The organism is Nocardioides sp. AX2bis, assembly GCF_902506435.1.
In the GTDB taxonomy this organism is placed as follows: Bacteria; Actinomycetota; Actinomycetes; order Propionibacteriales; family Nocardioidaceae; genus Nocardioides.
On sequence record NZ_LR733215.1, the window covers coordinates 400,138 to 447,544 of the forward strand.

Consider the following 47,407-nt stretch of genomic DNA (forward strand, 5'->3'; position numbering starts at 1 on the left):
GGGGAGGGTCGGCAGAGGCGCGTACGGCCGGGGGACCTCTGATGACCGAGACCATCGTACGACCGCGCTCCCCGCGACGCAGGCGGTCCGGCGATCGGGCCCTAGACTCGTGGCGTGCCCTACCTCAGTGGTCCCGGCCAGCGGCCCGGCGACGGCCGCCTCACCACCGACCTCGACCCCCAGGACCGGGGGCCGCAGGACGCCTGCGGGGTCTTCGGGGTCTGGGCCCCGGGGGAGGACGTCGCCAAGCTGACCTACTTCGGGCTGTACGCGCTGCAGCACCGCGGGCAGGAGTCGGCCGGCATCGCGGTCAGCAACGGTCGCCAGATCCTGGTCTACAAGGACATGGGACTGGTCTCGCAGGCCTTCGACGAGGCCACCCTGGACTCGCTGCAGGGCCATCTCGCGATCGGCCACTGCCGCTACTCGACCACCGGTGCGAGCACCTGGGAGAACGCCCAGCCCACGTTCCAGCCCACCGAGGCCGGCTCGATCGCGCTCGGCCACAACGGTAACCTGATCAACACCCACGAGCTCCAGGGCCTGGTCGCGGCCCTGCCCGGCACGGCCGGCGAGCTGGAGATCAACATCCGCCGCCAGGAGGGGATCACCAACGACACCGGGCTGGTCACCTCGCTGCTGGCCCACCGTCCCGACTCCACCCTCGAGCAGCGCGCCCTCGAGGTGCTGCCGCTGCTGCGCGGTGCCTTCTCGATGGTCTGGATGGACGAGGACGCGCTGTACGCCGCCCGCGACCCGCAGGGCATCCGCCCGTTGGTGCTCGGCCGCACCGACCGCGGCTGGGTCGTGGCCAGCGAGGACTCCGCCCTGGCCACCGTCGGCGCCAGCCGGATCCGTGAGGTCGAGCCCGGGGAGATGCTGGTCATCGACTCCGAGGGCCTGCGTTCGCACCGCTTCGCCGAGCCCGAGCCCAAGGGCTGCGTCTTCGAGTACGTCTACCTCGCCCGCCCGGACGCCCGGATCGCCGGCCGCAGCGTGCACGAGGCGCGGGTCGAGATGGGGCGCCGTCTCGCCCGCGAGTTCCCCGTCGAGGCCGACCTGGTGATGCCGGTGCCCGAGTCGGGCACCCCGGCGGCCTCCGGCTACGCCGAGGAGAGCGGGATCCCGTTCGGCCAGGGGTTCGTCAAGAACGCCTACGTCGGGCGGACCTTCATCCAGCCCAGCCAGACCCTGCGCCAGCTCGGCATCCGCCTGAAGCTGAACGCGCTCGAGCACATGATCCGGGGCAAGCGGATCGTGGTGGTCGACGACTCGATCGTGCGCGGCAACACCCAGCGCGCCCAGGTGCGGATGCTGCGCGAGGCCGGGGCCCTCGAGGTGCACGTGCGGATCTCCAGCCCCCCGGTGCGGTGGCCGTGCTTCTACGGCATCGACTTCGCCACGCGCGCCGAGCTGATCGCGAACGGGCTGTCGCCCGCCGAGATCGCCGCGAGCGTGGGCGCCGACTCGTTGGGCTACATCTCGCTCGACGCGATGGTCGAGTCCACCGGGCAGCCGACGGAGAACCTGTGCAAGGCCTGCTTCACCGGGGAGTACCCCGTGGAGCTCCCCGACGAGGCGCTGCTGGGCAAGCACCTGCTGGAGACCTCCCTCACCGCGCCGACCCACGGCAAGGCCCTGCCGGTCCTGAACAACCCCTGACCTCCTCCCCCGAGCACGGAGCGCGCCTGATGAGCCAGACCCACCCGACCCCGTCCGGTGTCCAGACCGGTGCCGACACGGGCACCTCGGCCTACGCCGCCGCCGGGGTGAGCATCGAGGCCGCCGACGCGGCCGTCGACCTGATGCGGGCCTCCGTCGAGCGCGCGCGTCGTCCCGAGCTGATCGGCGGGATCGGCGGCTTCGCCGGGCTGTTCGACGCCTCGGCCCTCACCCGGTTCGAGCGGCCCGTGCTGGCCACCTCCACCGACGGCGTCGGCACCAAGGTCGCCATCGCCCAGGCCATGGACGTCCACGACACCATCGGCTTCGACCTCGTCGGCATGGTCGTCGACGACCTCGTGGTGTGCGGCGCCGAGCCGCTCTTCATGACCGACTACATCGCCACCGGACGGGTCGTCCCGGAGCGGATCGCGGCCATCGTCAAGGGCATCGCCGACGCCTGCGTCGAGGCCGGCTGCGCGCTGGCCGGCGGCGAGACCGCCGAGCACCCCGGGCTGCTGGCCCCCGACGAGTACGACGTCGCCGGCGCCGCGACCGGGGTCGTCGAGGGCGACCGCCTCCTCGGCCCGGCCCGCGTACGCCCCGGCGACGCCGTCGTGGCGATGGCGTCCAGCGGGCTGCACTCCAACGGCTACTCGCTGGTGCGGCACGTGCTGCTCGGCGAGCAGGGCCTCGGCTGGTCCCTGGACCGGCACGTGGCCGAGCTCGGGCGCACCCTGGGCGAGGAGCTGCTGGAGCCGACCAAGGTCTACGCGAAGGCCTGCCTGGCCGCCGCGGCGACCAACGCCGTGCACGCGATGGCGCACGTCACCGGCGGCGGTCTGGCGGCCAACCTGGCCCGCTCCCTGCCCGAGGAGCTCACCGCCACCCTGGAGCGCGGCACCTGGACCCCCGGCCCGGTCTTCGACCTCGTCCGCACCGCCGGCGGCGTCGGTGTCGAGGACCTCGAGGCCACGCTGAACTGTGGCGTCGGCATGGTCGCCGTGGTGGCGCCGGAGGGCGTCGACGCCGTGCTCGGCGTGCTCGCCGAGCAGGGCGTGCGGTCCTGGGTCGCCGGCGAGGTCATGCCGGCCGGGACGGCCGCCGACGGCGGCTCCGTCCGCCTGGTGGGCCGCCATCCCGGTTGGTGAGACACGAGGCGGGACAGAGGCCCGTACGGCTGGCCCGCCGCGCCCTTCCCTGCCCGGGCGTGCGGTTCCGACCGGTCATTGGGTAGCGTGTCACTCACGATCACCGATGGAGACAGCCCGGTGCCCCGATCTCAGCGTCGGGCCCGGCCGAGTGTGCGAGGGGGCTGACCCTATGGGGCGCGGCCGAGCGAAAGCCAAGCAGACGAAGGTCGCCCGCGACCTGAAGTACCAGACCCACGAGACGGACTTCGGGGCGCTGGCACGCGAGCTGCACGGTGGCGAGGACGACAGCGGCAAGGCCGAGGAGCCCGACGACTGGTCGTCGGACTACCGCAGCCGCGACTGACACCTCCCCGCGGTGGGAGCCCGGGTCGACCCGTGAGGTCGGCCCGGGTTCTCGTGCGCCCGGAGGTCGGTGCGGACACCCGGGTCGACGCGCGACCTGGTGCCGCCCGCTGACACCGATCCGCGACCCGAGCCGGCGTACCTGTCCGGAACCGTCATCTCGAGGCGCCGCGAGCGTCATCTCGGCTGTCCGCGAGCGCCACCTCGGCGGTCAGGGGGTCCAGATGCCGCGCAGGCGGCCGACCTCGTGGATGCGTCGTTCGGCGACCCGGTCGGCGGCGACCGCGGGCGGGACGCCGTCGGAGGCGGCGAGCGCGAGGACCGAGCGGGTCGTCTCGAAGATCCGCGAGGCGCGCTGGTGGGCGCGGTCGAAGGAGAACCCCTCGAGCTCGTCGGCGACCTGGACCAGGCCGCCGGCGTTGACGCAGTAGTCGGGCGCGTAGAGGATCCCGCGGTCCTCCAGCACCTTGCCGACGCCGGGGTGCGCGAGCTGGTTGTTGGCCGCCCCGCACACGATCCGGGCGGACAGCGTCGCTGCGACCTCGTCGGTCAGGGCGTCGCCCAGCGCGCACGGGGCGTAGACGTCGAGGTGGGAGGCCACGAGCGCCTCGGTGGAGGCCACCACGGTGACCTCGGGGTGCTCCTCGCGGACCCGGTCCACGGTGGGGGCGTGGACGTCGGTCACCACCACCGACGCGCCGTCCTCGAGCAGGTGCCGCACCAGGTGGCGCCCGACCTTGCCGACGCCGGCGACCCCGACCGTACGACCGGCCAGCGTGGGCTCGCCCCAGACGACCTCCGCCGCGGCGCGCATGCCCTGGAAGACGCCGAGGGCGGTCAGCACCGAGCTGTCGCCGGCGCCTCCGTGGGCGGTGGTGCGGCCGGTGACGAAGTCGCACTCGCGCGCGACGAGGTCCATGTCCTCGGAGTAGGTGCCCACGTCGCAGGCGGTGCGGTAGCGGCCGCCGAGGGTCTGCACGAAGCGGCCGTAGGCCCGCAGCAGCGGCTCGGTCTTCGCCGTGCGGGGGTCGCCGATGATCACGGCCTTGCCGCCGCCGAGGTCGAGCCCGGCCAGCGCGGCCTTGTAGGTCATCCCACGGGAGAGGGCCAGCACGTCGCGCAGGGCGTCGGCGGTCGAGGCGTACGGGTGGAAGCGCGTGCCGCCGAGGCCGGGGCCGAGCGCGGTGGAGTGGATCGCGACGATCGCCCGCAGGCCGCTGGCCGGGTCCTGGCAGAAGACGACCTGCTCGTGGTCGTGCCCGTCACCGAAGGGGTCGGGCAGGGCGGGGTCGGGCAGAGTGGTCGGGTCGGCTGCAGGCACCGGTGGTCCTCCGTGTGGTCGGGCGCGCCCGGGGGTGGTGGGCGTCGGTCGGGCGGCCCGCGAGGTGGTGCGGGTCACCTCATCCTGGCAGACCGGACCGGCCGGGCCCGGGCCCGGACCCTGTCGGTGCCGGGGTCAGGGCAGACGGCGTCCCACGGGCCGGTCGAGGCGGGCCGCGGTGCCCCCGCGGGGCACCACGACGTGCACCGCGTCGTGGTCGACGCCGAAGGTCAGCGGCGTGGCCGCGACGACCTCGCCGTCGAGGTTGACCGGCATCGACGGGTCGGTGACCAGGCGGACGGCGGTCGTGGTCAGGTGGTGGACCCGGTCGTGCTCGACGAAGGTGCCGTCCTTGAGCAGCCGGGCGATGGAGACGTGGTCGCGGGCCCGGCCGCGCTCGATGGCGTAGACGTCGAGGCGCTGGTCGTCGATCGAGGCGGTGGGCGAGACGGTGGTGCCCCCGCCGTGGTGGCGCCCGTTGCCCACCGCGACCTGGAGCAGGTCGTGCAGCGCGAGGGTGGGGTGGTCGCCGTCGGGGAACTCCAGCCGGGCGGCGAACGGCACGTGGGCGCGGTAGGCGCCCAGGGTCGCCACGGGGTAGGCCAGCGGTCCGAGGCGCTTCTTCAGGCCCGGGCGGAGCCGCTCGGTGACGCCCACGGACAGCCCGACCGAGGCCACGTTGAGGAAGGCGCGCCCGTCGGCCCGGCCGAGGTCGATGTCGACGACCTCGCCCGAGATCAGGGTGTCGACCGCGGCCGCGAGGTCGCGTGGGATGCCGAGGGTGCGGGCGGCGTCGTTGGCGGTGCCGAGCGGGAGCACCCCGAGGACCACGCCGGTGCCGGCGACCTTGTCGGCGGCGAGGGCGAGCGTGCCGTCCCCGCCACCGACCACGAGGAGCTCGGGGTCGCCGGCCAGCGCCTCGTCGAGGGCGGCGGCCAGGCCGCGCCCGGTGCCGGCCGGGTGCAGCGACAGCCGGCCCCAGCGGCCCTGCGCGGCCCGGATCAGGGTCTCGGCGTGGGCGGAGCGGGCGGCGCCGGTGCGCGACGCCTCGTTGACCACCAGGGCGGTGCGGGACAGCAGGGGGGAACGCATGTGCCCGACCCTAGGAGGGCCCGATGAGGCGTTCATGAGGGGAGGCTGGGAGGAGCATGAGAGCCGGTCCCGGGCCCGGAGCGCGGTCCGGACGGGCGGCCCGTCAGGGGCTCCAGGACGGCGCGGACGTCGGCCAGGCGCGGCCGGGCGGCCGGGTCGTGGTCGACGCACGACAGCAGCAGCGCCGACAGCGCGGGCGGCAGGTGCGCGGGCGGCGTGGGGGGCCCGGGCGGTCGCCGGTGCAGCAGCGGCCAGCGGCGGCGGGTGTCCCACGTCGCCTCCTGGCCGAAGGGCTGCTCCCCGGTGAGGCACTCCAGCAGCACCACCCCGAGCGCCCAGACGTCGGTCGCGCTCGTCAGGGTGCCGCCGTGGGCCTGCTCGGGGGCGAGGTAGCCGGGGGTGCCGGCGCCCGGCCGCCCCTCGCCGGGGCGACCGGCGAGGTTGAGGTCGATCAGCACCGCCCGGCCGTGGTCCACGACGACGTTGCCGGGCTTGACGTCGAGGTGCAGCCAGTCGTGGTGGTGCAGGAACCCGAGCACCGAGGTCAGCTGCAGGCCGAGCTCGGCGACGTCCGGCACGCCCAGGGCGCCGTCCTCGACAACACGGCCCAGGGTCTGCCCGCGCAGCGTCTCGAGCACGACGGCGACGGGGTCGTCGAGCACCTCGTAGCCCCGCACCAGGTGCGGGTGGGCCAGGGTCGTGGCGATCTCGCCCTCGCGGCGCAGCGCCTCGACCACCCGGTCCTGCGCCCGGCGGTCGGGACGGACCAGCTTGATGACGCACCGGGTGCCCCGGAGCTCGTCCCAGGCGTCCCAGGTGTCGAGCCGCTTGCCGTGGGCCATCCGCTCGAGCAGCCGGTAGCCGGGCACGGTCGGAGCGGGCACGACCGGGGGGACGGCCGGCGCCGTCGGGCGGGCCCTCATGCCGGCACCGGGGCGACGGGCGGGACGGACGGGGTGGTCGACCGCCCTGCGCCGCTGGTCAGCTCCGAGCGCGCCGTCGCCGGCCAGTACGTCGTGGTGCTCGACGAGGCTGCCGCCGACCAGGCCCGCAGCGAGGCCCGCGCGGCCGTCGACGGCCAGCGCAGCGACGTCGAGCACGTCTACGGCACGCTCGGTGCCTACGCCGTCACCCTGAGCGACGCCCAGCTGGCCGAGGTCCGCCGTGACCCGCAGGTCGAGTTCGTCCAGCAGGACGCCCGCGTCAGCATCTCGGCGACGCAGAGCAACGCCACCGGTGGCCTGGACCGCATCGACCAGCGCACGCTGCCGCTCTCGCGCAGCTACACCTACAACCGCACGGGCTCCGGCGTGCGCGCCTACATCATCGACACCGGCATCTACGCCGGGAACCGCGAGGTCAGCGGCCGGGTCGCCCCCGGGGTCACCGCGATCAACGACGGGCGCGGCAGCAGCGACTGCAACGGTCACGGCACGCACGTCGCCGGCACCGTGGGCGGGACGACGTACGGCGTGGCCAAGGCGGTCACGCTCGTGCCGGTCCGCGTCCTGGACTGCCAGGGCAGCGGCACCAGCTCCGGCGTCATCGCCGGGATGGACTGGGTGGCCGCCAACGCGACCCGGCCCTCCGTGGCCAACATGAGCCTCGGCGGCGGTGCCGACGCCGCCACCGACACCGCGGTGGCCAGGATGGTCTCCGCGGGCGTCACCACCGTCGTGGCCGCCGGCAACGAGAACACCGACGCGTGCACCTCCTCGCCGGCGCGCGCCGCCTCGGCGATCACCGTCGCGGCCAGCACCTTCAGCGACACCCGTGCCTCGTTCTCCAACTACGGCTCCTGCGTCGACCTCTTCGCTCCCGGCCAGAGCATCACCTCGGCCTGGATCGGCAGCACCACGGCCACGAACACCATCTCGGGCACCTCGATGGCCTCCCCGCACGTCGCCGGCGTCGCCGCCCTCTACCTCCAGGGCAACCCCTCGGCCACGCCGTCGACGGTGACGAGCGCGCTGCTCGGCAACGCCACGAGCAACGCGGTCAGCGGTACGAACGGCTCGCCGAACCGGCTGCTCTTCTCGTCCTACTGAGCCGTACGACGAGCCGCACCGGCTCGACCCACGACGCCCTCGCCGGCCACCGGCGGGGGCGTCGTGCCGTACGGCCGGGGGTCGGCGGCGCCGGAACCGTCATCTCGAGGCGCCGCGAGCGTCATCTCGGCTAGACAGCCTCGTCGTCGCCGATCACGAAGCCGTCGCCGGCGGGGTCGAGGTAGAGCCGGCGGGTCTCGGTCTGGGAGCTGCCGTCGGTCGTGTAGGTGACCTGGACGTCGACCGTGGTGCCGTCGTCGGCCACCGTGGTCGAGCCGACCGAGACGGCGTCGACGGTGCGCCAGAAGCCGGCGTACGACTCGAAGGACGTGGACGACCGGTAGCTCGGGGAGAGCTGGGAGTAGGCGGCCTCGAGGTTGTCCGGCAGCTGGGCGTAGTACGACGTGGCGAACGCCGCGGCGTCACCGGTCGGCTCCGGCTCGGTCGACTCCGACTCCGACTCGGTCGGCGACGGGCTCGACGGCTCGGGCTCCGGCGGGGGCGCGGTGCTCGAGGGCGGCGCCGACGTCTCCGGCTCCTGGGTCGGCGTCGGCTCCTCGGTCGGCGTCTCCGAGGGGGTGGCCGACGGGGACGGCGTGGGGTCCGTCGTGCCGGCGACGGGCTGGGCCTCGTCCCGGCCGAGCTGCCACACCACCCCGCCCAGGAGCAGCACGAGCAGGACCGCGGCGGCGACCAGCCAGCCGCCCCGACCTCGGCGGGACCGTTCCTCGGTCGGCTGCGCCGGCGGCGGCGCGGGGTCGACGGGCGCAGCGACCGGCACGACGGCGGGCGCGGCGGCTGCGGCGGCAGCGGGTGCGGGGTCCCCACGTCGGACCGCCTGCAGCGACGCGACGACCGCCCCCATCGAGGGCCGCGTGCCGGGGTCGTGGTCCATCATCCGCGTGATGTCGTCGGTGAGCGGTCCGCCGTGCTGCGGGACCGGGGTCGGCTCGGAGACGATCGCGTTCAGGACCGCCAGCGCGTTGTCGCGGTCGGCGTACGGCCCGACGCCCTCGACGGCGGTCCACAGGGTGGCGCCGAGCGCCCACACGTCGGAGGCCGTGCCGCCGCTCTCGCCGCGGGCGGCCTCGGGGGAGAGGTACGACGGGGTGCCGGTGACCAGGCCGGTCCGGGTGAGCTCCACGTCGCCGTGGGTGCGCGAGATGCCGAAGTCGGTGATCTTGACGTGGTCGTCGTCGGTGATCAGCAGGTTGCTCGGCTTCACGTCGCGGTGCACGGTGCCGCGGGCGTGGGCGGCGGCGAGGCCCTCGGCGGCCTGCGCGCCGAGCCCGGCGACCCGGACGGGGTCCAGCGGACCCTCCTGGGCGACGATCTCGGCGAGGGTGCGCGAGGGGACGTACTCCATCACCAGCCAGTTGCCGGTCTCGTCCTCCACGGCGTCGTAGATCGCCACCACGTGCGGGTGGTTGAGGGCGGCCGAGGAGCGGGCCTCGCGCAGCGCGCGGGCGACGTCGAAGGTCGTCTCGCCCGGCAGCGCCCCGATCTGCTTGACCGCCACCTGGCGTCCCAGCACCTCGTCGCGGCAGAGCCACACGGTGCCCATCCCGCCCCGGCCGACCGCGCGGTCGACCAGGTAGCGGCCGGCGATGGTCCTGGGTGGCATGCGCTCCTCCGTACGTCCTCGTGCCCGGGCGGGCTGGTCCGGCGACCCGGGGTGGTCGGCCCATCATGACGGGCCCGGCCGCACCCGGCGCCACCCCGAGGACCGAAGCCGCCTCTTCCGGGGGAACGCAGAACGCCCCCGCCGGTGACCGGCGGGGGCGTTCGTCCAGGTCCAGGACCTGGGTGCTGCTCGTGGGCAGGGGCGGGGTCGAACCGCCGACCTTCCACTTTTCAGGCGGACGCTCGTACCGACTGAGCTACCTGCCCGAGCGACGGTCACCATACCGGAGCCCGGGTCCCGGACCGCAACCGGACCGCGTGGTCCTAAGATGTGGCCGGCCTGGCCCCCATCGTCTAGCGGCCCAGGACCCCGCCCTTTCACGGCGGTAGCACGGGTTCGAATCCCGTTGGGGGTGCTGCGACTCGTCGCTCCGCGACGGGTCGGTCCCCTCGGACGACCCGCATGGCACGAGCGGCGCCGGGGCCGCGGGACGCGGGTGCGGGGGGGTTCGACGAGCCTGAGTTGGGCGGCGTGCCCGCCGTGGGTTAGAGTCCTACCGCTTCGTCCGCGAGGCCCGATCCGGGCTGCGCGGAAGAGCAAACCTGGCCCCGTAGCGCAGTTGGTTAGCGCGCCGCCCTGTCACGGCGGAGGCCGCGGGTTCGAGTCCCGTCGGGGTCGCAGGATGATGCCCCGGACCACCTGGTCCGGGGCATCAGTGCGTTCCGGGCGCGTTGCTTGCTGCCGTACGGGCGCAATTGCGCCGTTGCAGCACATCTCGGCCGGGCGAATCAGTCACAACCACGCAATTGCGGAGTTCCGACATGGCCCGCCCACCGCGTTTCGGTCCTCGGGGAGGATGGGCGGCGTGCCTCTCGACATCAGCCCCGAGGAGTTCGAGCGCTTGGTCGACGCCGCGCTCGACGAGATCCCCGACGCGCTCGCGGAGCGGGTCAGCAACGTCGTGGTCCTGGTGGAGGACCATCCGCCGGCCGACCAGCCGCAGGACATCCTCGGCCTGTACGACGGCGTCGCCCTGACCGAGCAGGAGGGCGGCAACCTGGCCCGCCTGCCGGACCGGATCTTCGTCTTCCGGCTGCCGCTGCTGGACTACTGCTCGACGCCCGAGGAGCTGGTCGAGGAGGTGCGGATCACCGTCGTGCACGAGATCGCCCACCACTTCGGCATCGACGACGACCGCCTGCACGACCTCGGCTACGCCTAGGCCACCTCAGCGCGCGAGCACCGCGAAGGCCACCACGCAGCCGAGCAGGCTCAGCACGAGGGTCCCGACGGCGTACGCCGTGCCCCGCACCCCGCCGATCCGATGGGTCTGCACCGCGAAGCTCGACCACGTGGTCAGCCCGCCGCAGAACCCGGTCGCCAGCAGCGCGTAGGCGCTGCCGCCCAGGGCCAGGGCCGCGAACGCGCCGAGGAGGGTCGAGCCGAGCACGTTGACCAGGAGCGTGCCCCACGGCAGCGCCCGGTCGAGGTGGTGCGCGGCCACGAACCGCAGCGGGGCGCCCACGGCCCCGCCGAGGGCCACCAGCAGCAGGTCGAGGGCGCTCACTCGTCACCCTCCTCGTCCTGCTGTCCGTCGAGGACCGACGACACGACGTGGACGGCGATCAGGCCCACGGCCAGCGAGCCCCCGACGTACGCCGCCGCGGTCACCGTCTGGTCGGCGGCCAGCAGCGCACGGGTCTGGTCCGAGACGGCCGACAACGTGGTGAACCCGCCGAGCAGGCCGGGCCCGAGCCCCGCGGCCAGCACCGAGGAGCGGCGGACGACGCCCAGCACGGGGAGCGCGGCCAACGCGGCGGCCCCGACGAGGTTGATCGCGAACACCGCCCACGGGAAGTCCGCGGGGCCGGCCGGGACCGTCTCGCCGACCACCGCACGGAGCACGCACCCGAGCGCGCCGCCGACGGCGACGGCCGCGACCGCCGCCGGAGCCGGGCCCCTCACGGCGCGGTCGACCGCGACGGCTCGTCGCCGGCGTCGTCGCCGGCCGCGTCGCCGGCCCCGGGAGCCTCGTCCCAGCGCCGCGCCGCCGCCCCGGCGCCCTGCGCCTCCAGCTCCTCCAGGAACCACCGCTGGAAGCGGCGCTGCTCGCGGTCCCGGGCCAGCGAGAGCAGCCGCTCCTCGCGGCAGAAGACGTCGGCGGCCTCGAGCAGCTCGGCCAGCCTGCCGAGCTCGGCTGCGCCCTCGCGGGTCAGGTCCACCCGCAGGTCGACCGCGGTGTCGGCGCCGGTGTGGTCGTGCACGGCCGCGTCGGCGGCGTCGGCGATGTCGGCGACGGCGAGCAGGAGCCCGTCGTACGCCGGGGCGTCCAGCGCCGTGAACAGCTCGGACAGGTCGCGGGCCAGCGGGTACGTCGTCGCGTGCGCCAGCGCCAGCAGCCGTACCTCGCGCCGCAGCTCGCGGTAGTGCCGCACGAAGGCGACGTGCAGCCGCAGCGGCACGCCGTGCAGCACGAAGGTGCGCACGCCCGCGCGGTCGAGGGCACGGCGTCGCTCGGCCTGCCCGGCCAGGCCGGTGACGACCCCCTCGGTGGCGACGTCCTCGACGTCCTCGGCCGGCTCGAACCAGACGACCTTGCCGTCGTCGTCGATGTCGGCGCCCCAGGCCCGCGAGACGCGGGCCACGATGCCCAGGCCGCGGCCGAAGGTCAGCAGCGCGTCGTCGTCGAGGCTCCCGAGCAGGGTGACCTCCGCTCCGCCGATCCGGGGCGCGTCGGTCGAGGCGTCGCGGACCTCCACGCGCGGGTGGGCGGTGGTGCCGGCCATCCCGACCTGGATCGGGGTGGAGCCGTGCAGCAGCGCGTTGCTCACCAGCTCCGAGACGCCGACCTCGGCGCACTCGGCCAGCTCGGGTCGTCCGAGGTCCCGGCACCGGCGTACGACCCAGCGGCGCGCGTCCTGCACGCTCCGTGGCCCGGGGGCCAGGGCGATCTGGGGCGGGGTCGACGTCACGAGGTTCCTCCGAGTGTGGTGGCCGTCGGGGGCCAGTGTGGACGGTTTACCCGCAGGGGTGGCATGTCAAGCCACCCCGCGGACGCGCGCGTGTCGTGACTGGTCGCGCCGGGGCGTACCGGAGCCCGCTGACCTGCGACGACGTCGCCGGGTGCGGACCCGGGACCCGTGTGACCGATGAGACGACCCGGGCGACTGGCACCACCCCCGGCTCACGCGAGACGATGGGGGTGCACCCCGAGGAGACGGAGCACCCATGAGCTCGACCCAGGACGGACACGACGTGACGCAGCCCCAGCACGAGACCACCCAGCTGGTCGACCACGGCAACGCGGGCGACGCGGGCGGGGGCGACGGCCAGCGGCACCGCGTCGTCGTCATCGGCTCGGGCTTCGGCGGCCTCTTCGGCACCAAGGCCCTCAAGGGCAGCGACGTCGACGTCACGATGATCGCCAAGACCACCCACCACCTCTTCCAGCCGCTGCTCTACCAGGTGGCGACCGGGATCCTCTCCGAGGGCGAGATCGCGCCGCCGACCCGCGAGGTGCTCAGCCGGCAGAAGAACGCCCGCGTCCTGCTCGGCGAGGTGACCGACGTCGACCTCGGCGCGCGCACCGTCACCCACCACGTCCTGGGCCGCCAGACCGTCACCCACTACGACTCCCTGCTGGTCGCCGCGGGCGCCGGGCAGTCGTACTTCGGCAACGACCACTTCGCCGAGTTCGCCCCCGGGATGAAGAGCATCGACGACGCCCTCGAGCTGCGCGGACGCATCTTCGGCGCCTTCGAGATGGCCGAGGTCGGCGCCGCCAAGGGCGAGGACGTCGACCACATGCTGACCTTCGTGGTGGTCGGCGCCGGCCCGACCGGCGTCGAGATGGCCGGCCAGATCGCCGAGCTGGCCCACCGCACGCTGCGCCGCGACTTCCGCTCGATCAACACCCGCTCCGCGCGGGTCGTGCTGGTCGACGCCGCCCCGCAGGTGCTCCCGCCCTTCGGCGCCAAGCTGGGCGAGAAGTCGAAGAAGGAGCTCGAGAAGCTGGGCGTCGAGGTCAAGCTCGGCGCGATGGTCACCGACGTCGACGAGCGCGGTCTCGTCACGCAGTACAAGGACGGCCACTCCGAGCGGATCAACTCGATCACCAAGATCTGGGCCGCGGGCGTGCAGGCCAGCCCGCTGGGCAAGCAGCTGGCCGAGCAGACCGGGGCCCCGGTCGACCGGGCCGGTCGGATCGGGGTCAACCCCGACCTGACGCTGCCGGGCTACCCCGAGGTGTTCGTCGTCGGCGACATGGTCTCCCTCGACAACCTGCCCGGGGTGGCGCAGGTGGCCATCCAGGGTGCCAAGTACGCGGCCAAGGAGATCGACAACCGGCTCGACAACAAGCCGGCCCAGAAGCCCTTCAAGTACTTCGACAAGGGCTCGATGGCCATCATCAGCCGCTTCCGCGCCGTCGCGCTGGTGGGCAACGTCCGGCTGACCGGGTTCATCGCCTGGCTGATGTGGCTCGCGGTGCACCTCGTCTACATCACGGGCTTCAAGAACCGGATCACCGCCGTGCTGCACTGGTTCATCTCGTTCCTCGGCCGCGGTCGCTCCGAGCGCACCTCGACCGAGCAGCAGATCTTCGGGCGCAACGCCCTGGCCAGGTTCGACCGCGGGGCCGTCGACCTGGTGTCCGAGCCGGGTGCCTACGAGGCGGCGCAGGTCATGCTGGAGGCCACCCGACGCTCCGAGCTCGAGGCGGCGGCCGCCGAGAACGTCCGGCTGACCGACGCCGGCGAGCGCGGCGTACGCATGGAGGAGCGGGTCTGACCCGCGTCGGCCGGCCCGGTCAGGGCCGGTCGACGACGTCCGGGCGGTAGTGGGCCAGGACCCGGGTGAAGTGCGCCGGGTCCACCACGGAGGAGTCCACGACGTACGGCGGGCGCCCCCGCCGCGCGAAGACGACCTTCCAGCCGCGCCGACCGGGCGTGCCGACCACCTCGATCGGGGTCGCCCGGCTGGCCAGGTCGCAGCGCCAGGTCTCCCCGTTGCGGGTGACGGTGAGCTGGCCGCCCTCGACGGCGAGGCGGGCGACCGAGGTCGAGGACCGGACCGCCCACAGCACCAGGGTGAGCGCCACGGCGATGCCCACCGGGACGAGGTCCGCGGCCGCGAGGTCGGTGCGGTTCTCGTACGTCACCCGCGCCAGGAGACCGGTGCCGGCCAGCGAGACGAGCAGGAGCAGGCCCGTGACCAGCCGCGCCGTGCGGCGCGGGCGGAACGTCGGCCGGGCGAGGTCCTCGTCGACCGCGGCCGGCAGCTCGGGCTGGGCGGCCCTGCGGACGGGCGCGGCGGCGACCGGGTCGGGCGCGGGTGAGGGCGGCGGCTCCGGTGGCGGCTCCGACGAGGCGAAGGAGGCGATGACGGCGTTCCTCGAGCGCAGGCGCTGATCCGAAGGGGCCAGCCCACCCGTTCCGGGGGCGCCTCCTGGGGTTCGGCCCAGCCTGGCACGCCGACCGCCCGCGCGCCCCCGGAACGGGTGGGCTGGCCCCTTCGTGCGGATGGGACGATGGGTCACGGAGGGATCGATGACACGGGTGCGCAGCAGGTTGCGTCGGGACGGGTCGGCGCGGGCGCCGCACCTGGCCTACGACGACGTCGCGGACGCGAGCGCGGCGCTGGTCATCGGGGCGTACTCCTCCTCCTTCGGCCTGGCCTCCCGCCTCCTCGGCGCGCGGGTCCGCCCGCACGTGCGCAATGTGTACGCCCTGGTGCGCGTGGCCGACGAGGTGGTCGACGCCCCGCGTCCGGGCCAGCCCGTCAGCGACCGCGCCGCCGCGCTCGACGACTTCGAGCGCGAGACGCTGGCGGCGCTGGAGACCGGTGCCAGCACCAACCTGGTCGTGCACGCCTTCGCCCGCACCGCGCGCACGTGCGGCATCCGCGCCGACCTGGTCCGACCGTTCTTCACCTCGATGCGCACCGACCTGGAGCTCGAGCAGCACGACGAGGGGAGCCTGCGGACCTACGTCTACGGCTCCGCGGAGGTGGTGGGCCTGATGTGCCTGAACGCGTTCCTGATCGACGACCCGGACCGGGCCCGACGCTACGACGCGCTCGCGCCGGGCGCCCAGCGCCTCGGCGCGGCCTTCCAGAAGGTGAACTTCCTGCGCGACCTGGGGCAGGACGCCGACCAGCTCGGACGCCGCTACCTGCCCGGGATCGACCCCGACGCCCTCGACGGCAGCGCGGTGAACGGCTGGCTCGACGACGTCGACGCCGACCTGCGCGCCGGCGCCGCCGTCGTGCCGGCACTGCCGCGGAGCAGCCGGCTGGCCGTGTGCGTGACCCACGACCTCTTCTCCGAGCTGTCCCGCCGGCTGCGCGAGACCCCCACGGCCGACCTGCGGGCCCGGCGGGTCCGCGTGCCCGGCCCGGCGAAGGCCCGGCTCGCCGGCGCCGCGCTGGCCCGCGACGGCCGCCCCCGTGACGCGACCCTGGTGGGGGCGTCATGAGCGGCGCCGTGACGAAGCGGGTCGTCGTGGTGGGCGGCGGCGTGGCCGGCTTGGCCACCGCCGCGCTGCTCGCCGCCGACGGCCACGACGTCGAGCTGGTCGAGAAGAACGACGACGTCGGCGGCCGCGCGGGCTCCTGGTCCACCGACGGGTTCCGGTTCGACACCGGGCCGTCGTGGTGGCTGATGCCCGAGGTGTTCGACCACTTCTTCCGCCTGCTCGGGACCACCACCGCCGACCAGGTGACGCTGGGGCGGCTCGACCCCGGCTACCGCGTCTTCCACGACGGGCACGAGCCGCTCGACATCGCCGCCGACCAGGCCGGCAACCGGGCGCTCTTCGAGTCCGTCGAGCCGGGGGCGGGCGCGGTGCTCGACGACTACCTCGACTCCGCGCGCGAGGTCTACGACCTGGCGGTGCAGCAGTTCCTCTACACCTCCTACGACTCGACGGCTGCCTACGCCGGTCGTCGCATCCTGACCAACGCGCCGCGGCTGGCCGGGCTGCTGACCCGCTCCCTGGAGAGCCACGTCGCCTCCCGGTTCTCCGACCCGCGGCTGCGCCAGGTGCTGGGCTACCCGGCGGTCTTCCTCGGCTCGTCGCCGGACCGGGCGCCGTCGATGTACCACCTGATGAGCTCGCTCGACCTCGCCGACGGCGTGCTCTACCCCGAGGGCGGGTTCACCACGCTGGTCGAGGCGCTGCTCCGGGTCGCCGAGCAGCACGGCGTACGGGTCCGCACCGGCACCGCCGCGACCGCGATCGAGACCCGGGCCCGGGGCGGCTCCGGGGTCGGGTCGCGGCTGCCGGGCCGCAGGCGTACCGAGGTCTCCGGGGTCCGCGTCCGCGACGCCGACGGCGAGCGGGTGCTGCCCGCCGACGTGGTCGTCGGCGCGGCCGACCTGCACCACGTCGAGACGACGATGCTGCCGGCCGCGCTGCAGACCTACCCGCAGACGTGGTGGGACAAGGCGGTCTCCGGGCCAGGCGCGGTGCTGGCCTACCTCGGCGTGCGCGGGGAGGTGCCCGAGCTGGCGCACCACTCGCTGTTCTTCACCGACGACTGGAAGACCAACTTCGACGCCATCTTCGAGCAGCCCACGCGGGTGCCCGACCCGGCCTCGATCTACGTCTGCCGCCCGTCGGCCACCGACGGCTCGGTCGCGCCGGAGGGACACGAGAACCTGTTCATCCTCGTCCCCGTGCCGCCGGACCCCGGCCTGGGCCACGGCGGGCTCGAGGGTGCCGGCGACGCGGCCGTCGAGAAGGCGACCGACGCCGCGATCGACCTCGTCGCCCGCTGGGCCGGCGTGCCCGACCTCGCCGAGCGCGTCTTCGTCCGCCGCACGATGGGCCCGGGCGACTTCGTCACCGACCTGAACGCGTGGTCCGGCGGCGCGCTCGGCCCCGCGCACACGCTGCGGCAGAGCGCGCTCTTCCGAGCCGGGAACAGCTCGAAGAAGGTCGCCGGGCTCTACTACGCCGGGTCCAGCACGGTGCCCGGCATCGGGCTGCCGATGTGCCTGATCAGCGCCGAGCTGGTGCTCAAGCGGCTGCGAGGCGACCGGTCGGTCGGCCCGTCGCCGGAGCCGTCACCGGAGTCGTGAGCCGCGAGGAGGCGTACGCGCACTGGTCCCGGCTGCACGGCGGGCTCGACCCGCGGACGTCCTTCTGGGTCGCCGGGTGGGTGCGCCTGAGCCACGCCTGCGCGCGGCCGCTCGCGCGCCGCGGGGTGCGCCCGGACACCGTGACGGTCGTGGGCGTGCTGGTGACCGCGGTCGCGGCGGGCCTGGCGGCGCTCGGCGACGGGTGGCCGCTGGTCGCGCTGGTGGTCCTGGTCGGCGCCGCCGTGCTCGACGGCGTCGACGGTGCGCTGGCCGCGCAGACCGGCGCCGAGTCGGCGTGGGGGAGCGTCCTCGACCCGCTCGCCGACCGGGTGGCCGACCTGCTCGCGCTGCTCGCGCTGGTGGTGCTGGCCGGGCTCTCGGGGGCCGCGGTGGCGCTGGGGGTGGCCGCCGGGGCGCTCACGCTGCTGCTCGAGTCGGTGCGCTCCACCGCCCAGGTCGCCGGGATGTCCGGCCCGGGCGCGGTCACGGTCTGGGAGCGGCCGTCACGCGTGATCGTGGCGGCGTTCGGCTTCCTGGCCTGCGGCATCGCGTGGGCGGCCCGGCGGGCCGGGGTCGAGGTGCTGCCCGCGGTCGACCAGGCCGCGCTGGCGACCACCGCGCTCGCGGTCGCCGTCGCGCTCGGCGCCGCGGGGCTCGTACGCCTGCTCGTCGCCGTCCGCCGCGCCCTGCCGAGATGACGCTCGCGGCGGGCCGAGATGACGCTCGCGGCGCCTCGAGATGACGGTTGCGGCGCTACCCCGCGCCGCAACCGTCATCTCGACTGTCCGCAAGCGTCATCTCGGCTGTCCGGAAGCGTCATCTCGGCGGACGAGGTCGGCGACGATGCGGGCCGAGAGCATCACCAGGGGCAGGCCGCCGCCGGGGTGGGCGGACCCGCCGACCAGGTAGAGCCCGGGCACGGGGGAGCGGTTCGCGGGGCGCAGGAACGCCGCGCGGGCGCCGTTCGACGACGTGCCGTAGATCGAACCGCCCGGGGTCGAGGTACGCCGCTCCAGGTCGGCCGGGGTGAGCACGGTGCGGTGGCGCACCCGGTCGCGGACGTCGAGCCCGCGCTCGGCCATCAGGTCGAGGAGCCGGTCGGCGTACGCCTCCGCGAGCCCGGGCGCGTCCCAGTCCACGCCCGCGCCCCGACTCCCGTCGGGGTCGTGCCGCGGCGCGTTGACCAGCACGAACCACGCCCCGGTCTCCGGCCCGGGCACCACCGCGGGGTCGTCGGGAGCGGAGACGTAGACCGTCGGCCGCTCCACCGGCCGCGCCGGGCCGCGGCGCCCGAACACGGCGTCGAACTCCTCGTCGTAGTCCTCCGCGAACAGCACCTGGTGGTGCGGCTGGTCGGCCGGCGGGTCGTCGAGGGCGAGCAGCAGCACGAAGCCGGCCAGCGACGGCGTGGCCCGCGCGATCGACCGCCGGGCCCGGGCCGCGCGCCGTCCCGGCAGGAGGTGGCCGTACACCTCGGCGGCGTCGGCGTTGGCCACCACCACGTCGGCGTCCAGCGTGGTGCCGTCGGCCAGGCGTACGCCCGCGGCGCGACCGTCCGCCACCAGCACCTCGACCACGCGCGCGCCCGTGCGCACCTCGCCGCCGAGCTCCTCCACCCGCGCCCGCAGGACCTCCGCGATCCGGCCCAGGCCGCCGGGGACGTACCAGGAGCCCCACGCCTGCTCGGCCCACGGCACGGTGGCCAGGGCCGCGGGCGCGGCCCGCGGGTCGGAGCCGGTGTAGGTGGCGTACCGGTCGAGCAGCAACCGCAGCCGCGGGTCCTCCAGGTAGCGCGCGCCCAGCCCGCGCAGCGACCGCCACGGCGCCACCGTCGCCACGTCGCCCAGCCGCCGGGAGAGCCGCAGCATCCCGCGGGCGCTGATCGGCGACTCCAGGAAGGGGCCGCGGGTGACGTCCCAGACCGCCCGGGCGCGTCCGAGGAACGCGGTCCACTGGGCGCCGCGGCCGGGACCGAGGGCGGCGTCGAGCGCGGCCGGGACGTCGGCCAGGTCGCCGGGCAGGTCGAGCACGGTGCCGTCGGGGAAGGTGTAGCGGCAGGCCACCGCCAGCCGCCGCAGCTCGAGCACGTCGGCCAGCGGGGCGCCGGTCGCCGCGAACAGCTCCTCGAGCACCCACGGCATCGTCACCAGGGACGGTCCGGTGTCGAAGACGAACCCGTCGACGACCTCCGTCCCGAGCTTGCCGCCGACCGCGTCGGCCTGCTCCAGCACGACGACCTCGTGGCCGTCCGCGGCCAGCCGCGCGGCCGCCGCCAGGCCGCCCACGCCGGCGCCGACCACCACCACCCGGCTCACGGACCCACCACCGCCGTCGACGCGACCGTCGACACCGCGCGGCCCTTCCACCGCAGCGTCCCCCGCCGGTGCCCGCGCAGCGAGTCCAGCACCAGCAGCCCGAGCGCGCCGACCGACACGGGGTGCGCCAGGGAGTCCCCGACCCGCCCGCCGGTGCGGCGCGCGACGAGGGCCCGGGAGGCGACGCCGGCGGCGTACCCGACCATCCCGGTGCGGGACCCGCCGAGGGCGGCCACCGCCGGCACGACGTGCGCCAGCCCGAGCAGCCCGACCACGCCGACGGCGCCGGCGGGGGAGCCGAAGGCTGCCCACAGCGACTTGGCGTAGCCCGCGCGCAGCTCCCGGCCGCCGTCGTACATCCGGCAGGTCGCCACGCCGCTGCCCTCCGCGACCCCGCCGCGCCCGCCGACGGCCTTGAGCGCGCGGAGCAGGGCGAGGTCCTCGAGCACCTCGCCGCGGACGGCGGCGTGCCCGCCCAGCCGGCGGTACGCGCCGGCGTCGACGGCCAGGAGCTGTCCGTTCGCGGCGCCGAGCGAGGGCCGCGCCGAGGTCTCGGCGAGCCCCAGCGGCAGGGTGCTCATCCAGGACCACTGCAGCAGCGGCTGCACGAGCCGCTCGGCCGTCCCCTCCGTCAGCTGCCGCGGGTAGGGGCAGACCAGGTCGAGGCCGGCGTCGCGGAGCAGGGCCACCGTGGCGGTGAGGGCGTACGGGGCCAGCCGCACGTCGGCGTCGACGAACACCAGCACCCCGACCTCCCCGACCTCCCCGGCCTCCCCGGCGTGCCGGGCCAGCTGGTGGCACGCCCACGGCTTGCCGAGCCACCCGGTCGGCAGCGGCGACCCGGCGACCACCTCGACCCGGGCGTCGCGCGCGGCGAGGTCGGCGAGCAGCCGGCCGGTGCCGTCGGTCGACGCGTCGTCGAGCACGACCAGCCGCGCCGGTCCGGGGTAGCGGTCCAGCGCGGTGAGCAGCGCCGCCACGCACCCGGTGACGTGCTCCTCCTCGTCGCGCACCGGCAGCAGCACGCAGACCGGCTCCGGCGCCGGGTCCGCGGTGCGGTCGGGCGTCCGCACGCGGCGCAGGTTGTCGACGGTCAGCGCCAGCGACGCGACGGCGAGCGCGGTGCCGACCCGCACCGTCACCCCCCGCACCGCCGCCCCTGCCGTACGCCCGGGCCTCACCGGCGCCGCTCGCGCACCAGCGCGACGACCAGCGGCCACGCCACCAGGCCCATCAGCACGGCCCCGACCAGCGCGACCGGCGGGCGCCCGAAGAACACCGCGTGGGCCAGCACGGAGGAGAAGTACGTCCACAGGTAGATCGTGAGCGGCACCGCGTCGGGCGCCGCGCCACGCGCGTCGTGGCCGCGGCCGGTGCCGCGCGGCACGAGCCGGTCCAGCAGCGCGACCACGACCAGCGAGACCACCAGCCACCCGGCGAAGTTGGTCAGCGGGATGCCCTCCACGCCGGGCAGCGCCGGCGTCGGGTCCTCCCACGCCCAGTGGCCCGCGTCGACCATCTGCGGGTCGAGGAAGACGTCCCAGGCGGTCAGGGCGCAGGCCCCGACCACCGCAGTCGCCACCCGGCCGCGGGCCCCGACCAGTCGGCGGGCCACGGCCAGCGCCGGCCACGCCATCATCACCCAGGCCAGCGGCACCAGCACGGGGACGTCGGCGACCTCGGCGCCGAGCGTCCCGGTGTAGTCGTAGTCGCCGAACGGCAAGCCCGTGCGCACCCCGACCGCCTCCGCGACCAGCCCGACCCCGCCGGCCCCGGCGAGCACGGACGCGGCGACCGCCGGCCCGAAGCGCACCGCCGCGTCGGCGACCGCGGCCGCCGAGAACAGCACCACGCTGGCCACGGTGAGGCCGAGCGTGCCGCCGCCGGTGAGCGGGAAGGCGATCTGGACCAGGACGCCGGCCGCGGCCAGCACCCACGGCACCGCCCGCGGCGGCTGGGGCGGCAGCGGTCGGGTCGCGATCGTGTGGGGGGCCCGGCTCGACGCGCTCACGGGGTCTGCCCCCCGAGCGTGCCGCGCACGTCGAGCACGGCGAGGCGGGTGAACAGCTCCTCGGCGTACCAGCGCTCGGGCTGGGTCCGGGCGATCGCGTCGCGGTGCGCGGCGTCGCGGTAGGCGTAGGCCACCACGTCGGCCGAGGAGCGCCACAGCGAGAACGTGCCCTGCAGGCCGACGGGGGCCTCGCCCACGCCGAGCGCGAGCCGCAGTCCGTCGGCCGCGTGCAGGCCGGTGACCACCGGGGGCACCGCCCGCCAGAAGGACAGCGCCCGGGTCGGTCGGAGCCGGGCGCGGGTGATCGCGGCGACCGGTCCGTCCCAGCCGGGACGCGGCACGGCCTCGAAGGGCTGCCGGCCCGACCACAGCCCCCGGGCGGTCAGCGGCGACATCCGCACCCGCAGCTCCTCGGTCGACCCGGTCCGCCAGGCGCGGGCGACGCGGCCGGCGTCGCCGGCGTCCGCCGCCGCCTCGTCGTCCCACACGGTCAGCAGCGCCCACCGGTGCGGGTCGGCGTCGCGCGGGGTGAAGGTGCGCGCCGAACCGGTGCCGAGCAGCTTGGCGAAGCGCAGGCCGGGCGTGCCCCGCAGCGCGCGGCGGCCGGTGGCCATCCGGCCCAGCGCGGGCAGCACCCGCGGCGTGCCCCAGACGTGCAGGTCGACGACGCTCACGCCCGGCCACCGCCGTCGGTCCGGGGGCTGCGCGCGACGCGCTCCTCGAGCGCCCGGGTGGCCAGCCAACCGAGCAGCAGGAACGTGTGCAGCACGAAGAGCCACAGCCCGACGGCCACGACGCCCCCGGCGACGCCGAGCCCGCCGTACGGGACCCCGACGTCGACCGGGAGCGAGAGGAAGAGCTGGAAGCCGTGCAGGAAGCCGGCCAGGAACGCGCCGGTGGCCATCCCGCCGAGGACCGCGACCCAGGTGCGCGGCGGGTCGGGCAGGATCACCCGGAACGACCAGGCGAGCAGCACGGCCAGGACGAGCCACAGCAGGGTGAAGCCGACCACGACGCGCAGCACCAAGTCGCCGGCGCCGCCGCCGCCGCCCTCGGGCGCCAGCGGGACGAGCAGGTCGCCGACCAGCAGCAGCGGCCACGCGAGGGCGGGCAGCACGAGCGCCGGCGCCAGCGCGAGCACGCGCGCCCGCCACGCCGGGAACCGCGGCGGGTCCGGGTCCGGCACGAGCGCGGTGGCGGCGCGGCGCAGCCCCTCGCCGTAGAACGACGCCGGGAACAGCACCACCACCGCGCCGAGGAGGCCGAGGTGCGTGCCGGCGGCGACCAGGGCGTCGTACGCCGGCCGCCCGCCCATGTCCGGCGGGACCAGGACCCGCAGCCGCGCCCACCGCTCCTCGGCTCCGTCCGCGCCGGTGCCCCACGAGGTCGTCCACAGCACGAGCAGCAGCCAGGCCACGACCGCGATCCCGGCGTAGTAGGTCAGCGTGGCCGAGGCGCCGGCCAGGTCCCGGCCGGACAGCCCACGCCCGGTGCCCGCGACCAGGGCGCGGCCCTCGGCGACGGCGGTGCGCGTCACACCCACGCGGGTCCCCGGACGTTGCGCGGGTGGGGGAGGCTGGGCGTCATGCGGGAGCTCACGTACGTCGCGATGCTGGTGTTCGTGCTGGTGGCGACGCTGCCGCTCGAGCTGCTGCTCGGGATCCGGGTGTACGCCCGGGCCCGCCGGCTCGCGCTGGTGCTCCTCTGCGCCGGCCTGCCTTTCGCGCTCTGGGACGTGGCGGCCACCCGCGCCGGGCACTGGCGGTTCGACACCACGCAGACCCTCGGCGTCGTGCTGCCGGGGGGCCTGCCGCTGGAGGAGTGGATGTTCTTCGTGGTCGTGCCGCTGGCCTCGGTCATGACGCTCGAGGCCGTGCGCGCGGTGCGCGGCTGGACGGTCGGCGACGAGCCGGCGCAGGACGGGCAGGGGGAGGGCCGGTGACGTACACCGCTGCCGCCCTGCTCGGCGTCGCCGTCACGGTCGTGCTCGACCTGGTGGTGCTGCGGACCCGGCTGCTGACCCGCAAGGCCTTCTGGGCGTCGTACGCGATCGTCGTCGTCTTCCAGCTGCTCACCAACGAGTGGCTGACCTCGCGCGGGGTGGTGCTGTACGACGAGGCCGCGATCTGGGGCCCGCGGATCGGGCACGCGCCGGTCGAGGACCTCCTCTTCGGCTTCGGGCTGGTCGTGCAGTCGATGGTGTGGTGGGTCTGGTGGGGTCGGCGCGGCGTGCAGCCCGTGCCGGGACCGGGGCCCTCGCCGGCGCTGCGCAGGCTCGCCGGGAGGCTCGGTGGCGGGCGGGTCACGCGGCCCGCCACGCGCAGGCCGAGCTGAGGTCGTCGAGCGCCGAGCGCGAGCCGTCGTCCAGCGGCAGGGTGGACAGGTCGGCCGCCGCGGCGGTGACCAGCTCGGTGATCCGGGCCTCGACCCGGGCCAGCGCCCCGCTGTCGACGAGGACCTCGCGGACCTCGGCGAGGCCGTCGACGTCGACCTCCGGGTCGCCGAGGTGGCGGCCCAGGGCGGCGCGCTGGCCGGGGGTGGCGGCCTCCTCGGCCCAGGCCACCAGGAGCGTCCGCTTGCCCTCGCGCACGTCGTCGACGACCGGCTTCCCGGTCACCGCGGGGTCGCCGAACACGCCCAGCACGTCGTCGCGCAGCTGGAACGCCTCGCCGACGGCCAGGCCGAAGGAGGCCAGGGCGTCGAGCACCTCGGGGCAGGCACCGGCCAGGGTGGCGCCGAGGGCCAGCGGGTGCTCGACGGTGTACTTCGCGCTCTTGTAGCGCAGCACCCGCACCGAGGTGGCCGCCGAGCTGACGGCGCGGGAGTGGGAGAGGACGTCGAGGTACTGCCCGGCGAGCACCTGGTCGCGCATCCGCGACCACACCGCGCGGGCGGCCGGGCCCTCGTCACCGGCGCGGGCGACCGCCTCGGCCGCGAGGTCGTCGGACCAGGTCAGGCACAGGTCGCCGACGAGCACCGCGACCGCGCTGCCGTACGCCTCGGGGTCGCCGCCGAGGCCCGCCGCGGCGTGGCGGTCGGCGAAGGTGCGGTGCACCGTCGGCAGGCCGCGGCGGTCGTCGCTGCGGTCCATCAGGTCGTCGTGGACCAGGGCCGCGAGGTGGAAGAGCTCGAGCGCCGCGGCGGCCTCGACGGCGCCGTCGACGAGGTCCCCGCCGGTGGCCGCGCGGGCGCCCCACAAGCAGAAGGCGGCGCGCAGCCGCTTGCCCCCGCTGACCGCGCCGTCCAGGACGTCGACCAGCGGGCCCAGCTCGGGACCGACCTCGGCCAGCACCCGAGCCCTCCCGGCGACGTGGGAGCACAGCAGCGCGTCGACGGCCGCCATGGCGGCGGGGTCGAGGTCGCGCGGCCGGACGGCCGCACCGGGACGGGGCACCCCTGAACGCTACGCAGCCGCACGAGGCCCACCCCCACCCTCGCAGGTATGTCTGCGGCCCCTAGCGTCGCGGGATGGACGGTCCGGCACCCCGGTCACTGCGGGTCGGGACCGCCAACGCGGCCTCCGGCCGCGGCGCCGGGGGACGTCCGGACCTCGAGGCGTGGGCGGCCGACGCCGCCCGGCTCGACGTCGACGTGCTCGGCGTGCAGGAGGTCGACCACCTGCTGCCCCGCAGCGGCGGGATCGACCAGACCTCGGTCGTGGCGGCGGCCTGCGCCGGTGACGGGCCGCCGTGGACGTCCCGCTTCGCCGCCGCCGTGCTCGGCACGCCCGGCCCCGCGCGGGCCTTCCGCCCCGCGACGGGCGCCGCGCACGAGGTCGGCGAGCCGGCGTACGGGGTGGCCCTGCTCTCCCGGCACCCGGTCACCGCCTGGTCCGCGCTGCGGATGCGGCCCTCCCGCGCGGCGCTGCCCCTGCCCGACCCGGCCGGCGGCCTGCAGTGGGCGCCCGACGAGCAGCGCGTCGCCCTGGCCGGGGTCGTCGCGGCGCCCGGCGGCCCGGTGACCGTGGTCGTCACCCACCTCTCCTTCGCGCCGCACCGCGCTGCCGGGCAGCTGCGTGAGCTGCGCCGCTGGGCCGCCGACCTCCCGCGGCCGCTGGTCCTGCTCGGCGACCTCAACCTGCCGGGCGGGGTGCCGGCGGCGCTGACCGGGTGGACGCCCCTGGCCCGCGCCGCGACCTTCCCCGCCGCCGCGCCGCGCGTCCAGCTCGACCACGTCCTGCTCGACGCGGGCGCGAGCGGCGGGACCGGCGCGACCGGCGTACCGGGGGAGGGCGACGGCCAGCCGGGGCGCACGCACGTCCTCGGCGGCAGCGACCACCGCGCCCTGACCGCCTCCCTCCGCCGAGATGACGCTCGCGGACAGCCGAGATGACGCTCGCGGCGCGTCGAGATGACGGTTCCGGCGCCGTCCTCCGGACGCACGACGCCCCCGGGTCCGAGGAGGACGCGGGGGCGTAGGTCGGGCCGGTCCGGTGATCCATCACCCGGGCCTGACGGCCGGCGTGGACCGGCACTTGAGCGACCGCGCAGATGATCGTTCATCGGCGGGCTGGTGATGACAGTACGTCTGGTCAGAGGGGTGGGGCAGGGTCTTCCGACCCTCAGCCAGACGGTCCCGGGTCCCGTACGGTGCCGCCCCGTCCCCTCGCCGGGTGTATCGGTGGCCCCGGGGCCCGCGCCTAGCGTCGACGGTCCGGCTGCGCGGGACCGCGCGGCCGGGACGAGCACCACGCGGAGGAGAGACGACGATGAGAGCAGTGACCTGGCAGGGAGTGCGCGACGTACGGGTGGAGGACGTGCCCGACCCGAGGATCGAGCTGCCCACGGACGCGATCGTCAAGATCACCTCGACCGGGGTGTGCGGCTCCGACCTGCACCTCTACGAGACGCTGGCGCCGTTCATGGGCCAGGGCAACGTCCTGGGCCACGAGCCGATGGGCGTCGTCGAGGAGCTCGGCTCCGAGCCCGGCGACCTGCGGGTCGGCGACCGGGTCGTGCTGCCGTTCCAGATCTCGTGCGGCAGCTGCTGGATGTGCGACCGCGGGCTGCAGACGCAGTGCGAGACCACCCAGGTGCGCGAGCAGGGCACGGGCGCGGCGCTCTACGGCTTCTCCAAGCTGTACGGCGAGGTGGCCGGCGGCCAGGCCGAGTACCTGCGCGCCCCGCTGGCCTCGGCGAACGCGATGGTCGTGCCCGAGGGCCCGCCGGACGCGCGCTTCCTCTACCTCTCCGACGTGCTGCCCACCGCGTGGCAGGCCGTCGAGTACGCCGGTGTCCCCGACGGCGGGACCCTGGTCGTGATGGGGGCCGGCCCGATCGGCGACATGGCCACCCGGATCGCGCTGCACCGCGGCCACCGTGTGATCACCGTCGACCTCGTGCCCGAGCGGCTGGCCCGGGTCCGCGCCCGCGGCGCGGAGACGATCGACCTGCGCGAGGTCGACGACCTCGGCGAAGCCGTGCGCGAGATGACCGCCGGTCGCGGCGGCGACTCCGTGATCGACGCCGTCGGCATGGAGGCCCACGGCTCGCCCGCGGCCAAGGCCGTCCAGCGCCTGGTCGGCTTCCTGCCCGAGGCCGTGTCCGCGCCGATCATGAAGACCGCCGGGGTGGACCGGCTCGCGGCGCTGCACGCCTCGTTCGACGTCGTACGCCGGGGCGGGACCGTCTCGGTGATCGGCGTCTACGGCGGCGCCGCCGACCCGATGCCGATGGTGCAGATGTTCGACAAGCAGGTCCAGCTGCGGATGGGGCAGGCCAACGTGCGCCACTGGGCGCCCGACATCCTGCCGCTGCTCACCGACGACGACCCGCTGGGCGTGGACGACTTCGCCACGCACGTCGTCCCGCTCGAGGACGCGGCCCACGGCTACGAGATCTTCCAGAAGAAGCAGGACGGCGCCTGCAAGGTCGTCCTCCGCCCCTGACCTGCGACGACCCGGCCAGCGGGGCACCGCCGGGGGCCTCCCGCGGGGTGGTTCCGGGGCCTGATCCACAACAAGTTGTCCCGGGACGTGGCATCGGGCGTCAAGGTTGGTAGTGTCGCCCGTGCATGAGGTGCAAAGTTCCAGCTGGTCTGACGCCTGCGGAGTTTGTGATCCAACGGCGTTTCTGCTTCGTGGTCCTCCACGGGTCGGAGCGACGTGTCACCCGCATCTGATGCGGGCCGCCGAAGTGGCGGCTCTCGCCCCGACTAAGGAGTATCGAGCATATGGCTCAGGGCACCGTGAAGTGGTTCAACGCCGAGAAGGGTTTCGGCTTCATTGCGCAGGAGGACGGCGGCGACGACGTCTTCGTGCACTACTCGGCGATTCAGACCCAGGGCTACAAGTCCCTGGACGAGAACCAGCGCGTCGAGTTCGACGTCACCCAGGGCCCCAAGGGCCCGCAGGCGGAGAACGTCCGCCCCGTCTGACGACGACTCGACCCCAGGTCGACACGAGGCCCCACCCTTCGGGTGGGGCCTCGTGCCATTTCACCCGCCCGCCGGACCGGTGACGACGGATCCAGTGGTCCGGACCGGGACCAACCTCCTGGATCGGGGTGCCGGTCTGCTCCAGGCGCCGTGTTGTGCAGGCAGGGGCGATGTTTGGCCGTACGGTGGTGAGGAAGGTTTCAACTACCGCGGCCGTGCGAGGGGGGGTCAGACGTGTACGACCAGTTCGACGTGACGCTCGAGGACGTCGACCTCCTTGGTGAGGTCGAACTCACGACCAACCTGATCATCGCGGCCAGCGAGTCCGAGGAGCACCTCTCGACCGCCGAGATCGACGCCATCCTGGGTGTCGAGCCGGAGGACGACGACCCCGACGCCTGACCGGCGGTCCCTCGTGGACGTCCGCCCCATACCCCCTCGGGGTACAGTGGAGGCATGGACGAGCACCAGCACGGCTATCTCCACGACAAGGACGCCTTCCTCAAGCGGCTCCGCCGCATCGAGGGGCAGGCCCGCGGCCTGCAGCGCATGGTCGAGGAGGAGAAGTACTGCATCGACGTGCTGACCCAGGTCGCGGCGATGACCAGCGCGCTCGAGGCGTTCTCCCTCGGCCTGCTCTCCGAGCACCTCCACCACTGCGTCGTCGACGCCGCCCGCGCCGGTGACGACGACGCGGCGCGCGCGAAGGTCGACGAGGCCGTCGCCGCCATCACCCGGCTCGTGAAGTCCTGACCCGCCCGGCCCCCACCAGCCGTACGACCCCCGAGGAGCACCAGATGACCCGCACCAGCGAGTGGACCGTCGCCGGTATGACCTGCGAGCACTGCGTCGCCTCGGTCACCGAGGAGATCTCCGAGATCGCGACCGTCACCGACGTCGCCGTCACCCTCGACGGCGGCCGCGTCGTCGTCACCAGCGAGGCCCCGCTCGAGCGGTCGCAGGTCGAGCAGGCCGTGACCGAGGCCGGGTACGTCCTGGGATGACGACGACCGACCCCGCCCTCGACCCCGAGGTCGAGCTGGCCATCACCGGGATGACCTGCGCCTCGTGCGCGCACCGGATCGAGCGCAAGCTGACGAAGCTCGACGGGGTCGAGGCGACGGTCAACTACGCGACCGAGAAGGCCACCGTGCGCCACCGCGCCGACGTCAGCCCGCAGCTGCTGCTCGACACCGTGGCCGCCGCGGGCTACGCGGCGACGCTGCCGCCGCCGCCCGGTGAGCCGGACGGTACGGACGCCGCCGCCGATGCCGAGCTGGTCCTGCTCCGGCGCCGGCTGACCGTGGCCTCCGTGCTCGCGCTGCCGGTCGTGGTGATGGCGATGGTGCCGCCCGCCCAGCTCCCCGGCTGGCAGTGGCTCTCGCTGGTCCTCGCGGCGCCGGTCGTCACCTGGGCCGCCTGGCCCTTCCACCGCGCCGCGGCCGTCAACGCCCGCCACGGCGCCGCCACGATGGACACCCTGGTCTCCGTCGGCGTGCTCGCCGCGACCCTCTGGTCGCTGGTCGCCCTGACCGTCGGCTCCGCCGGGGAGATCGGGATGACCCACGGCTTCTCGGTGACCGCCGCCGGCTCGGACGGGCTGGGCAACGTCTACCTGGAGGTCGCCACCGCCGTCACCGCGTTCCTGCTCGCCGGGCGCTACGTCGAGAAGCGCGCCAAGCGCCGGGCCGGGGCCGCCCTGCGCGCCCTGCTCGACCTCGGCGCGAAGGACGTCGCCGTCCTCGACGAGCACGACGTCGAGCAGCGGGTCCCCACCGACAGGCTCGTGCCCGGCACCCGCTTCGTGGTGCGCCCCGGCGAGAAGGTCGCCACCGACGGGGAGGTCGTCGAGGGCCGGTCCGCGGTCGACGCCTCCCTGGTCACCGGCGAGCCGGTGCCGCTCGAGGTGGTCCCCGGCGACGCCGTGGTCGGCGGCACGATCAGCACCAGCGGCCGGCTGGTCGTCCGCGCCACCCGGGTCGGCGCCGACACCCAGCTGGCGCAGATGGCCCGGCTCGTCGAGCAGGCGCAGTCCGGCAAGGCCGACGCGCAGCGCCTGGCGGACCGCGTCGCCGGCGTCTTCGTGCCCGCCGTGCTGGTGCTGGCCGTGCTCACCCTGGCCGGGTGGCTGCTCCTCGGCGGGAGCGCCACCGAGGCCGCGACCGCGGCCGTCGCGGTGCTGATCATCGCCTGCCCCTGCGCGCTGGGGCTGGCCACGCCGACCGCGCTGCTCGTCGGCACCGGCCGCGGCGCCCAGCTCGGCATCCTGATCCGCGGCCCCGAGGTCCTCGAGAGCACCCGCCGGGTCGACACCGTCGTCCTCGACAAGACCGGCACCGTCACCACCGGCGTGATGAGCCTGGTCGACGTCGTCGCCGCGCCGGGGGAGCGGGTCGAGGACGTACGCCGGCTCGCCGCGGCCGTCGAGGCCGCCTCCGAGCACCCGGTCGCCCGGGCGATCGCCTCCCCGCTCCCGGTGGTCGGGGAGCGTGCGCCGCTCCCGCCGGTCACCGCCTTCACCAACCTCGAGGGACTCGGCGTCGAGGGCACGGTCGAGGGCCGGGCCGTCGTCGTCGGCCGGCCCCGGCTGCTCGTCGAGCGCGGGGCGGACCTCCCCGACGCGCTGGTGACCGCGGTCGAGGAGGCGGAGGCGGCCGGGCGTACGGCCGTCGTCGTCGCCTGGGACGGCACCGCCCGCGGCGTGCTCGTGGTGGCCGACACCGTCAAGGACGGTGCCGCCGAGGCGGTGGCCTCCCTGCGCGACCTCGGCCTGCGCCCGATGCTGCTGACCGGCGACAACACCCGCGCCGCGCACGCCGTGGCCGCCGAGGTCGGGATCGAGCCCGGCCCCGACGGCGCAGGGGTCGTCGCCGAGGTGCTGCCGGCCGAGAAGCTCGCCGCGGTGCGCCGCCTGCAGGAGCAGGGCCGGGTCGTGGCGATGGTCGGCGACGGCGTCAACGACGCCGCCGCGCTGGCGCAGGCCGACCTCGGGATCGCCCTCGGCACCGGCACCGACGTCGCCATCGAGGCCGCCGACCTCACGCTGGTGCGCGGCGACCTGCGCCTGGCGGCCGACGCCGTACGCCTCTCGCGTCGCACCCTGGCCACCATCCGGGGCAACCTGTTCTGGGCCTTCGCCTACAACGTCGCCGCCCTGCCGGTGGCCGCCGCCGGGCTGCTCAACCCGATGATCGCGGGCCTGGCGATGGCGCTGTCCTCGGTGTTCGTGGTCACCAACAGCCTGCGGCTGCGCCGCTTCCGCTGACCGGCCGCACGGCCCGCACGGCCCGCACGGCCCGTACGGCCCGCCCGCCCCGCCGACCCCGCTCAGCAGGTCGCGAACAGGACCGGCCCGGACGACAGGTCGGAGAGGACGCGCGCGTCCTCGGTCGGCTCGAGCTCCATCGTCACGACCCGCCCCTCGGCCACGGTGGAGCCGAGACTGAACCGGTCGGCGAAGTCGCCGCCCTGCCCGGGGGCCGGCCCGGAGGCCAGCGTCGCGCGGGTGTCGGCGTTCTCGCGGGCCTGGTCGTCGCTCTCGAACGCCAGCGCCGCGGTCGCCCCGCCACCGGGCTGCACCGCCAGGCCGAAGCCGGCCAGCGGATCGACCGGTCCGGCGGCGGCGAGCAGCGTGCGGGCCTGCTCCTGGGCCGCCTGGTCGGCGGAGGCCATCGCCAGCGACGAGCAGGCGACCGCGCTGTCGAAGACCGCGGCGGACAGCGGTGGGCCGGCGTCGGCCAGCGTGCCGACCACGTCGGCCACGCCCTGCCCGGGGTCGGGCGGCTCGGTGTCGACGGCCCGCTGCAGGTAGGCCGAGGCGTCGCTGGAGCGGACGACGAGCTCCTCGGCGTCGACCGCCACGAAGGACAGCTCGGGGGAGAGCTGACCGAGCCCGGCGAGCACGTCCGGGCCGCCGCGCCACACGCCGGTCTCGTCCTCGGGCGGCGTGAAGCCGGCCTGGCGCAGCCGGTCCTCGACCAGCGTGGCCGCGGACTCGTCGGCCAGCCCCATCGTGACCAGCGCGCCCTGCTCGCCCTGGCTGAACAGCTCCCACGACAGGGTCGCGGGGGAGAAGCCGAGCGCGGCCTGCGAGGTCACCGCGGACTCGCCCAGCGCCGTGGTGGTCGACAGGTCGGCGTCGAAGGCGGCGTCGAGCAGCTCCTCGACGTCACCGGTCGACGGGTTGGTCGGGGGGTCGAGGTCGAGCTCCTCGCGCACCCCGGCCCAGTCGGTCCACGAGAAGCGCACGGCGTCCGCCGGGGCCATCGCGACCGCCGCCTCGAGCTCGGAGCCGGGCCCGACCCCGGGCAGGCCCGAGAGCCCGGGCACGTCGGCGAGCCGGGGGAGCGTCCCGCGTACCGAGCCCACCACGACGGCGACCGCCGTGAGCGCCACGAGCACGCCGAGGACCAGCAGCAGCCGCGCGCGGCCGAGCTCGTCCCCCACGTTCGCCTCCTGGTCACCCGGAGGTGTGAGACTAGCCCCATGGTCAGCACGCCCCCCCGCGCCGTCCTCGCCGCCGGGGTCGTGACGTTCCGCCCGGGTCGTCAGGTGCTGGTGGTCCACCGCCCGCGCTACGACGACTGGTCCTTCCCCAAGGGCAAGGTCGACCCGGGCGAGCACGTCGCCGCCACCGCGGTCCGCGAGGCCTGGGAGGAGACCGGGCTCCACGTCCGTCTCGGCCCGCAGCTGGCCGATCAGCGCTACTCCATCGCCGGCGGTCGCGCGAAGGTCGTGTCGTACTGGACCGGGCGCGCCGTGGGGGACGACGACGTGGCGACCTACGCCGCCAACCGGGAGATCGACGAGGTCGCCTGGGTCGACCTCGACAAGGCCGAGGGGCTGCTGACCTACGCCCACGACCGCACGACGCTGGCCGAGGCGGCCGGCGTGCGGCGGCGCACCACCCCGATCGTGGTGCTCCGCCACGGCAAGGCGCGCTCCCGCAAGGCCTGGCGCAAGGACGACCGCCAGCGCCCCCTGCTCGCGCTGGGCACCCTGCAGGCCGAGCGCCTGGTCCCGGTCCTCTCGGCCTACGCCGTGACCCGCGTCGTCACCTCCTCCAGCACCCGCTGCGTGCAGACCGTCACCCCGTTCGTCGACACCACCGGCTGGGAGCTCGAGGCCACCGACGCCCTAAGCGAGGAGGACCACACCAAGGGCTCCGTACGCCGGGTGGTCGCCGCCGCGCGCGAGGCCGCGGCCGAGGGCGTGGGGACCGTCCTCTGCTCCCACCGCCCGGTGCTGCCGCAGCTGCTGCGCGAGCTCGGGCTCAAGGACCCGCAGCTCGCGCCCGGGCAGCTGCTGGTGGCCCACACCCGCAAGGGTGACGTCGTGGCCCACGAGGTCCAGAGCGTCGGGTGAGGGGGACCTCGTACCCCGCAGGCCGGGGTCGGTGGTCCCGATCTCGAGGTCGTTCACCCGCCGGACGTCCCACGTCCGTCGGCACGACCACCAACGGCCCGGGGGCGTTCACGCCGCGTTCACCGCCGACCCCCGATCGGGTCACCTCGCCTCTCTAGCGTCTGCGGCGTCCGAGACACCAAGCCTCATCCCCTTTCAGGAGTCACGAAGTGACGATCACTTCCCTGCGCCGCGCCGTCCTTCCCGGCGTCGCCACGCTCGCGCTCGCCCTCTCGGGCTGTGCCGCGTCCAACGAGACCGACACCGCGACCGGTGGCGGTAGCGACACCGAGGCCGCCGAGCTGTCCGGCCAGTACACGATCGGTGGCGCCTCGTCCCAGGAGGCCGCCCAGCTGGCCTGGACGACCGGGTTCACCGAGGTCGCCCCCGACGTCACCATGACCTACGAGCCCGTCGGCTCCGGCGGTGGCCGCGAGAGCTTCATCTCCGGCGCCTACATCGTGGCCGGGTCCGACGCCTACCTCACCGACGACGAGGGCGAGCTGTCCGACGCCACCGAGCGCTGCTCGGGCGAGGCCCCCATCGAGGTGCCCAACTACGTCAGCCCGATCGCGATCATCTTCAACGTCGACGGCGTCGACGAGCTGAACCTGACCCCGGACACCCTCGGCGCGATCTTCGCCGGCGAGATCACCGAGTGGGACGACGCGGCCATCGCCGAGGAGAACCCCGACGCCGACCTGCCGAGCGCGCCGATCAACGCGGTGCACCGCTCCGACGAGTCCGGCACCACCGAGAACTTCACCAACTACCTCGACGTCGCCGCGTCGGACTCGTGGACCGGGGGCGTCGTCGAGACGTGGCCCAACGAGTTCGGCGGCGAGGGCGCCCAGGGCACCTCCGGCGTCGTCTCCGCGGTCACCGACGGCCAGAACGCGATCGGCTACGCCGACGCCAGCCAGGCCGGCGACCTCGGCACCGCCAACATCCAGGTCGGCGAGGAGTTCGTCGCCCCGACCCCGGAGGCGGCCGCCAACATCCTCGCGGTCTCCCCGCTGGCGGAGTCGGCCGAGGAGAACCAGCTGATCTACGACCTCGACTACCTCACCGAGGAGGCCGACGCGTACCCGATCGTGCTGACCTCCTACATGATCGCCTGCCCGACCTACGAGGACGCCGCCGAGGCCGAGGTGGCCAAGGCCTACCTCGACTACGTGCTGTCGCCCGAGGGCCAGGAGCAGGGCGCGAACGAGGCCGGCGCGGCCCCGCTCGAGTCCGGCCTGCAGGAGGACGCCCTGGCGATCGTGGACACGATCACCGCCGGCAGCTGACACCACGCCCGACCCCGCGAGGGTCCCGCTCCCGCCGTCCCGGCGGCCGGGACCCTCGCGGTGCGTCACCGCCCGGGAGGGCGGTGGCAGGATCAGCACCCAGCACGTGACAGCACCACCGACCAGCACCACCGACCAGCACCGACCAGGGGGCCAGGTGTCCACCACCGAGACCGAGCGCACGCCACCTCGCGAGCCCGAGGCTCCGCGCGGCGTCTCGCGCCGCGGCGACACGATCTTCGCCGGGCTCGCGAAGGGCTCCGGCCTGTTCATCATGCTGGCGCTCGCCGGCGTGGCGCTCTTCCTCGTCCTGCAGAGCCTCCCGGCGATCGGGGCCTCGGGCGAGAACGCCTACGGCGCCGACAACATCGTCCTCTACATCTGGCCGCTGCTCTTCGGCACCGTGCTGGCCGCGATCATCGCCCTGGTGATCGCCACGCCGCTGGCCATCGGCGTCGCGCTGGTGATCAGCGTGTACGCCCCGCGCCGGATCGCCCGGCTGCTCGGCTACCTCATCGACCTGCTCGCCGCCGTGCCCAGCGTGGTCTACGGCCTGTGGGGCCGCGAGACCCTGCAGAGCTGGGTCTTCCCGATCTACCAGTGGCTGGCCGACAACCTCGGCTGGATCCCGCTGTTCGCCGGCCCGGTGACCACCGGCCGTACGATCCTGACCGCCGGGATCGTGCTGGCCGTGATGGCGCTGCCGATCATCACCGCCCTGTGCCGCGAGGTCTTCGCCCAGACCCCCACGATGCACAAGGAGGCCGCGCTGGCCCTGGGGGCCACCCGCTGGGAGATGATCAAGATGGCGGTCTTCCCCTACTCCCGCTCCGGCGTCACCTCCGCGATCCTGCTCGGCCTGGGTCGCGCGCTCGGTGAGACGATGGCCGTCGCGCTGGTGCTCTCGGCCAGCGGCGTGATCACGATCAACCTGATCTCCTCGCAGAACCCCTCGACGATCGCGGCCAGCATCGCGCTGAACTACGCGAACGCCTCGGGCATCAAGACCAACGTCCTCATCGCCGGTGGCCTGGTCCTCTTCGTCGTCACCTTCGCCGTCAACTTCCTCGGACGCTGGCTCGCCGCCCGCGGCCAGGCCAAGGGGTAGCAACCATGGCTCAGACCACCCAGACCCGCCCGCCCGGTCCCGACGACACCGCGTCCGTCCCGCTGACCAAGCCGCAGCTGCCCGGCTGGGCGCCCGCGCTCGCCGCCGTCGTCGCCTTCGGTGCCGCCGCGCTCGTCGGACTCCTGCTCGGCTGGGGCGTCGTCGGCATCGTCGCCGTCGGCTGGATCCTCCTGCTGATCGGTCTCCCGGCCTGGTCGACGGCCGTCGAGGGCTCCCGCAAGGGCACCGACCGCCTGGTCGGCACCGTCGTGTGGTCCACCCTGGCCCTCGCGCTGCTGCCGCTGATCGCGGTGCTGTGGGAGGTCATCAGCCGCGGTGCGCCCGCGCTGAACGCCACCTTCTTCACCGCCTCGCAGTCCGGCGTGCTCGGCGCCGGCGGTGGGATCTACCACGCGATCATGGGCACCCTGATCGTCACGCTGATCGCCACCGTGATCTCCGTGCCGATCGGGATCATGGCGGCGATCTACCTGGTGGAGTACGGCAAGAAGAACCGCCTCTCGCAGGTGCTCACCTTCCTGATCGACGTCATGACCGGCATCCCCTCGATCGTGGCCGGTCTCTTCGCCCTGGCGCTGTTCACCCTGATCTTCGGCCCCGGCGTCCGGATGGCCGTCGGCGGCTCGATCGCGCTGAGCGTGCTGATGATCCCGATCGTGGTGCGCTCCACCGAGGAGATGCTCAAGCTGGTGCCCGACGAGCTGCGCGAGGGGGCGTACGCCCTCGGGGTGCCGAAGTGGCGCACCATCGTGAAGGTCGTCCTGCCGACCGCCCTGGGCGGCATCGTCACCGGCGCCACCCTGGCCGTGGCCCGCGTCGCCGGCGAGACCGCGCCGCTGCTGCTGATCGTCGGCACCTTCCGGGCCACCAACTTCAACCCCTTCGACGGTGCCATGGCGACCCTGCCGGTGCTGATCTTCTCCGAGGCCACCCGCGGCGGCCTGCAGGAGTACATCCCGTTCCAGCTCGAGCGCGCCTGGGGCGCGGCGCTCGTGCTGATCATCATCGTCATGGCGCTGAACCTGCTGGCCCGCGTGGTCGGCAGCTACTTCTCGCCCAAGACCGGCCGCTGACCGGCCCGACCTGCCACCGAGGACCTGAGGACCAATGGCCAAGAGCATCGACATCTCCGACGTCAACATCTACTACGGCGACTTCCTCGCCGTGCAGGGCGTCAACATGACCGTCAAGGCCCGCCAGGTGACCGCCTTCATCGGTCCCTCGGGCTGCGGCAAGTCGACCGTCCTGCGCACCCTGAACCGGATGCACGAGGTCATCCCCGGCGCCCGCGTCGAGGGCAAGGTCGTCGTCGACGGCCAGTCGCTCTACGACCCCAGCGTCGACCCGGTGGCCGTGCGCCGCCAGATCGGGATGGTCTTCCAGCGCCCCAACCCGTTCCCGACGATGTCGATCTACGACAACGTGCTGGCCGGCAACAAGCTCAACGCCAAGAAGATGAAGAAGGACGAAGCCGACTCGATCGTCGAGAAGTCGCTGAAGGGCGCCAACCTCTGGAACGAGGTCAAGGACCGCCTCGCCAAGCCCGGGATGGGCCTGTCCGGCGGCCAGCAGCAGCGCCTGTGCATCGCCCGCGCGATCGCCGTCGAGCCGCAGGTGCTGCTCATGGACGAGCCGTGCTCGGCGCTCGACCCGATCTCGACCTCGGCCATCGAGGACCTGATCCACGAGCTCAAGTCGGACTACACGATCGTGATCGTGACCCACAACATGCAGCAGGCCGCCCGCGTCTCCGACGAGACCGGCTTCTTCAACCTCAAGGCCACCGGCGAGCCCGGCCAGCTGGTCGAGTTCAACTCCACCACCAAGATGTTCTCCAACCCCGACGAGCCGGCCACCGAGGCCTACATCTCCGGCCGCTTCGGCTGATCCCGGCGGTCGCCGGGGACGCTGCCACACGTTCGTGTGGCTGAACGGCCCCGCGGCCCACACGAACGTACGGCAGCGCTGCCGGCTGTGGACGACCTCGGCGCCGGGCGGCCGAGGTCGGGCACGGTGGTCCGGTGCGGACGACCGACCACCGGGGGCTCGTACGCCCGGTGCCCCGCGACCTGCGAGGGCTGGAGGGGCCGACGCCGGAGCAGACCCGGGGCAGCGCCTGGCGACGGACCAGCCGCGGGCTCTACGTCCCGGCCGCCGTCGACGGCTCGGTGCCCGAGCAGCGGGTCGTCGAGGCCGCACCGCTGGTCCCGCGCGGCGGCGGCGTGACCGGCTGGGCGGCGGTGCGCTGGTGGACGGGGAGCCCGTGGTTCGACGGGACCACCGCGGCCGGCGGGGTCCGACCGGTGGCGGTCGTGACGCCCGAGGCCCGGGTACGTCCCCGGACCGGGGTCGTCGTCAGCGAGGAGCGGGTCGTCCCGGGGGACGTCGTCGAGGTGGACGGGGTCGCGGTGACGCGGCCGGCGTGCGCGGTCTCCTTCGAGGTGCGCCGCCGTACGACCGGGGTGGCCGAGGCCGTCGTCTGCCTCGACATGGCCTGCGGCACCGACGCCGTCTCGCTCGCCGAGCTGCGGGAGGTCGCAGCCTCCCAGGCCGGGTGGACCGGGGTCGGGCTGCTGAGGCTGGCCCTGGACCTGGCCGAGGAGAACAGCTGGTCACCGCAGGAGAGCCGGGCCCGGATGGCCTGGGTGCAGGCGGGGCTGCCCCGGCCCCGGTGCAACGCCCCGCTCTTCGACCTCGACGGTCGGCACCTCGGCACCCCCGACCTGCTGGACCCGGTGACCGGCGTCGTCGCCGAGTACGACGGCAGGGTCCACCTCGGTCGGCGGCTGCAGGACGTGCGACGTGAGGAGGTCTTCCGCGACCACGGTCTGGAGTACGTCACCACCCTGGCCGGGGACCGCGGCCCGCTGGGCTTCGTGGCGCGGCTCCGCCGGGCGTACGACCGGGCGACCGCAGCGCGTGACCGCGGCGAGGTGCGGGGCTGGTGCGCCGACCCGCCTGCGTGGTGGGTCGGCACCGGGACCGTGGCCCAGCGGCGGGCGCTCGGACCCGCGCAGCGGGCGAGGCTCCTGCGCTACCGCCGCTGACGCTGCCACACGTTCGTGTGGGCGTACGGCCCCTGCACCCACACGAACGTGAGGGAGCGTCGCGCTACAGCACCTCGAGGAAGAAGTGGGCGAGGAAGTAGCAGAGCGCGGCGGCGGTGGCGGCCATCGGGAAGGTCAGCACCCAGGCGGTGAGGATGGAGCGGGCGACGCCCCAGCGGACCGCCGAGAGGCGCTTCGTGGCGCCCACGCCCATCACCGCGGAGGTGATGGTGTGGGTGGTGGAGATGGGGGCCTCGTAGACGTAGGCGGTGGTGTAGAGCACCGTCGCCGCGACCGACTCGGCCGCGAAGCCCCGGGAGGGGTCGAGGGCGATGATGCGACGCCCGAGGGTGCGCATGATCCGCCAGCCGCCGGAGTAGGTGCCCAGCGAGATGGCCGCCGCGGCCGAGAAGATGACCCAGACCGGCAGGTCGTCGTCGGCGCCGACGTACCCGCCGGCGAGCAGGGCCAGGAAGATCACGCCCATCGTCTTCTGGGCGTCCTGGAGCCCGTGGCCCAGGGCCATCGCGGCGGCCGAGACGGTCTGCGCGACGCGGAAGCCGCGCTGAGCCTTGTGCGGGTTGGCCCGCTTGAAGAGCCACATGATCGCGATCATGACCGCGAAGGCCGCCCCGAAGGCGAACAGCGGCGAGAGCACCATCGGGATGAGCACCTTGTTGACCACGGTGTCCCAGTTGACGCCGACGCCGCCGGCGATCGCGGCGCCGCCGAGGCCGCCGATCAGGGCGTGGGAGGAGGACGAGGGCAGGCCGTAGTACCAGGTGATCATGTTCCAGGTGATCGCCCCGAGCAGGCCGGCCATCACGATCACCAGGGCGTGCACCGGGTCGGCGGCGAGCATGTCGTCGGGGAAGGTGATCACCTCGGCGACGGTCTGGGCGACCTTCTGGCCCAGGAACGCGCCGATGAAGTTCATCACCGCCGCCATCGCCAGCGCGATCCGCGGGGTCAGCGCCCGGGTCGAGACGGAGGTGGCGATCGCGTTGGCCGCGTCGTGGAAGCCGTTGGTGTAGTCGAAGACGAGGGCGACGACGACGACGGCGATGACGATCCCGAGGACCACCTCAGCCCTCCTTGACGGCGATCTGCTCCACGGTGTTCGCGACCGTCTCGAAGGCGTCGACGGCCGACTCGAGGGTCTCCGCGATGTCCTTGAGCTTGAGCACCTCGAGCGCCTTGAACTCGCCGGAGAACAGCCGCGCCATGATCCGGCGGTGGTTCTTGTCGCCGGCGTTCTCGAGGCGGTTGATCTCGATCCAGTAGTCGTCGAGCGACTGCATCGAGCGCAGCCGGGGCATCGCGGCCGCGGTCAGGTCGGCGCACTGCTGCAGCACCTCGACCTGGCCCAGCAGCTCGGCGGGCATCGCCTTCACGTGGTAGAGCAGGATCATGTCGACGACCTCCTCCATCTCGTCCATCACGTCGTCGAGCCCGGAGGCCAGCGCGTAGATGTCCTCGCGGTCGAAGGGCGTCACGAAGGTGCTGTTGACCTTGCGGACGATCGCGTGCGTCGTCTCGTCGGCGGCGTGCTCGGCCGCACGCATCCGCTCGGCCACGTCCTCCTTGTCCGCGGACTCGGAGAGCATCTCGGCGACCAGGGAGACCCCGACGACCAGGTGCTCGGCGGCCTCGGTGAAGAGGTCGTAGAACTCCGCGTTGACCGGACGAAGACGCAGACCCACGGGGAACTCCTGGTGACGGGTTGGCAAACGTCGACCAGCGTAGGGGGCGGCGCGCGCCCCCGCGAACCCAGTGGGGTCAGGCGCGCCGCCGCCGCTGGCTCTCGATCAGCTTCTCCTGCAGGTGCACGCCGCCGCCGTTGGGCGTCCAGGTCCCGTCGCGGTGCAGGTCCCACGCCGACGTGTCGTCGTCGAAGGCCAGCTCGAGCAGGTCGGTCACCGGCTGGCGGGACTCCTCGCCGGGCAGGCGTACGAGGACCTCGACGCGGCGGTCCAGGTTGCGGTGCATCATGTCGGCGGAGCCGATCCAGGCCTCGTGCTCGCCGCCGTTGGCGAACCAGAAGACGCGGCTGTGCTCGAGGAACCGGCCCAGCACCGAGCGGACCCGGATGTTCTCCGACAGCCCCGGGACGCCGGGACGCAGCGCGCAGATGCCGCGCACCAGCAGCTCCACCTCGACGCCCTCGCGGGAGGCCAGGTAGAGCGCGTCGATGATCGCCTCGTCGACGACCGAGTTGGCCTTGATCCGGATGTGCGCCTCGCGCCCGGCGCGGTGGTGCTCGATCTCGTGGTAGATCCGCTCGACCAGCCCGCTGCGCACCGAGTCCGGCGCGACGAGCAGCTCGGCGTACGTCGCGTTGCGCGACCAGCCGGACAGGTTGTTGAAGAGGTGGGCGACGTCCTCGGCGATGGCGGTGTTGGTGGTGATCAGGCCGAGGTCCTCGTACATCCGCGAGGTCTTCGGGTTGTAGTTGCCGGTGCCGAGGTGGACGTAGCGGCGGATGCCGTCGGGCTCGTCGCGCACGACCAGCGCCAGCTTGCAGTGCGTCTTGAGGCCGACCTGGCCGTACACGACGTGGCAGCCGGCCTGCTCGAGCTTGCGGGCCCAGCGGATGTTGGCGTGCTCGTCGAAGCGGGCCTTGATCTCGACCAGGACCAGCACCTGCTTGCCGACCTCGGCGGCGTCGATGAGGGCGTCGATGATCGGGGAGTCGCCGGAGGTGCGGTAGAGCGTCTGCTTGATCGCCAGCACGTGCGGGTCGGCGGCGGCCTGCTCGATGAAGCGCTGCACGCTCGTGGCGAAGGAGTCGTACGGGTGGTGCAGCAGCACGTCGTGGCGGCGCGCGGCCTTGAACACGTCGACCGGCGCGGCCGACTCGACCTCGGCCAGGAACGAGTGCGTGGTCGGCACGAACGCCGGGAACTTCAGCTCCTCGCGCCGGAGGTCGGCGATCCCGTGCAGCCCGCGCAGGTCGAGCGGGCCGGGCAGCTTGAAGACCTCGTCCGTCGTGACCTCGAGCTCGCCCATCAGCAGCTCGAGCACCGCGTTGCTGATCGACTCCTCGACCTCCAGGCGCACCGGCGGGCCGAACCGGCGGCGCAGCAGCTCCTTCTCGAGCGCGGCGAGCAGGTTCTCGGCGTCGTCCTCCTCGACCTCGAGGTCCTCGTTGCGGGTGACCCGGAAGGTGTGGGTCTCCACGACCTCGAGACCGGGGAAGAGCCGCTTGAGGTGGGCGCCGATGACGTCCTCCAGCGGCACGAACCGGGCGTTGCCCAACGGGACGAACCGCTCGAAGATCGGCGGCACCTTGACCCGGGCGAAGTGCGTCTTGTCGGCCTTCTGGTCGCGCAGCACGACCGCGAGGTTCAGCGACAGCCCGGAGATGTACGGGAACGGGTGCGCGGGGTCGACGGCCAGCGGCGTCAGCACGGGGAAGATCCGGTCCCGGAAGAGCCGCTTGCACTCCTTCTGCTCGTCGCGGTCCAGGTCCTCCCAGCGCACGAGCTTGATGTCGTGCTCGGCCAGCGCCGGCACGATCTGCTCGGCGAAGGTGCGGGCGTGGCGCTGGGTCAGCTCGGCGGTGACCCTCCAGATCGACTCCAGCACCTCGCGCGGCATCATCCCGGACGCGGCCTTGACGGCCAGGCCGGTGGCGATCCGGCGCTTGAGGCCGGCCACCCGGACCATGAAGAACTCGTCGAGGTTGCTGGTGAAGATGGCCAGGAAGCGGGCCCGCTCGAGCAGCGGGAGGCTCTCGTCCTCGGCCAGCTCGAGCACCCGCTGGTTGAACCGCAGCCAGGACAGCTCGCGGTCCAGGAACCGCTCGGGGTGGTCCTGCACCGCGGCCAGGGCGTCCTGGTCGGGGGCGTACGGCCCGGTCTCGGCGACCTCGGCCAGGTCGGTGGGGGTGGGGGAGTCGTACCCCTCGTCGACGGCGGCCGCGCCCGCGTGGGCCTCGTCGCCCCCGTCCGGGTGCGGTCCGGAGGACTGGGTGTTCGTGGTCTCGACGGACATGGCGCCATCCTCCCATCCGCGGGTGAACGCCGGGTGACCCTCGCGCGCGGCCGACGGGTGGTCGACAGGTGGTCACCGGGGTCCGCGAGGGTGCTTCCACGTGATGCTACTCACCAGTAGTCTCACGCATCGCTCCCGATCGAGAGGAACCCCGGATGGTCGCCGTCCCCCGCCAGGTCCATGCCGCAGCAGCAGGCGTCGAGGCCGGTGCGATCCGCGCCGTGCTCGGCCTGCCGACCACGCTGCTGCGCCGCGTCGCCGGCGCGCCGATCATGCGCGACGGCCAGCGCCTCGACACCGAGACGCAGGTGGTGCTGAAGATGATGGCGCTGTCCGGCAAGCCCGACCCGGGCTCGCTGGGGGTGCCCGAGGGCCGCGCCGCGCTGCTCGCGCAGACGACGTCGGTCGGCGGCCGCCAGAAGGTCGCCGAGACCCGCGACCTCACCGCCGGCGGCCGGCCGGCCCGCCTCTACGTGCCGGGCGGGCGCCCGCCGGGCCCCGACCCGCTGCTGGTGTTCTTCCACGGCGGCGGCTTCATGCACGGCGACCTCGAGACGCACGACGCGCCGTGCCGCTACCTCGCCGAGCGCGCCGGCGCGCGGGTGCTGGCGGTCGACTACCGCCTCGGCCCGGAGGCCGTCTTCCCGGCGGCCCACGACGACGCGTTCGCGGCGTACGAGTGGGCGCTCGACCACGCGGACGAGCTCGGCGTCGACCGCGACCGGATCGGCGTCGGCGGCGACTCGGCCGGCGGCAACCTGGCCGCCGCCGTGGCGATCCAGGCCGCGCGCTCGGGCTGGCCGTGCAAGGTGCAGGTGCTGATCTACCCGGCCACCGACTGCGTCGACCGCTCCGGCTACCGCAGCTACGAGCTGTTCGCCGAGGGCTTCTACCTGACGAAGGTCTACATGGAGCTGGCCAACGAGTCGTACGCCCCGGACCCCGCGGTCCGCGGAGACTGGCGGCTCAGCCCGGTCCTGATGGACCCCGCCGACATCCCCGACGACCTGGCCCCCGCCCTGGTCGCCACCGCCGGCTTCGACCCGCTGCGCGACGAGGGGGAGGCCTACGCCCGCAAGCTCGCCGACGCCGGTGTCGAGGTGCAGCTGACGCGGTACCCCGACCTGGTCCACGGCTTCTTCAACATCGTCGGCGTCGGACGCCAGACCCGCGCGGTGAACGCCGAGATCGCGACCCGGGTCGGCAACGCGCTGCGCCGCGACCCCGAGCCCGCGGACGAGGAGAAGCCCGACAGCGAGCTGGACCAGGACCCGACCTCGGAGTCCGGGTCCCACCAGCCCGGCACCGACGGCGAGCGCGACGCCAGCACCGGGCTCGGGAGCGCGGAGCTCGGGAAGGGCTGACGCCTTCCGGTGGACGCGGGTGGTCGCGGGTGCTCCCGCGTAGCGATCAAGGCCGGCCCGGGTTGGACGGGCGGCTGACCTGCGGCGATGCCCGTCCGCGCGGTGGTCGGTCCGCGTTTGCTACGCCGGACGAACCTCGACCAGGCAGGCGGCGTCCACGGCGGTCGATCAGAGGTCGGGGCGCCAGCGCCGCAGCGCGGCGGTGAACGCCTCGGGGTCGGTCCCGGCCGGGGTGACGACGAGGTCGTCCAGGCCGCGGCGCTCGAGCACGACCCGCCAGCCCCGGTCGCCCGGCTCGCCGACCACCCGCACCTTCGTGGCCTCGCGGCGCAGGTCGAAGCGGTGCACGCCGTCGCGGCCGCGGACCACGACCACGCCGTCGTCCACCCGGGCCCGGGGCCCGCGCAGCTCCCAGGCGCGGCGGGTGGCCCAGAGCAGGCCGGCGGCGATCAGGACGGTCATCGCGCCGCCGACCGACAGCAGCTCGCCGTTGAGGACGACGAGCGCGACGACCATCACCGAGACCACCGCGGTCGCGCCGACGCCGACCACGAGGATGCCGGGGTCCGTGCCGTCGCCGGTCGAGGTGCTGCCGGTGGGCAGCGCGCCGCCGGAGTCGGCGCCGCGATGGGCCTCGGCGGCCGCGGTCACGTCGGCCCGGGCCGCGGCCAGGTGCGAGGCGAGGTCCTCGGCGATCTGCTCGGCCTCCAGGCACCGGTTCCGCCACCGGTCCCGGTCGGCGCGCAGCGCCGCGAGCTCGGCGGCCGCCTCGTCGTCCTGGCCGCTCACGCCGGCCGCCGGTACATCACGTGCGTGTCCACGTCGGCGTGGGTGAACCCCAGCCGCGAGTACACCGCCACCGCCGGGGCGTTGTCGGACTCGACGTAGAGCAGCACCTCGCCCACCCCGCGCCCGGCCAGGTGGTGCAGGCCGGCCAGGGTCAGCGTGCGGCCGAGGCCGCGGCCCTGGGCGGCGGGCGCGATGCCGACGACGTACACCTCGCCGAGGTCGGCGGAGTGCTGCTTGGTCCAGTGGAAGCCGAGCAGCTCCCCGGTCGCCCCGTCGGTGGCCAGCAGCAGCCCGGCCGGGTCGAACCAGTCCTCGGCCATCCGCGCGGCCAGGTCGGCGCGGTCCATCCCGCCCTGCTCCGGGTGGTGGGCGAACGCGGCGCCGTTGACCGCCAGCAGCGCGGCGGTCTCCGTGTCGGGGTCGGGCTCCCACCCGTCGCGCCAGTGGCCCAGGCGTACGCCCGGCGCGGCGGAGACCTCCGGCAGCGGGGGAGCGGCGGGCCCGACGGGCAGGCGCATCACCCACAGGTCGCGCACCCGCTCGAGCCCGTGGGCGACGGCGATCCGTGCGGCGGCCGGGTGGTGGCCGTGCGACCAGGCGGTGACCTCGCCGGGCGCGGCCAGCGCCTGCGCGGCGAGGCCCGAGCCGACGCCGCGACCGCGGGCGCCGGGGCGTACGACGAGGTCGAGCGCGCCCTCGTGGCGCAGCGCGACCCCGTCCCAGCGGTCGTCCGGTCCGGCGGTCCACAGGTCGGTGCCGACCAGGCCCTGGTGCTTCAGGCGCAGGTGGACGGACTCGTCGACGGGGTCCTGCCCGTCGGCCGCGGCGGCCTCGGCGAGCAGGTCGCGCAGGGCCGGGAGACGGGGGTCCTCAGCGCTCAGCGTTCTGCTCCCGCGGGACCTGGTTCGCGGCGTCCTCGGCGGCCTGGGTCGCCCGGGCCTCCGCGGTCGCCGGGTCGTCGAGGCCGCGCTTGGAGGGCAGCACGAACCGGTAGCCGACGTTGCGCACGGTGCCGATCAGCGTCTCGTGCTCCGGGCCGAGCTTGGCGCGCAGCCGCCGCACGTGGACGTCGACGGTGCGGGTGCCGCCGAAGTAGTCGTAGCCCCAGACCTCCTGGAGCAGCTGCTGGCGGCTGAAGACCCGGCCCGGGTGCTGGGCCAGGAACTTCAGCAGCTCGAACTCCTTGAAGGTCAGGTCGAGCGTGCGGGGGCCGACCCGGGCGGTGTAGGTGGCCTCGTCGACCACGACCTCGCCGGAGCGGATGACGTGGGCGTCGGGGTCGGCGGCGTCGTGCGCGGCCTGGAGCCGGCTCACGGCGAGGCGGATCCGGGCCTCGAGCTCGGCCGGGCCGCAGGTGCCGAGCACCACGTCGTCCATGCCCCAGTCGTGCGCGACGACCGACAGGCCGCCCTCGGTGACCACGAGCAGGACGGGGACGTCGGTGCCGGTGGTGCGGATCAACCGGCAGAGGTCACGGGCACCGGCGAGGTCCTGGCGTCCGTCGACCAGGAGCAGGTCGGAGTCGGGCGCCTCGAGCAGCGCGCTGCCCTCGGCGGGCAGGATCCGCACCTGGTGGCCCAGCAGGGCGAGCGCGGGCATCACCTCGGCGGAGGGCTGGAGCGCGTTGGTGAGCAGAAGAAGGGTGCTCATGCGGGTCTCCCAGGGCACGGGTGCGGGTGAGACCGAAACGCGACGGTGGGCTCCGGTTGCAGCAGGTGTTCGGTGCACAATAGCGAAACATGAGCGAAACGCCCCCGCTACCGGCTGGTAGTGAGACGTACGTGACGGTCCGCTACTGGGCCTCGGCCCGCGCCGCGGCCGGCGTCGCGTCCGACCGTCTGCAGGTCACGGGCGACGTCACGCTGGCCGACGTGACCGCCCGCGCGGTCGCCCAGCGCGAGGGGACCCCCGCCGCCGACCGCCTGGCGAGGGTCCTGGCGGTCTGCTCGGTCCTGGTCGGCGAGGCCCCCGTCGGCACCCGCGACCACGCGGAGGTCGTCGTCCACCCCGGCGGCTCGGTCGAGTTCCTCCCGCCCTTCGCCGGCGGCTGACGCCGAGATGACGCTCGCGGACAGCCGAGGTGACGCTCGCGGACAGCCGAGATGACGCTCGCGGCGCCTCGAGGTGACGGTTCCGGCGCCCGTACGCCCCACCCGCCCGGGCCGACCGCGGCTGCGAGCATCTCCGGGTGACCTCCCGTACGTCCGCCGGCCTGCTCGGCACGCTCGGCCTGCTCAGCGCCGGCCGCCCCGTCGCCCCCGGCCGCGTCGCCCGCCCGACCGGTCCGCCGCCGACCTCGCGCCAGGTCGGTGAGCTGACCGCGGGCCTGCAGGTCGCCCGGCTCGTGGCCGCCGCCCCGCGCC

Annotated in this window: 48 protein-coding genes and 3 tRNA genes; 29 read left to right on the forward strand and 22 right to left on the reverse strand. The window is 74.6% G+C overall.

All coding sequences use genetic code 11. The annotated features are described in order from the left end of the window. Positions 1–114 precede the first annotated feature (114 nt). The 3 genes from purF (at position 115) to GV155_RS01995 (ending at position 3,159) form a co-directional block, all read left to right on the forward strand. A complete protein-coding gene (gene purF / locus GV155_RS01985; RefSeq protein WP_160004742.1) occupies positions 115–1,662 on the forward strand; it encodes an amidophosphoribosyltransferase in 1,548 nt (515 codons plus the stop codon). Positions 1,663–1,691: 29 nt separating this feature from the next. Further along, a complete protein-coding gene (purM, locus tag GV155_RS01990) occupies positions 1,692–2,813 on the forward strand; it encodes a phosphoribosylformylglycinamidine cyclo-ligase (RefSeq protein WP_160004744.1) in 1,122 nt (373 codons plus the stop codon). Positions 2,814–2,985: 172 nt separating this feature from the next. Beyond that, positions 2,986–3,159 (forward strand): DUF3073 domain-containing protein, encoded by a 174-nt coding sequence (locus tag GV155_RS01995; protein ID WP_160004746.1) that lies wholly within the window; start codon positions 2,986–2,988, stop codon positions 3,157–3,159. Between the two features lie 210 nt (positions 3,160–3,369). Here GV155_RS01995 and GV155_RS02000 read toward each other — a convergent pair whose 3' ends face one another. From GV155_RS02000 to GV155_RS02010, 3 genes are all read right to left on the reverse strand, one after another. Continuing rightward, the gene (locus GV155_RS02000; protein ID WP_236553862.1) at positions 3,370–4,479 is read right to left on the reverse strand and encodes a Glu/Leu/Phe/Val family dehydrogenase; all 1,110 of its coding nucleotides are present in this window, start codon (positions 4,477–4,479) and stop codon (positions 3,370–3,372) included. A gap of 135 nt (positions 4,480–4,614) precedes the next feature. After that, complete coding sequence (locus GV155_RS02005) at positions 4,615–5,571, reverse strand: lipid kinase (RefSeq protein ID WP_160004748.1); 957 nt, start codon at positions 5,569–5,571, stop codon at positions 4,615–4,617. Between the two features lie 32 nt (positions 5,572–5,603). After that, positions 5,604–6,494 carry a serine/threonine-protein kinase gene (locus GV155_RS02010; protein WP_160004750.1) on the reverse strand — a complete coding sequence of 297 codons (891 nt, stop codon included), beginning with the start codon at positions 6,492–6,494 and terminating at the stop codon, positions 5,604–5,606. Between the two features lie 33 nt (positions 6,495–6,527). Between GV155_RS02010 and GV155_RS02015 the strand changes: the two genes are divergently transcribed. Beyond that, positions 6,528–7,619: a S8 family peptidase gene (locus tag GV155_RS02015; protein WP_160004752.1), complete on the forward strand. Its 1,092-nt coding sequence runs from the start codon at positions 6,528–6,530 to the stop codon at positions 7,617–7,619. A gap of 130 nt (positions 7,620–7,749) precedes the next feature. Here the strand turns inward: GV155_RS02015 and GV155_RS02020 are convergent, their stop codons facing one another. Both GV155_RS02020 and GV155_RS02025 read right to left on the reverse strand, forming a co-directional pair. Beyond that, on the reverse strand, positions 7,750–9,243 hold the full coding sequence (locus GV155_RS02020; RefSeq protein ID WP_160004754.1) for a serine/threonine-protein kinase: 1,494 nt from the start codon (positions 9,241–9,243) through the stop codon (positions 7,750–7,752). Between the two features lie 192 nt (positions 9,244–9,435). Continuing rightward, a tRNA-Phe gene (locus GV155_RS02025) sits at positions 9,436–9,509 on the reverse strand. A gap of 76 nt (positions 9,510–9,585) precedes the next feature. Between GV155_RS02025 and GV155_RS02030 the strand changes: the two genes are divergently transcribed. The 3 genes from GV155_RS02030 to GV155_RS02040 all read left to right on the forward strand — a co-directional run bounded on the left by GV155_RS02030 (position 9,586) and on the right by GV155_RS02040 (position 10,465). Continuing rightward, positions 9,586–9,658 (forward strand) — tRNA-Glu (locus GV155_RS02030). 189 nt (positions 9,659–9,847) lie between these two features. Next, positions 9,848–9,921: transfer RNA gene (locus tag GV155_RS02035), tRNA-Asp, on the forward strand. A gap of 187 nt (positions 9,922–10,108) precedes the next feature. Further along, entirely contained in the window at positions 10,109–10,465 is a 357-nt protein-coding gene (locus GV155_RS02040; RefSeq protein WP_160004756.1) for a metallopeptidase family protein, read from the forward strand. A gap of 6 nt (positions 10,466–10,471) precedes the next feature. Here the strand turns inward: GV155_RS02040 and GV155_RS02045 are convergent, their stop codons facing one another. Genes GV155_RS02045 through GV155_RS02055 form a run of 3 tightly spaced genes read right to left on the reverse strand, consistent with a single transcriptional unit; the run spans position 10,472 to position 12,215 of the window. Next, entirely contained in the window at positions 10,472–10,810 is a 339-nt protein-coding gene (locus GV155_RS02045; RefSeq protein WP_160004758.1) for a fluoride efflux transporter FluC, read from the reverse strand. After that, positions 10,807–11,208: a FluC/FEX family fluoride channel gene (locus tag GV155_RS02050; protein ID WP_160004776.1), complete on the reverse strand. Its 402-nt coding sequence runs from the start codon at positions 11,206–11,208 to the stop codon at positions 10,807–10,809. Before GV155_RS02050 ends, GV155_RS02045 begins: the two co-directional genes overlap by 4 nt. After that, positions 11,205–12,215, reverse strand: coding sequence for an ATP-binding protein (locus GV155_RS02055; RefSeq protein WP_160004778.1), 1,011 nt, complete (start codon positions 12,213–12,215; stop codon positions 11,205–11,207). The genes GV155_RS02050 and GV155_RS02055 overlap by 4 nt, the downstream gene beginning before the upstream one ends. A gap of 256 nt (positions 12,216–12,471) precedes the next feature. Here GV155_RS02055 and GV155_RS02060 point away from each other — a divergent pair, with 256 nt between their 5' ends. Beyond that, entirely contained in the window at positions 12,472–14,031 is a 1,560-nt protein-coding gene (locus GV155_RS02060; RefSeq protein ID WP_160004780.1) for an NAD(P)/FAD-dependent oxidoreductase, read from the forward strand. A 19-nt stretch (positions 14,032–14,050) separates the two neighbouring features. Here GV155_RS02060 and GV155_RS02065 read toward each other — a convergent pair whose 3' ends face one another. Then, positions 14,051–14,401 carry a hypothetical protein gene (locus tag GV155_RS02065; protein WP_160004782.1) on the reverse strand — a complete coding sequence of 117 codons (351 nt, stop codon included), beginning with the start codon at positions 14,399–14,401 and terminating at the stop codon, positions 14,051–14,053. Positions 14,402–14,450: 49 nt separating this feature from the next. Here GV155_RS02065 and GV155_RS02070 point away from each other — a divergent pair, with 49 nt between their 5' ends. The 4 genes from GV155_RS02070 to GV155_RS02085 all read left to right on the forward strand — a co-directional run bounded on the left by GV155_RS02070 (position 14,451) and on the right by GV155_RS02085 (position 18,021). Continuing rightward, positions 14,451–14,651 carry a hypothetical protein gene (locus GV155_RS02070; RefSeq protein ID WP_160004784.1) on the forward strand — a complete coding sequence of 67 codons (201 nt, stop codon included), beginning with the start codon at positions 14,451–14,453 and terminating at the stop codon, positions 14,649–14,651. Positions 14,652–14,789: 138 nt separating this feature from the next. Continuing rightward, complete coding sequence (locus GV155_RS02075; protein ID WP_160004786.1) at positions 14,790–15,716, forward strand: phytoene/squalene synthase family protein; 927 nt, start codon at positions 14,790–14,792, stop codon at positions 15,714–15,716. Between the two features lie 8 nt (positions 15,717–15,724). Beyond that, complete coding sequence (gene crtI / locus GV155_RS02080; protein WP_201300022.1) at positions 15,725–17,323, forward strand: phytoene desaturase family protein; 1,599 nt, start codon at positions 15,725–15,727, stop codon at positions 17,321–17,323. Beyond that, entirely contained in the window at positions 17,320–18,021 is a 702-nt protein-coding gene (locus GV155_RS02085; protein ID WP_160004790.1) for a CDP-alcohol phosphatidyltransferase family protein, read from the forward strand. Before crtI ends, GV155_RS02085 begins: the two co-directional genes overlap by 4 nt. Before the next feature lie 96 nt (positions 18,022–18,117). Here the strand turns inward: GV155_RS02085 and GV155_RS02090 are convergent, their stop codons facing one another. From GV155_RS02090 to GV155_RS02110, 5 genes are read right to left on the reverse strand one after another with little or no spacing between them, the layout of a single operon-like run. Then, entirely contained in the window at positions 18,118–19,638 is a 1,521-nt protein-coding gene (locus GV155_RS02090) for a phytoene desaturase family protein (RefSeq protein ID WP_160004792.1), read from the reverse strand. Next, a complete protein-coding gene (locus tag GV155_RS02095; RefSeq protein WP_201300023.1) occupies positions 19,635–20,789 on the reverse strand; it encodes a glycosyltransferase in 1,155 nt (384 codons plus the stop codon). The genes GV155_RS02090 and GV155_RS02095 overlap by 4 nt, the downstream gene beginning before the upstream one ends. Before the next feature lie 26 nt (positions 20,790–20,815). Further along, complete coding sequence (locus tag GV155_RS02100; protein ID WP_201300024.1) at positions 20,816–21,649, reverse strand: carotenoid biosynthesis protein; 834 nt, start codon at positions 21,647–21,649, stop codon at positions 20,816–20,818. Continuing rightward, a complete protein-coding gene (locus tag GV155_RS02105; RefSeq protein WP_160004794.1) occupies positions 21,646–22,323 on the reverse strand; it encodes a monooxygenase in 678 nt (225 codons plus the stop codon). The genes GV155_RS02100 and GV155_RS02105 overlap by 4 nt, the downstream gene beginning before the upstream one ends. After that, positions 22,320–23,186 carry a YhjD/YihY/BrkB family envelope integrity protein gene (locus tag GV155_RS02110; protein WP_201300025.1) on the reverse strand — a complete coding sequence of 289 codons (867 nt, stop codon included), beginning with the start codon at positions 23,184–23,186 and terminating at the stop codon, positions 22,320–22,322. Before GV155_RS02110 ends, GV155_RS02105 begins: the two co-directional genes overlap by 4 nt. Positions 23,187–23,234: 48 nt before the next feature. On the opposite strand from GV155_RS02110, the gene GV155_RS02115 reads away from it, so the two are divergent. Together GV155_RS02115 and GV155_RS02120 are read left to right on the forward strand one after the other, a co-directional pair. After that, entirely contained in the window at positions 23,235–23,591 is a 357-nt protein-coding gene (locus GV155_RS02115; RefSeq protein ID WP_160004798.1) for a lycopene cyclase domain-containing protein, read from the forward strand. Beyond that, positions 23,588–23,983 (forward strand): lycopene cyclase domain-containing protein, encoded by a 396-nt coding sequence (locus tag GV155_RS02120; RefSeq protein WP_160004800.1) that lies wholly within the window; start codon positions 23,588–23,590, stop codon positions 23,981–23,983. The genes GV155_RS02115 and GV155_RS02120 overlap by 4 nt, the downstream gene beginning before the upstream one ends. Here GV155_RS02120 and GV155_RS02125 read toward each other — a convergent pair. Continuing rightward, on the reverse strand, positions 23,952–25,043 hold the full coding sequence (locus GV155_RS02125) for a polyprenyl synthetase family protein (protein WP_236553864.1): 1,092 nt from the start codon (positions 25,041–25,043) through the stop codon (positions 23,952–23,954). The two genes, GV155_RS02120 and GV155_RS02125, sit on opposite strands and share 32 nt — an antisense overlap. Before the next feature lie 74 nt (positions 25,044–25,117). Between GV155_RS02125 and GV155_RS02130 the strand changes: the two genes are divergently transcribed. The 7 genes from GV155_RS02130 to GV155_RS02155 all read left to right on the forward strand — a co-directional run bounded on the left by GV155_RS02130 (position 25,118) and on the right by GV155_RS02155 (position 31,289). After that, complete coding sequence (locus tag GV155_RS02130; RefSeq protein WP_160004802.1) at positions 25,118–25,981, forward strand: endonuclease/exonuclease/phosphatase family protein; 864 nt, start codon at positions 25,118–25,120, stop codon at positions 25,979–25,981. A gap of 376 nt (positions 25,982–26,357) precedes the next feature. Continuing rightward, positions 26,358–27,536: a zinc-dependent alcohol dehydrogenase gene (locus GV155_RS02135; RefSeq protein ID WP_160004804.1), complete on the forward strand. Its 1,179-nt coding sequence runs from the start codon at positions 26,358–26,360 to the stop codon at positions 27,534–27,536. A gap of 284 nt (positions 27,537–27,820) precedes the next feature. Further along, positions 27,821–28,024, forward strand: a complete 204-nt coding sequence (locus tag GV155_RS02140; protein ID WP_160004806.1) for a cold-shock protein — start codon at positions 27,821–27,823, stop codon at positions 28,022–28,024. Between the two features lie 234 nt (positions 28,025–28,258). After that, positions 28,259–28,426, forward strand: a complete 168-nt coding sequence (locus GV155_RS20380) for a hypothetical protein (RefSeq protein WP_201300026.1) — start codon at positions 28,259–28,261, stop codon at positions 28,424–28,426. A 54-nt stretch (positions 28,427–28,480) separates the two neighbouring features. Next, the gene (locus GV155_RS02145; protein ID WP_160004808.1) at positions 28,481–28,777 is read left to right on the forward strand and encodes a metal-sensitive transcriptional regulator; all 297 of its coding nucleotides are present in this window, start codon (positions 28,481–28,483) and stop codon (positions 28,775–28,777) included. A 44-nt stretch (positions 28,778–28,821) separates the two neighbouring features. Next, a complete protein-coding gene (locus tag GV155_RS02150) occupies positions 28,822–29,028 on the forward strand; it encodes a heavy-metal-associated domain-containing protein (protein WP_160004810.1) in 207 nt (68 codons plus the stop codon). Next, a complete protein-coding gene (locus tag GV155_RS02155) occupies positions 29,025–31,289 on the forward strand; it encodes a heavy metal translocating P-type ATPase (protein ID WP_160004811.1) in 2,265 nt (754 codons plus the stop codon). The genes GV155_RS02150 and GV155_RS02155 overlap by 4 nt, the downstream gene beginning before the upstream one ends. 62 nt (positions 31,290–31,351) lie before the next feature. Here GV155_RS02155 and GV155_RS02160 read toward each other — a convergent pair whose 3' ends face one another. After that, the gene (locus GV155_RS02160) at positions 31,352–32,470 is read right to left on the reverse strand and encodes a hypothetical protein (protein WP_160004813.1); all 1,119 of its coding nucleotides are present in this window, start codon (positions 32,468–32,470) and stop codon (positions 31,352–31,354) included. Between the two features lie 39 nt (positions 32,471–32,509). On the opposite strand from GV155_RS02160, the gene GV155_RS02165 reads away from it, so the two are divergent. The 6 genes from GV155_RS02165 (at position 32,510) to GV155_RS02190 (ending at position 38,895) form a co-directional block, all read left to right on the forward strand. Then, the gene (locus GV155_RS02165) at positions 32,510–33,388 is read left to right on the forward strand and encodes an NUDIX hydrolase (protein WP_160004815.1); all 879 of its coding nucleotides are present in this window, start codon (positions 32,510–32,512) and stop codon (positions 33,386–33,388) included. A gap of 209 nt (positions 33,389–33,597) precedes the next feature. Then, positions 33,598–34,719 (forward strand): phosphate ABC transporter substrate-binding protein PstS, encoded by a 1,122-nt coding sequence (locus GV155_RS02170; protein WP_160004817.1) that lies wholly within the window; start codon positions 33,598–33,600, stop codon positions 34,717–34,719. A gap of 157 nt (positions 34,720–34,876) precedes the next feature. Next, entirely contained in the window at positions 34,877–35,827 is a 951-nt protein-coding gene (pstC, locus tag GV155_RS02175; RefSeq protein ID WP_201300027.1) for a phosphate ABC transporter permease subunit PstC, read from the forward strand. A gap of 5 nt (positions 35,828–35,832) precedes the next feature. After that, on the forward strand, positions 35,833–36,921 hold the full coding sequence (gene pstA / locus GV155_RS02180; RefSeq protein ID WP_160004819.1) for a phosphate ABC transporter permease PstA: 1,089 nt from the start codon (positions 35,833–35,835) through the stop codon (positions 36,919–36,921). A gap of 34 nt (positions 36,922–36,955) precedes the next feature. Further along, entirely contained in the window at positions 36,956–37,735 is a 780-nt protein-coding gene (gene pstB, locus GV155_RS02185) for a phosphate ABC transporter ATP-binding protein PstB (RefSeq protein WP_160004821.1), read from the forward strand. Between the two features lie 134 nt (positions 37,736–37,869). After that, positions 37,870–38,895, forward strand: a complete 1,026-nt coding sequence (locus tag GV155_RS02190) for a hypothetical protein (RefSeq protein ID WP_160004823.1) — start codon at positions 37,870–37,872, stop codon at positions 38,893–38,895. Between the two features lie 64 nt (positions 38,896–38,959). Here GV155_RS02190 and GV155_RS02195 read toward each other — a convergent pair whose 3' ends face one another. The 3 genes from GV155_RS02195 to GV155_RS02205 form a co-directional block, all read right to left on the reverse strand. Further along, positions 38,960–39,979: an inorganic phosphate transporter gene (locus GV155_RS02195; RefSeq protein WP_160004825.1), complete on the reverse strand. Its 1,020-nt coding sequence runs from the start codon at positions 39,977–39,979 to the stop codon at positions 38,960–38,962. Between the two features lies 1 nt (position 39,980). Then, on the reverse strand, positions 39,981–40,598 hold the full coding sequence (locus GV155_RS02200) for a DUF47 domain-containing protein (RefSeq protein WP_160004827.1): 618 nt from the start codon (positions 40,596–40,598) through the stop codon (positions 39,981–39,983). A 76-nt stretch (positions 40,599–40,674) separates the two neighbouring features. Beyond that, positions 40,675–42,891, reverse strand: coding sequence for an RNA degradosome polyphosphate kinase (locus GV155_RS02205; protein ID WP_160004829.1), 2,217 nt, complete (start codon positions 42,889–42,891; stop codon positions 40,675–40,677). Positions 42,892–43,046: 155 nt separating this feature from the next. Here GV155_RS02205 and GV155_RS02210 point away from each other — a divergent pair, with 155 nt between their 5' ends. Then, positions 43,047–44,255, forward strand: a complete 1,209-nt coding sequence (locus GV155_RS02210) for an alpha/beta hydrolase (RefSeq protein WP_201300028.1) — start codon at positions 43,047–43,049, stop codon at positions 44,253–44,255. Positions 44,256–44,423: 168 nt separating this feature from the next. Here GV155_RS02210 and GV155_RS02215 read toward each other — a convergent pair whose 3' ends face one another. The 3 genes from GV155_RS02215 to GV155_RS02225 are packed head-to-tail and all read right to left on the reverse strand — an operon-like array spanning position 44,424 to position 46,694. After that, complete coding sequence (locus GV155_RS02215) at positions 44,424–45,044, reverse strand: hypothetical protein (protein ID WP_160004831.1); 621 nt, start codon at positions 45,042–45,044, stop codon at positions 44,424–44,426. Then, on the reverse strand, positions 45,041–45,925 hold the full coding sequence (mshD, locus tag GV155_RS02220) for a mycothiol synthase (protein ID WP_160010724.1): 885 nt from the start codon (positions 45,923–45,925) through the stop codon (positions 45,041–45,043). The genes GV155_RS02215 and mshD overlap by 4 nt, the downstream gene beginning before the upstream one ends. Then, on the reverse strand, positions 45,915–46,694 hold the full coding sequence (locus GV155_RS02225) for a winged helix-turn-helix transcriptional regulator (protein WP_160004833.1): 780 nt from the start codon (positions 46,692–46,694) through the stop codon (positions 45,915–45,917). The genes mshD and GV155_RS02225 overlap by 11 nt, the downstream gene beginning before the upstream one ends. 89 nt (positions 46,695–46,783) lie before the next feature. On the opposite strand from GV155_RS02225, the gene GV155_RS02230 reads away from it, so the two are divergent. Continuing rightward, positions 46,784–47,095 (forward strand): MoaD/ThiS family protein, encoded by a 312-nt coding sequence (locus tag GV155_RS02230; protein ID WP_160004835.1) that lies wholly within the window; start codon positions 46,784–46,786, stop codon positions 47,093–47,095. The last annotated feature ends 312 nt before the right edge of the window (positions 47,096–47,407 follow it).

Coding starts and splice junctions, on each gene's coding strand:
- GV155_RS02020 (WP_160004754.1), bottom strand. CDS start 9,243: ATGCCACCCAGGACCATCGCCGGCCGCTACCTGGTCGACCGCGCGGTC.
- pstA (WP_160004819.1), top strand. CDS start 35,833: ATGGCTCAGACCACCCAGACCCGCCCGCCCGGTCCCGACGACACCGCG.
- GV155_RS02145 (WP_160004808.1), top strand. CDS start 28,481: ATGGACGAGCACCAGCACGGCTATCTCCACGACAAGGACGCCTTCCTC.
- GV155_RS02075 (WP_160004786.1), top strand. CDS start 14,790: ATGACACGGGTGCGCAGCAGGTTGCGTCGGGACGGGTCGGCGCGGGCG.
- GV155_RS02115 (WP_160004798.1), top strand. CDS start 23,235: ATGCGGGAGCTCACGTACGTCGCGATGCTGGTGTTCGTGCTGGTGGCG.
- pstB (WP_160004821.1), top strand. CDS start 36,956: ATGGCCAAGAGCATCGACATCTCCGACGTCAACATCTACTACGGCGAC.
- GV155_RS02150 (WP_160004810.1), top strand. CDS start 28,822: ATGACCCGCACCAGCGAGTGGACCGTCGCCGGTATGACCTGCGAGCAC.
- GV155_RS02130 (WP_160004802.1), top strand. CDS start 25,118: ATGGACGGTCCGGCACCCCGGTCACTGCGGGTCGGGACCGCCAACGCG.
- GV155_RS02005 (WP_160004748.1), bottom strand. CDS start 5,571: ATGCGTTCCCCCCTGCTGTCCCGCACCGCCCTGGTGGTCAACGAGGCG.
- GV155_RS02135 (WP_160004804.1), top strand. CDS start 26,358: ATGAGAGCAGTGACCTGGCAGGGAGTGCGCGACGTACGGGTGGAGGAC.
- GV155_RS02165 (WP_160004815.1), top strand. CDS start 32,510: ATGGTCAGCACGCCCCCCCGCGCCGTCCTCGCCGCCGGGGTCGTGACG.
- GV155_RS02155 (WP_160004811.1), top strand. CDS start 29,025: ATGACGACGACCGACCCCGCCCTCGACCCCGAGGTCGAGCTGGCCATC.
- purM (WP_160004744.1), top strand. CDS start 1,692: ATGAGCCAGACCCACCCGACCCCGTCCGGTGTCCAGACCGGTGCCGAC.
- GV155_RS02010 (WP_160004750.1), bottom strand. CDS start 6,494: ATGAGGGCCCGCCCGACGGCGCCGGCCGTCCCCCCGGTCGTGCCCGCT.
- GV155_RS02140 (WP_160004806.1), top strand. CDS start 27,821: ATGGCTCAGGGCACCGTGAAGTGGTTCAACGCCGAGAAGGGTTTCGGC.
- GV155_RS01995 (WP_160004746.1), top strand. CDS start 2,986: ATGGGGCGCGGCCGAGCGAAAGCCAAGCAGACGAAGGTCGCCCGCGAC.
- GV155_RS02225 (WP_160004833.1), bottom strand. CDS start 46,694: ATGAGCACCCTTCTTCTGCTCACCAACGCGCTCCAGCCCTCCGCCGAG.
- GV155_RS02205 (WP_160004829.1), bottom strand. CDS start 42,891: ATGTCCGTCGAGACCACGAACACCCAGTCCTCCGGACCGCACCCGGAC.
- GV155_RS02060 (WP_160004780.1), top strand. CDS start 12,472: ATGAGCTCGACCCAGGACGGACACGACGTGACGCAGCCCCAGCACGAG.
- GV155_RS02230 (WP_160004835.1), top strand. CDS start 46,784: ATGAGCGAAACGCCCCCGCTACCGGCTGGTAGTGAGACGTACGTGACG.
- GV155_RS02210 (WP_201300028.1), top strand. CDS start 43,047: ATGGTCGCCGTCCCCCGCCAGGTCCATGCCGCAGCAGCAGGCGTCGAG.